Here is a 57,671-nt window from a genome sequence, read left to right as displayed (position 1 = left end):
GCCAATACCTGCTCTGAGGTAAAACGGCTTTGCGGCAGATCCAGCAAGGAAATAAAGGCTTGTAGCGCGGGATGCGCCTGCCTGGCCTTACGATCGGAAATGGCAAACGGCAGGTAGCGCCCGGCGGGGGCATTGCCAAACACCGCCTGAATATACGGGGTGTAGCTGTCGATATCCGCCACCATCACGATGATATCGCGCGCGGTAAGTTGGAGATCTTCTGCCAGCATGGCCAGCAACCGATCGTGCAGCACCTCGACTTCGCGCTGCGGGCTATGGCAGGCATGCAGACTGATGGAGCGATCCTGCGGATCGAGCTGGCGCTTATTGTCACTGCGCTCCAGGGTTTCTGGCGTGGTGCCGATCAGTGCGTGATCTTCCAGCTCCAGCATGTCGTGCTGAATGGCGTGCAGCAAACTATCTGCCGGGATCTCGACAAAGGCATCCACCTCCTGCACCGCCTCCATCTGCGACAGTAAATACAGATGATCGCGCCCCAGCTTCCCCCAGGAAGCCAACAGCGGGTTACTCAGCTGTTGTTCGCCCTCGGCATCAAATAGTTGGGCTGCCTGTTCTGGCTGACGGAACAAGCCTTGCTCGCGTGCCTGGTGATAGTGGCGGCGTTTGCGGCTCTGCAAACGGGCCAGGAAGGCGTAGTCCTGAATGTCGCCCCAGTAATAGCGACAGGGGTTGGTAAACATCAGATGGATATCAATATGTTTACCCAAAGCCTGCAGCGCTTCCAGGTAAATTGGCGGCAAGGCAGAAATCCCGCAGATAAACACCCGTGGCGGCAATCCTGCAGGGCATTGAGTGGTATTCTCCAGCGCGCTGATAAACCGGCGATACAAGTTGGCGCGGTGCCATTCGGGCTGGCCCAGCTCGTGGGTATATTCCACCAACCGATGCCACAGGGGGGCTTGCCAGCTTTGCGCCTCTGCCAGCCCTTCTACCGCCTCCCCACGCTGCCAACTCTCCAGCCACTGCGGGCGATAAACCAGATATTGGTCAAACAGATCGGCAACGCGCCCGGCGAGCTGGTGGATCTTGCGCTTGTCGGCGTCATCGGTCAGGTAATGCTGTAGGGGAGCAAACTCGGGCCGGGTCAGCATGCCTGGCAGCAGCCACATCAGCTTCCAGGTCATGGCATCTTTGCTAAAGGCGCTCTCTTTGGGAATGCCGGGCAATACCTTGGTAAACATGTCCCAGATAAAGGTCGCCGGGAGCGGGAAAACGATATTCGCGGCAATGCCAAACTGCTCGGCCAGCTGCATCTGCAACCACTGCGCCATACCGGGGCTTTGCACCAGCACCACTTCCTGTTGAAACGGATCGGCCAAAGGTTCTCTGGCTATCAGCGCGCTGGTCAGCGTTTTCAGCAAGTCCAACTGATTGGAATGATAAACCGTAAACATGAGGCTCCTTGGAAGCGAAAAAGGGCATTACCAACTACTAACTCAACGTCCCCTCACCCTAACCTTCTCCCAAAGGGAGAGGGAACCGATCGAGAACACCTCGACCAATATAGAGAGGGATATCGATCAAGACGACTGACGAACCTCACCGGCCCACTACGTAGGGGCACTACATGTAACGCCCGCGCTACTGCCCGCAATACCAGCGGCTGAGTTCAATCTGTTGGTGCAGCGGCGTTTGTATCTTCACCGTACGCCTCAAGCATGAGCCTTGCGCCTGGTGGGTTTCGACTTGGTAGTGCCAATTAGGCGGTAGCGATATGGCATGGGTTATTTCAGCTCCAGCACTGAATATTTCCAGCTGTTGGTGCGCCAGTGACCAGGCCTGTCGATATTGCCACTGCCGTTGAAAAGCCTGCAACAGCACCTGCTGATATTGTAACAGCCCTAGCAGCGAGACGGCGAACAACAATGCCGCGATCAACACTTCAGGCAGGCTGAAACCCCGTTGAGTTCGCCAGCCAGCTCGTTTATTCAGCACAATCGCTTTCCCGCTTTTCCGGGCAAAAATCCAGCCAGCCGCCTTTTTGCGCTTTCAGCAGGTGGCCGCCAGCCCCGCCTTGTTGTGTAGCCAGTTGGTATAGCCACAAGGGCTCAGATCCCGCGATATCCCCAGCCCCACGAACCATCACCAAACCGGTACGGGCCGAGAGCCGAGCGCAGGCTTGCAAAGCCTCGCCGCTTATCTGCTGGCAGGACCAATGGCTCGCCTGTAGAGACTCCCGTGGCCACGGCTGCGCCAGCCCCCAACTTAGGGCCGAAGCCGCCTGGTTGTAGGCCCGCAGATAGCGCTGCTGATCGACGGCCAGCAGCAGCGCACTGTCCAATTGCCGCTGCTGGGCGGTAAGCAGCATCAGCCCCATTACCAGCAACAACATCACCGCAGCCAATGTGCTGCCCCCCTGCTGCCTATCCATCCCTAGCGTGCCTCCATGCTAACCGCCCACTCCAGGCGGCGCTCTATATTTGCCCGCACCGTTGAGCGGCCACTTAGGGCAAACAACATCAAGGATTTGCCATCGCGCCCTGCAATCTGGCTGACAGAAAAAGACGCAATCCGGACCTCTTCCTGATCGAGCAAGCGTTCCCAGCCACTGCCTTGGCACTGGGTCACGCCGCTTTGCCCCTCCAACCCACCGGCCCGCAGGCGGTAACCAAAATACTCGGCATCGCCACCGCGGTCCCAGTTGCCATTGCGGTTAAGATCGTAGGCCACGATCACACAGCTGCCCGGCGCTTCACCCGCCGCATGGCTAATCAGCAGCGAACGCCCATTACACTGACCGGCACAAAACCCGCTACGGCACAGATCCTTTTCAATCCCGAAAGCCAACTGGCGTAATACCAGATCCAACCGATAATGACGGCCCATATCAACCGTCTGCTGACGCAGCATCGGTAAGGTTTTCGCCGCTGCCAATGCAATCAGGCTGCCGAAAGTCATCGCCAGCAGCACCTCAGGCAGGGTAAAGCCTGGTTCTAAGGTTCGCATAAGGGCAGGCTCCGAATGGCGGTTTCTTCGCTGCACAGCCGCAAACGCCCTTTGGCGGAGAGCACCAGACGTATGCGGCCAGCCTGATTGCCTAGCAGGATATGCCCGGCCTGCGCATTGTTGCGCACTCCATAAAATCCCATTTCCTTTTGGGTATAACCTTGTAACTCCACATCCAGATGTTCTGGGGTAAAGGCCCGGCCCGCCAGTGCAGTACAAGATGCCACCCGCGGGCCGCTGCCTATGCACCAGATTTTGCCTGGCCGAAACCACAATAAAGCGTTGCGGTTATGCCAGTTGGCATCGGCCTGTAAGCGCGTTAAGAATGCCAGCAGTTGCTGGGCGGTCTGCTCCAGCCGCAGCGCCTGTTGATAGTGATGCCACTGGCTAACCCCCCAAGAGGTCAGCATCCCCGCCAGGACCATCACGATCATCAGTTCGATCAGCGTCAGGCCTTGCTGGTGTTCGGGGCTATTTTTATATCGGTTCATACGGCGAGTGTAATCGGCCAGAGGCACGATGAAAGGCACCTTTTCTCAGGCTGGCAAATGATGCGCAGAATTTTTAGTTAGCAGGTAACGAGCTGGGGGAAATTGAGTACGGCTTCGCATTTTTGGCAATGCAGCACGGACGCAGCATGCGGCGCGCCAACTTTCAGTGGGATGATGAAAAAGGGCCGGATACGGCCCTCAGCAAATCAGATAGCGACAGGAGCCTTGATCGGCGGGTGCGGATCGTAGCCTTCAATCTCAAAATCTTCAAAGCGGTAATCAAACAGCGAGGCTGGCTTGCGTTTGATCACCAGCTTCGGCAACGCACGCGGCTCGCGGGTTAATTGCAGCTGCGTCTGCTCCATGTGGTTGCTGTACAGATGGGTATCGCCACCTGTCCAGACGAAATCGCCCACTTCCAGATCGCACTGTTGCGCCATCATATGGACCAGCAACGCATAGCTGGCAATATTGAACGGCAGGCCGAGGAACACGTCGCACGAGCGCTGATACAGCTGGCAAGAGAGTTTGCCGTCCGCCACATAGAACTGGAAGAAGGCATGGCACGGTGCCAGAGCCATCTTATCCAGCTCACCCACGTTCCAGGCAGAAACAATAATACGGCGCGAGTCCGGGTCCTGTTTCAGCTGTTGCAACACGGTGCTTAGCTGGTCAATCTGGCGACCATCCGCCGCGCCCCAGGCACGCCATTGCTTGCCATAGACCGGGCCAAGATCGCCGTTTTCATCGGCCCATTCGTCCCAGATACTGACGTTGTTTTCGCGCAGATACGCCACGTTGGTATCGCCGTTCAGGAACCACAGCAGCTCATGAATGATCGACCGCAGGTGGCATTTCTTGGTGGTCACCAACGGGAAACCTTCCTGCAGGTTGAAACGCATCTGGTGGCCGAAAATCGACAACGTGCCAGTGCCGGTACGGTCGGCTTTAGGGGTGCCCTCGGCGAGCACTTTGTTCATCAAATCCAGATACTGTTTCATTTTTCCTCACGACTGTTGTTGCTGTGGACGACGACGATACGCCCAGATCATCATAATAATACCGGCGAGCACCATCGGCACGGACAGGATTTGCCCCATGCTGATCACCCCGTCAAACAGGCCAAGCTGGGCATCCGGCTGGCGGAACGCCTCGACGATAATGCGGAATGTGCCATAGCCAATCAGGAACAGGCCCGAAACGGCCCCCATCGGACGTGGTTTGCGGATGAACAGGTTCAGAATGATAAACAGCACGATGCCTTCCAGCACCATTTCATACAGCTGCGACGGATGACGTGGCAACACGCCATATTCATTGAGCAGCGGCAGCAGTTGAGGATTGGCGGCAGCGATGGCGATGTCTTCCGGACGCGAGCTTGGGAACAGCATCGCCCAAGGTGTATTGGTGGTGACACGCCCCCACAGCTCACCGTTGATAAAGTTACCCAGGCGACCAGCGCCCAGACCAAACGGGATCAGTGGGGCAATAAAATCAGAAACCTGGAAGAAGTTGCGCTTGGTGCGGCGGGCAAACCACAGCATCACCGCGATCACGCCAATCAGGCCGCCGTGGAATGACATACCGCCATCCCATACTTTGAACAGGTAGAGCGGGTTATCCAGGAACAGCGGCAGGTTGTAGAACAGCACATAACCGACACGGCCACCGATAAAGACCCCAAGGAAACCGGCATACAGCATGTTTTCCACTTCGTCTTTGGTCCAACCGCTGCCGGGCTTGTTAGCGCGGCGTACCGCCAACCACATGGCAAAAACAAAGCCAACCAGGTACATCAAACCGTACCAGTGCAAAGAGACCGGGCCGATAGAGAAAATCACCGGATCAAATTTTGGAAACGCCAGATAGCTAGTGCTCATCTATCACCACAATATGTCTGTTATTCATCCCCAAGCGGGGGCGGCAGGTGCCAAACGCGGTGCAAAGCCCGTGCAACGGGAGCACCGCATTGAGATGGCGCATCATAACATAGGCTTAACCACGTCCGGGCTTGCCGGCAGGGAAAAGTTCTGTAAAAAAATCGGTCAACGCTTAACGGGCTGGGCAACGCCTAATCAGCGGCCGCCGCGGATCAGCCCACCCATGCCACGCCGTTCCATGAATGCCGCGACCTGGTGGCGAACCTCGGTGGTCATCTGGGCACTCAATACCCGCTGAGCCAGCCCTTGCGCATCTTCCAGTTCGATATGGCGCAACAGATATTTGATTCGTGCGACGCTGCGCCCGTTCATGCTCAGATTGCGGTAACCCATTCCCACCAGCAGCAGAGCGCCCATCGGATCTCCCGCCAGTTCACCGCACAGGCTGACCTGCAACCCAGCCGCCGTCCCCTGATCGATGATCAATTTCAGTACCTGCAACATGGCTGGATGCAGGCTGTCATACAGCGAGGCAACGCGGGTGTTATTACGATCCACCGCCAGCAGGTACTGAGTTAAATCGTTGGTTCCCACCGAGATAAAATCGACGCGTGCGGCCAGATAAGGGATCAGGAAGATCATCGACGGCACTTCCAGCATGACGCCAATCCGCGGTTTGGGTATGTCGTATCCCAGCATCTCTTCCACTTCTCGCCCGGCGCGATCGATCAGGCGTTTGGCCTCGTCGATCTCTTCCAGGCTGGTGATCATGGGCAACAGGATCCCCAGATTGCCGGTTCCCGCATTGGCACGCAGCATGGCGCGCACCTGGATCAGGAAGATTTCTGGCTGATCCAGCGTAATGCGGATCCCCCGCCAACCGAGGCACGGGTTTTCCTCGCTGATCGGCATGTAGGGCAGTTGTTTATCAGCACCGATATCCAGCGTACGCAGCGTTACCGGCTTATGCGGATAGAAAAGTTGCAGCATGCCCTGATATTGCGCCACCTGCTCCTCTTCCGACGGGAAGCCGCTTTGCAGCATGAACGGGATCTCGGTGCGGTACAGGCCAACACCGTCCACGCGCGCGCCCAGCAGTTGTTCATGTTCCGGGCTAAGACCAGCGTTCAGCATCACCTGGATCCGCTCACCGCTTTTCAGCTCTGCGGGCTGTTCAACGTCGTCTTCTGCCAGCTTGCTGAGCTCCTGCTCTTCGCTGATCAGACGTTGATATTCCTTCACCAGCACCGGTTCCGGATCGACCAGCAGCTCGCCGCGATAGCCATCAACAATCAGCATTCGCTGGGCCAACAGCGCAGGCTGGATGTCTGCCCCCATCACCGTTGGCACGCCCATGGCCCGCACCAGGATCGCGGCATGGGAGTTGGCAGCACCGTCCCGCACGACCACGCCAGCCAGACGATCCTGCGGCACTTCGGCCAACAAGGTCGCCGTCAGCTCATCGGCGACCAGTACAAAGCGGGCTGGCCATTGGCTGGCCCCTTGGGTGGTATCGTCGAGGTGGAATAGCAGGCGTTGGCCAAGCGCGCGCAGATCGCTGGCACGCTCGCGCATATAGGTATCTTGCAAGGTCGCAAACTGGGCTGCGAAGGCTTCAATCACCTGTTTTACCGCCCATTCGGCCACCGAACCGGCATCGATCTCCGCGTACAGTTCACGTTTGAGGCGAGCATCGTTGAGCAGGTGGGAATAGAGATCGAAGATCGCCGCGCTCTCTTTTTGCGAGCTGGCGCTAAAACGCTTACTGAAGCGGCGGAACTCTGCCCCAGCCTCTTCCAACGCCTGTGTCAGGCGTTCGCGTTCGCTGACGGTATCCAGCGTGGAGGCTTTATACACCTGATCGAGTGAAGGTTGGCTGCTATCTAACCACCCCTCCGCCACTGCCACACCAGGAGCCGCAGCCAGCGCCCGAATGCGGGTCTGGCGATACTGGCCAAAAATGGCGTTTAGCTGTGATAACGAGAGGATCCCGGCCATTTGGGTGGCCAGGGTAACCATGAAGGATTCTTCGCTTTCGTCAAACTGGCGCAGTTCACGTTGCTGCACCACCAACACGCCAAGCAGCTGGCGGCGATGAATGATCGGCACGCCAAGGAAGGATCGGAAACGATCCTCTTTGACCTGCGGAATATATTTGAAGCTGGGATGGCTTTGGGCATCCGCCAGGTTGATCGGCTCTGCCCGCCGCCCAACAAGGCCGACGATGCCTTCGTCAAAGGCCAGGGCGATAGTACGCCCACGGGGCTTTTTCAACCCGCGCGTCGCCATCAGGTAATAACAGCGGCGGTCGTTGTCTGCCAGATAGATGGAACAGACTTCGGTGTCCATCGCCAGACAGGTTTCATTGACCAAAAGATCCAGCGCATCTGTCAGACTGGCCGCCGCGGCCACTTTCTCAACAATTTCTCGCAAGCGCGTGAGCATAGTCGGTTTGACTTAACCTCTCTTTCGGCGATAAGCAGGAGGCTGCCGCTGCGCTGCCAGTTCCTGCATTGGCATGACGGTTGCGGCAAACTCTTTCATAACCCGGCGGTACACGTCGCGTTTAAACGACACCACCTGGCGCACCGGATACCAGAAGCTCACCCAACGCCAGCCGTCAAACTCCGGCGTACTGCTGCGCTGCATGTTGATATCCGCGTCATTGCACATTAACTGCAGCAGAAACCATTTCTGCTTTTGGCCGATACAAACCGGCTTTGTGTCCCAACGCACCAAACGTTTTGGCAATTTATAGCGCAACCAGTTGCGGGTTGAGGCCAGGATACGCACATCCTTTTTACTCAGCCCCACTTCTTCGAACAGCTCACGGTACATCGCCTGCTCAGGCGTTTCGCCAGGGTTTATTCCCCCTTGGGGAAACTGCCAGGAGTGCTGACCGTAACGGCGGGCCCATAGGACCTGCCCCTGACGATTACAGATTACGATACCAACATTCGGGCGGTAGCCATCATCATCGATCACCGGACTACCTCGATAAGCATAAATTCGTATTGATAACCTGATTGTTTCACACAAGCCACAGGCGGTAAACCACTGCTTTGCAGCACCGTCGCTCGGATAACATTGGGATAACTCACAGATAATGGCAAAGTTATAAACATGTAACGAGGTTCGAGGGCGGTTTTATTCACTTTTTCTGTGGATAGGTGTGTGAAGAACTCTAGGGATAAGCCGGGAAAACTCGATTGAACTTAAAATCCGCCGTATTTTTAACTTTTTATTATTCCTTTAAATACAATGAAATAAACACTTAAACACAGTTATGAACAGGGTAAAAATGTGATCTATGCACGCTTTGGATCTTTCTCTGGCGAAAGATCCACCAATGCGGATTTTATCCACAGATTATTATACCCAGTGACCTATAAAACCGCCAAATTCGTAAAAAATGCCCCGCGTCAAGGCTGTAAATCAAACCAGTGATCGGCAAAAAGTTGGGTTATCCCAGAAATCTGTGGATAAATAGGTGTAAGATCCTGTTTATTGTCGGTGGCTACAGGTGCACAACCCCGCAATGAAATTTTTCTACCGCGGTTGGGTAGCCAAAAAGTCATGCAAAATCATGCTACTATTGTTGTTTTCCCCAGCCTGCTTTTCCCTTTTAAGGCTGTGAGTAAATTCGGTACGTTTTTTAACCATAATGCATAGGTCTGATTTATGGCGTGTTTATCCCCGCTGCCGCCAGAAAACGAGCAGCAATTATTAGCCCGTGCCCAGGCGCTGGCTGGCTTTAACCTTGGCGAACTGGCCGCCCGTGCGCAGGTCAGTATTCCCAAAGATCTCAAGCGAGATAAAGGTTGGGTCGGCATGCTGCTGGAGCTATATCTGGGGGCCATGGCGGGCAGTAAGCCTGAACAGGATTTCCCAGAGCTGGGCATCGAGTTGAAAACCATCCCGGTCGACGCCGCCGGTAACCCACTGGAAACCACTTTCGTCTGCGTAGCCCCACTGACAGGCAATAGCGGCGTCACTTGGGAAAGCAGCCACGTACGCCACAAGCTGGCACGGGTGCTGTGGATCCCGGTGGAGGGCGAACGACAAATCCCGTTGGCGCAACGCCGCGTAGGTTCCCCGCTGCTGTGGCAGCCCAATCAGGAAGAAACCGAGATGCTGCGCCGGGATTGGGAAGAGCTGATGGATCTTATCGTGCTCGGCCAGGTTGAGCGGATCACCGCCCGCCATGGCGAAGTGCTACAGCTGCGGCCAAAAGCGGCCAACAACAAGGCACTGACCGAAGCCACCGGCGAACAAGGCCAACCGATCCTTACCTTGCCGCGCGGTTTCTATCTGAAGAAAAACTTCACCCGGGCGCTGCTCGCCAGGCACTTTACGCTTTGATTAGCCCTCCGCCCTCTGATTTCACTGTCATTTCTCCTTACACAGATGGGATACGTCCGAAAGCCATCTTTGGCAGAGTTTGCTACTCTATTAAGACAATTATTCCATGTATATAAGGTGTTCGGCATGAAAAAGTGGGTAATGGCTATTTCCGCCCTGATGATGGTCGCCGGATTAGCAGGCTGTTCCAGCGACTATGTGATGGCCACCAAAGACGGCAATATGATCCTCACGCAGGGTAAGCCTAAAATCGATAAGGATACCGGCCTGATCAGCTATCAGGACGAGCAAGGCAACCAGCGCCAGATTAACGGCGATCAGGTCTCGCAGGTTATCGAGCGTTAATCCCAGCCCCCGTATCATCCTTACCCCTGACGGATTATCAATCAGGGGTTTAGCCCGTCAGTTAATTACCCTATGGATTTCAAGCTGCAGCTTGAAAGACGGCGGGTATAATCCTCTTCCACCATCTGCCACGCTTGGTTATAGTCAAGTAAGGCGTGTTACGCCGTTGGATCTCTGGCTTCTGTTTTACCGGGCATCACGCCCGTAAGCGCTAACATTGAAGGAAGGCCGTTAATGCAATACCACCGTATTCCCCACAGTTCTTTAGAAGTGAGCGTGCTGGGACTGGGCACCATGACCTTTGGCGAACAAAACAGCGAAGCCGATGCCCACGCACAGCTGGATTATGCATTAGCCGCTGGCATCAATCTGATTGATACCGCAGAGATGTATCCAGTGCCGCCGCGCCCGGAAACCCAAGGGCTGACAGAACAGTACATTGGCAGTTGGATCAAAGCGCGCGGCAACCGCGATAAAATCGTGCTGGCAAGCAAGGTCTCCGGGCCGATCCGGGGTAATGACGCGGGCATTCGCCCACAGCAGGCATTGGATCGCAAAAATATCCGCTCCGCCCTGGACGCCAGCCTGAAACGGTTAAATACCGATTATCTGGATCTGTACCAGCTACACTGGCCACAGCGCACCACCAACTGTTTCGGCAAGCTCAATTATCAGTACACCGATGAAAAAGCCACCATCCCGCTGTTGGAAACCCTGGAAGCGCTAACCGAGCAGGTCCGTGCCGGCAAAATTCGCTATATCGGCGTCTCTAACGAAACCCCTTGGGGCGTGATGCGCTATCTGCAACTGGCAGAAAAACACGAACTACCGCGTATCGTGTCGATCCAGAACCCCTATAGCCTGTTAAACCGCAGCTTTGAGATTGGTTTGGCAGAGATTAGCCAACATGAAGGCATCGAACTGTTAGCCTATTCCAGCCTGGCCTTCGGTACGCTGTCGGGTAAATACCTCAACGGTGCCAAACCGGCCGGGGCGCGCAACACCCTGTTCAGTCGCTTTACCCGCTACTCTTCAGCCCAGAGCCAGGCGGCGATCGCCGAATACGTGGCGCTGGCGAAAAAGCACGGTCTGGATCCTTCACAGATGGCATTGGCATTCGTGCGCCAGCAGCCGTTCGTTGCCAGCACCTTGCTGGGTGCCACCACGCTGGAGCAGTTGAAGATGAATATCGATAGTTTTGACGTGGTGCTGAACGAGGAAGTGTTGCAGGCCCTGGAAGAGATCCACAGCCGCTTCACCATTCCAGCGCCATAAATGCCCCCTCACGCTAACCCTCTCCCACAAGGAGAGGGGACCGTTCGAGTTCGATTTCGGTTGCAGAAATCTACCTGACCCCCGCACTGAATCAGTTCTCTTTTATTGATCACGGTACCTGATTACGACACCATTCCAGCTCCCACAGGGGACCGAAAGTGCCACTATCTAAGTTCTCTCTCTAACCTCAGCACCGCACCAACTCCCTCACTTTTGGCAATGAGCGTTGAAACAGCCACACCCCTACTTCATACCCAACCATAACGCCGAATCAGCGCCCTCTCCCTATGGGAGAGGGTTGGCGTGAGGGGACTATTGTTAGGCTTTCGAGCGGAACTGAGATATCCACAGTACGGTGATGGCAAGGCCGAACACGACGCCAAAACCGATCCCGACGCCGATCACCGGCACGCCTAATTTGACCACCAAAGAGTAGAGGCCAAGCATCAGCAGCATGGCAGTGTTTTCACCCAGGTTCTGTACCGCGATGGCATTCCCCGCCCCAACTGAGCGTTTGCCCCGCTCTTGCAACAGCGCATTCAGCGGCACCACAAAGAAGCCCCCCAGCACACCAATCACCAGCAGTACGCCATAAGCATTCAGCATGCTGGTTTGCACGGCGAAGAAGGCCACGGCGATGCCGATCAGGATCCCGGCAGGCATACAGCGCTTAACCGTTTCCAGCGTCACAAAGCGGGCTGCCGCCCCGGCCCCGACCACAATACCTATTGCCACCATCGCGTTGAGCATGGTTGGCGTGGCGTTATCGCTAATGCCCAGCGCTACCGGTACCCACAGCACCAGCAGGAAGCGCAGGGTAACTCCAGCGCCCCAGAACAGGCTGGTACCGATCAGTGAGAAACGGGTTTGGCCATCGCGCCACAGCACCACGCAAGCGTTGAAGAAAGTGCTCCCCATGACGCGTGGGTGCCAGGAGGCTACCTTATGAGCAACCGGCAAGCGCGGGATATAGAGGTTAGCGACGACTGCCGCGCCGTAAACCACGGCACACACCGCCAGTGCGGCCACGATATGCCAGTCTGCCAACATGCCACCGGCTACCGACCCCACCAGGATGGCAGCAATGGTGGAAGCCTCCATCAGACCGTTGGCCTTCACCAGCTTATCGCCGCTGGTGATCTCACCCAGGATGCCGTACTTCGCAGGCGAATAAGCCGCCGCCCCGATGCCGACCAGGGTATAGCCCAGGAAAGGGTTCAGCCCAAAGCAGATCACCAGCGCACCGGCCAGCTTCAAGCCGTTGGCGACCATCATCACCCGGCCTTTGGAGAAGCTGTCGGCGATTTGGCCCACAAACGGCGCCAGGATGATATAGGTGGCCACGAAGGCCATTTGCAGTATCGGTTGGCTCCAATCGGGGTACATTTGCTGTTTGATCAGCGCCAGGGTAGCAAACAGCAAGGCGTTATCGCCGAAGGCCGAGAGAAACTGGGCACAGATCACCGCGATCATTGAACGTGACAGCAGTGGGGAATCAGTTGCATTCATTATGCCTTCTCCGGCTGTTCAGCCATTTGGCGCAAAGTAACGAAATCCGGTTTGCCGCTGCCCAGTAACGGCAACGCCTTCACCAGGCGAATATCGCGTGGCACCGCCAGTTCCGGGGTGCCCTGCTCACGAGCCACCCGCAGCAAGCTATCACGGGTAATGCTGGCGTCGTTGGTGAACAATACCAGCGCTTCGCCTTTGCTGCTGTCACTTTTCACCGTGGCCGCATGCAGCCCTTCCGGTGACAGGCGCACAGCCAACTGTTCCACAATCTCCAGCGAGATCATTTCCCCCGCCAGTTTGGCAAAGCGCTTCACGCGGCCACGAATGGTGCAATAACCCTGTTCGTCGAAGCTGACAATATCACCGGTATCGTACCAGCCAGCTTGCAGCACGCCGTTTTCGTCCTCGGCTGCCGGAGCTTCCAGCTCGCCTGGGCGCTCAACCCGCAGGTAGCCCTTCATGATGTTCGGGCCTTTCAATTGCAGACGGCCGCCGTTATCGATGCCAGCCATCTTGATCAAACGTGCTTCCATCTGCGGCATAATGCGGCCTACGGTGCCAACTTTGGCCGCCAGAGGCACGTTGATCGATACCACCGGAGCACACTCCGTGACGCCATAGCCTTCTAAAATGCGGATGCCGTATTTGTCCTGATAAACCTGTTTGGTGCTTTCGGCCAGCTTCTCGGCCCCGGCCACCACATAGCGCAGGCGGGCAAAATCATAAGGATGGGCGAAGCGGGCGTAGTTGTTGAGGAAGGTCGCCGTACCAAACAGCACGGTGCAGTTACGGTCATAAACCAGTTCCGGCACCACGCGATAATGCAGCGGGCTTGGGTAGAGGAATACCCGGCTACCGGTCATCAACGGGGTGATCAACCCGACAGTCAGGCCGAAAGAGTGGAACAGCGGCAGCGAGGACATAAAGCGATCGCGCGGGGTGAAATCCGCAATGGTTCGGATCTGCTCCACGTTAGCCAGCAGGCTGGCATGGGAATGCACCACGCCCTTCGGATGGCCTTCCGAGCCGGAGGTAAACAGGATCAGCGCCGCATCCTCTGGCTGCTGTGGCACCATTGCCTTTTGTGGCTGGAACAGGTGACGCAGGATCCACAGTTTATCGTCGCGGGTGACGGTATCTTTCAAATCTTCCAGATAGACCCAGTTGGCTTCCGGCACCTGCTCTGGCAGGTGTGTCAGTTTGCCCTTTTCCAGGAACTGGCGTGAGGTAACGATGGTTTTAATGGTGGCCGCGGTCATCGCGCTTTTCAGCCCGTTCACACCGGCGGTGTAATTGAGCATCGCCGGGATCCGGCCACGCAATGAAGCGCCAAAAATGGCGGCAGCGGTAATAGTGGCATTGGGCAACAGCAGGCCAACATGCTCTTTCGGCGCGGTAAAGCGTTCCAGGATGCGGCTGACGCCCAGCGATTTTTTGAGCAACGTATGATAGCTGTCTTCCTTGAAGCCCACGTCTTCGATGCAGGGCTTGAAGCGGCCATAACGATGCTGCGCGGCCAACAGCGCGCCGAACAGGGTTTGCGGTTTGAGGGTATCCATGCGCGCCTGCATCATGATCTGATGCAGCCTGTCACCGGCCAACTGCCGGCGTTGACTGGCCTTTGGCGCATCTGGCATCGGTAAAGTGGTTGGCGGCAGAATGCTGATGGTGGTCTGCGGGAAGGCGCGGAGTTTATACACCCCGGCCATACGGCCAAACACGCTGAACTCCGGGCCATCGATACGTACCGGCACGATGATGGCGCCAGATTTGGCGGCGATAAAGGCCGCCCCGTCGTAGACCTTCATCAATGAACCGGTCACCGTAATGCGCCCTTCCGGGAACACCACGATCGGCCTGCCCTGCTCAACCATGCGCACCAGATGCTTGATGGCCATCGGTTTGGTGGGATCCAGTGGCACGAAGTCGATATAAGGCTTCAGCCAACGCATAAACCAACGTTCGGAAATGCTGGAGTAAACGGCAAACACCGGTTTTATCGGTAAGAACAACGCCAGCAGCGCGCCATCCATGAAAGAAACGTGATTCGGGGTGATCAGCAGTTTCTGCTGCTCAAAATGCTTGGCGTCGCCTTCGACACGAACACGAAACATCAGGCGAAACAGTGCACGTAACACGGTATATATCATCCCACTCTCCCTCGGGGTTGATGGCCTTAAAAATTGTCTGAGGGAAGAATACTATACGGCAGGCAAAAAAAAACCTACGCATCCGCGTAGGTTGGTGCAATTGAAAATGGCTTCAACATACAGAGTATGTCGATTGCTCACCAATCAATACCTCTGGGACAGTCAATTTACCCCGCCACGCCAAACTCTCGCCAGCAGCCAATCGCAACAGTCAGGCGCAAAGTGTAACCAGCGATGTAGTTTTGCCTTTGATAGACATGGTTATGAAACTATTGAAAAACCTCAACCAACCCGGATCGTTGGGCACCGCACGCTGCATCCGTTAACCCTGGATCCGCTTGGGGGCGAAAAGGTGAATTTAAAAGCCATAAATGCAACGCTCACCACAAGTTAACGATACCAGCCCTTGCGGCGCGCGATTTTTTCCGCAAAACTGAGGAATGTAAGCGATTACCCAGGAAGTGTTGCAGATATGGCCACGATTAAGGATGTTGCCAGGCTGGCGGGTGTTTCCGTCGCCACGGTGTCCCGCGTAATAAATAACTCCCCAAAAGCCAGCGAAAGTTCACGGACCGCCGTGCTGGCCGCCATGGAAGGATTGCAGTATCACCCTAACGCCAATGCCCGTGCGCTGGCACAGCAATCCACCGAAACCCTGGGCCTGATTGTCTCTGACGTTTCCGATCCCTTCTTTGGTGCCATGGTAAAAGCCGTGGAGCAGGTGGCCTACGCCACGCATAATTTTCTGCTGATTGGTAACGGTTACCACAATGCCGAAAAAGAGCGCCAGGCCATTGAGCAACTGGTGCGCCATCGCTGTGCGGCCTTGGTGGTGCATGCCAAGAAGCTGACCGACGATGAGCTAACCGTCTGGATGCGCCAGATCCCAGGCATGGTACTGATCAACCGTACGCTGCCTGGCTTTGAGCCCCGCTGCGTAGCGCTTGACGATCGCTATGGTGCCTGGCTGGCCACCCGTCATCTGATCCAGCAGGGCCACCAGCGGATCGCCTTTATCTGCTCCAACCACCAGATTTCAGATGCTACCGATCGATTGCAGGGCTACCTGGATGCATTGGAAGAGCACGGTATTGCGGTGGATGAGAAGCTGGTTGCCTACGGCAAGCCGGATGAGATTGGCGGCGAGCAGGCCATGACCGAGTTACTGGGCCGTGGTAAGCAGTTTACCGCCATCACCTGCTATAACGATCCGATGGCCGCCGGGGCGCTTTCGGTGCTCAGTGATAACAGCGTGGACGTTCCGGGCCAGATTTCGCTGATTGGTTTTGATGACGTATTGATTTCGCGCTATCTGCGCCCACGCCTGACCACTATCCGCTACCCGGTGGTGGCGATGGCGACGCAAGCAGCAGAGCTGGCATTAGCGCTGGCCAACAACCAGCCGCTACCGGAGATCACCAATATGTTCAGCCCGACGCTGGTACGCCGCCATTCGGTCGCCAGCATCAATAACGCTTTCGAGCAAAACTAATCTAGCAGGCGGTGGTAGAGGCGCACGGGGCGATCCGGGTACTCCAGCGCCTCGCCGATGTGCTGCCAGCCATGGCGTTCGTAATAACCGCTAAACTCGGCATACAGATACAGCTCCTTGAACCCGGCCCGGCGGCTGTATTCCTGCACATATTGCTGGAGCTGCAGCCCCAGCCCGCTGCCGCGCTGGCTCTCTTCAACGTAAAGCGCGGCCAGCCACGGCGTTAAATCCTGGCGGCTGATCAAATCACAGCGCCACAGCCCCACGGTGCCTACCGGCTTGTCATCCAACAGGGCGATAAAGGTGATCGGCAACCCTTCATGCCGCAGGCTGCTGGCCACCACGCTGGCAAAGAACTCCCGGCTGTTTTCGCTGCCAAACGCCTGCCACTGCCAGTCGATAACCTGTTGCTGATACTGCGGATAGTCCGCCAGATGCACAATACGAAACACGCTAATCCCCTCTGAAAAATGCCTTAAACGCCAGCACCGTCTAGTGTACGCGAATCAATGCATGGGTGCCCCAACAACATATGTTGCTGAATTTGTAGGGGTCGAACATGTTCGACGCGATCTAACCCTATGCTAGACTCAGCAATATTTACCGCAGCGGACGTTGAAAGAGGGTAGCCATTGATGATCACCATGTTGGATGTTTCCATGCGCGCGGGGGTATCCAAAGCCACGGTTTCCCGCGTTTTAAATGGCACCGGCCAGGTGAAGAAGAGCACGCGTGATGCGGTGTTCAAGGCAATGGATGAGTTGGGCTACCGGCCAAACTTTCTCGCCCAATCGCTGGCCAATAAAAGCTCCAACAGCATTGGGCTGGTGGTATCCAATTTTGACGGCCCCTACTTTGGCCGTTTGCTGCGCCAGGCCGCCAAACTGGTCGAGGCCAGCGGCAAGCACCTGATCGTCACCGACGGCCACGACACGCCAGAAGATGAATTGCAGGCGGTACGGCTGCTGGCGGATCGCCGTTGCGACGCGATTATCCTGTACACCCGCTTTATGGGCGAAAGTGCCCTGATGGAGTTGCTGGAAGACCTGCCGGTTCCGGTGATGGTCATTAACCGCGATCTGCCGCAGGCCCGTGAACGCTGCGTGTTCTTCGAACAGCAACAGGCCGCCTTCAACGTGGTGGATTACCTGATCCGTCAAGGGCACCGTGAGATCGCCTGCATCACCGGGCCGATCGATACCCCCACCGCCCAATCCCGCTTGGCGGGTTATCGTCAGGCGTTGGAACACCACCAGGTTGCTTTCAATAATGCCTTGATCACCAACGGTGATAGCAGCGTACCTGGCGGATACCTTAGCTGTAAGGCTCTGCTGGCTAGCGGCAACGCATTCAGCGCGCTGTTTGCCAGCAACGATGATATGGCCATCGGCGCGATGAAGGCCCTGCACCAGGCTGGCAAACGCCTGCCTGAGGACGTTTCGCTGTTTGGTTTCGACGATGAGCCAAGCGCCGCCTATCTGCAACCGGCGTTGTCCACCGTCTACCTGCCGATCGACGCGATGATCGAAGCGGCGATCGCCCAAGCCCTGCGTCTGATTAACGGCGAAGCGCTGCAACCGCTAACGCCGTTTGTCGGTGAGTTAAAACTGCGTGAGTCCGTGGTACCTGGCCCCTACGCTTAAATTAACTCCAGCCCGATCAATTCTTCAATCGTCTGGCGGCGACGGATCAGGCGAGGCTCACCGTTTTCAAACAGCACTTCCGGCAGCAGCGGGCGGCTGTTGTAGTTGGAGGACATCGACGAACCATAGGCCCCGGTGTCATGGAATACCAGATAATCACCGACCCGCACCTGCGGCAACGGACGGGTTTCAATACCGCCACCCGCTTGCTGGGTAAACACATCACCCGACTCACACAGTGGCCCGGCGATCACGGTGTCTTGCAACGGTTGGTTATCAGTATTGCGGCCATCGGCAGGCAGCAGGGAGATATGGTGATAGCTGCCATACATCGCCGGACGCATCAGATCGTTAAACCCAGCGTCCACCAGGACAAAGTGGCGGCTGCCCATCTGTTTTACCGAACGCACTTCGGCCACCAGCACGCCTGCTTCGGCCATCAGGAAACGCCCCGGCTCGATTTCCAACTTCACCGGATGGCCCAGATGTGCAGCAACTCGCTCACGTGCCCGGTTCCACAGGCCGTAATAGTGTTCGGTATTGATCGCCTCTTCCCCTTGCTGATAAGGGATAGAAAGGCCGCCACCGGCGGAAATAGCCGTAATGTCCTGCCCCAGCGCAATCACCTGCTGCACCATCGCATCACACACGCGCTCCAGGTGCTGGTAATCCACCCCAGAACCGATGTGCATATGCAGCCCGATCAGTTTAAGGCCATATTGCTGCACCTTGGCGACCGCCTGCGGCAGATCGGCATACCAGATACCGTGCTTGCTGTTTTCACCGCCGGTATTGGTTTTCTGGCTATGGCCGTGGCCAAAACCAGGGTTGATCCGCAGCCATACCGGATGCCCGGCAGACACCTGGCCAAGCTGTTCCAGCATATCGATAGAACCGGCGTTGACCGGGATTTTCAATTCACTGACGCGCGCCAGCGTGGCGTGATCCAGCACATCGGCGGTAAACACGATATCTTCGCCACCCGGCTCAAAACCGGCTTTTAACGCGCGCTCGATTTCCCCCAGCGACACCGAATCCACCTTGACGCCCTGCTCGCGCATCAGGCGCAGAATATGAATATTCGAGCAGGCTTTCTGGGCAAAACGGATCACGTCAAAGTGCTGCAACTGGCTGATACGCTCGCTGATGATAGCCGCATCATAGGCCCAGACCGGGCAACCAAAGCGTTGGGGCAGCGCCAGCAGATTGGCGGCGTTCAGGGCGGTTGAGGTGTCGTTCAAGGAGCGTGGCATGGTTCGGTTCCCATAATCAAATTTTCCACCATCATGCCGCAGCGGCCCCGGTGTGAAAAATATCTATTTCGCCATAGTCTATTCATTTATGATATGGCTTTTCCTCTCCGTGGAGTTTCGCCATGTACGCCATTACCCTGCGCCAGATTGAGATTTTCCACGCGGTGATGACCACCGGCAATCTGACCGAAGCGGCGGCGCTGCTGCAAACCTCACAACCGACCGTCAGCCGCGAGCTTGCCCGCTTCGAGAAGCTAATCCAATTGCAACTGTTTGACCGCGTACGTGGCCGCCTTTACCCGACGGTGCAGGGCTTGCGGCTGTTTGAAGAAGTGCAGCGCTCTTATTACGGCCTGGATCGCATCAAGAATGCGGCCGCCGGTATCCGGCAATTCCAGCAGGCGCAGCTTTCCATTGCCTGTCTGCCGGTGTTTTCCCAATCGCTGCTGCCTGCCGTGTGCAAACCTTTTGTCGATCGTTATCCGGAAGTGAGCTTCAGCGTGATCCCGCAGGAGTCACCGTTGCTGGAAGAGTGGCTTTCGGCACAGCGCCACGATCTGGGCCTGACGGAGAATACCCTGACGCCCGCTGGCACCGAGCGCATGACGCTGATGACAATGAATGAGGTGTGTGTGCTGCCTGCCGGGCACCCATTGCTTGCGAAAAGCACGCTGACGCCGCAGGACTTCAACGCAGAAAACTTTATCAGCCTGTCGAGCACCGACAGCTACCGGCAACTGCTGGACGCACTGTTCCATGAACAAGGCATCGAGCGCCGGATGGTGATGGAGACCCACAGCGCCGCTTCGGTGTGTGCGATGGTCAAGGCTGGCGTCGGCATCTCAATCGTCAACCCGCTGACCGCGTTGGATTACGCCAATAATGGCGTTCATGTGCGGCCCTTCAGCGTCGAGGTGCCGTTTACCGTGAGCCTGATCCGCCCGCTGCACCGCCCCTCTTCCGCGCTGGTCACCGCCTTTGTGCAGCACTTGCAGCAGCAGGCGCAACAGTTGCCCGCCCGCCTGGCTTCGGTTATCCAACGCTAGCGCAGCGTGGCGCGCCAGCCAGGATCGGTGGCAAACCATTCCACCAGGAAGTCCAGCATGGTACGCAACGTGGCGGGCATTTGTCGGCGCGAGGTGTAGATACCGTAGATCCCCATCGTCTGTGACAAATACCCCGGTAACAGTTCCACCAACTCCCCCTTTGCCAACAGTGGCGCAGCGGAATAATAAGGCTGCATGGAGATCCCCGCACCTTGCAGCGTTCCTGCCAACAGCACCACCGATTCGTTGGCACTGAGGTTGCCACTAACCGCCACCGCCGACTTCACGCCTTGCTCATCAAAGTGCCACAGGCTTTTACCAAAGTAGGAATAGGTGAGGCAGTTGTGCAGAGCTAAATCTTGCGGGTGACGCGGGGTACCATGAGCGGCCAGATAGGCTGGAGACGCACAGATCACCGAAGCGCAGTTGGAAAGCGGCCGGGCAATCAGATTGGGATCCAGTTCATTGGTGATGCGTAGTGCCAGATCGATCCGCTCCTCCACCAGATTGACCGCTCGGTTATTCATTTGCAGATCCACCGCCACCTGAGGATGACGCTTCAGGTACTGCGCCACCGCCCCCACCAGCGCCGTTTGGCCAAGCGATTGCGAACAGGTGATTCGTAGCAGGCCACGTAAATCGTCACTCTGCTCGTTTTCCACCAGATCGATATCTTTCGCTACCGCCAGCATTTGGCGGCAACGTTCCAAGGTGCGCTCTCCGGCATCGGTCAGGCTGAGCCTACGCGTAGTACGGTGCAACAGCCGCGCCCCCGCCCATTGTTCCATCTGCGCCAGATAGCGCGTCACCATAGCTCGCGACATCGCCAGGGTATCCGCTGCAGCAATCATGCTGCCGCGTTCGACGATAGTGACAAAAACCTCTGCGGCGGTAATGCGATCCATGATTCGCTCGATTTACGCAATGAATAATTGCTTATTATCCGGTTTTTCTCCCGTTCTATGCAACCTATCATCTGGCCAACGACAACAAATACCCAAAAGGCACCTGCACATGTTTAAGAAATCATTACTGACCCTGGCCGTAACCGGCTTAGTTTCATTCAGCACCTTCGCCAATGCGGCTAATACTCTGACCCTGGAAGTGTACAACCCAGGCGAAAAGAGCGTTTTCCCGGTCTCTTCCGAGATTGTCAGCGGCCCACACGAAGTGGCGCTGATCGATGCCCAATTCCAGCGTAACGATGCGCAGGAACTGGTGAAAAAGATTAAGGCCACCGGTAAGAAGCTGACCACGGTCTATATCAGCCATTCGGATCCGGATTTCTATTTCGGGCTGGACGTGATCAAAGCCGCCTTCCCAGAGGCAAATATCATTGCTTCACCGGAAACGATCAAAGCGATCAATGCGACCCAGGCAGGTAAACTCGCCTATTGGGGGCCGATCCTGAAGGAGAATGCACCGACAACCGTGATCGTGCCGCAGCCGTTGCAGGGCAGCAGCTTTAGCATCGATGGCCAGCAGGTCGAAGTGAAAGGCCTCAATGGCCCAACGCCAGACCGCACCTTTGTGTGGATCCCGTCGTTGAAAGCTGTGATGGGTGGCGTACCGGTGGCCGGTGACAATATTCATCCGTGGATTGCGGATAATCAGACCGTCGAGTCACGCGCTCATTGGCAGCAAACGCTGGAAAGCATCAAGGCGCTGAAACCGCAGGTGGTGGTTCCGGGGCACTTCCTGCCAGGAGCGGCGCAAACGCTGGAGTCGGTGACCTTTACCCACAATTACCTGACCACGCTGGAAAGCGAGTTACCAAAAACCAAGAACTCCGCGGAACTGATCGCGGCCATGCAGCAGCACTATCCAAAACTGCAAGATGGTTCTAGCCTGGAACTGAGCGCCAAGGTGCTGAAAGGCGAAATGAAGTGGCCGCAGTAAAGCGGTAGGAGCAAAAACATGACGACCCTGCATTACATTTTCGATCCGCTGTGCGGCTGGTGTTACGGTGCAGCACCGCTGGCCAAGGCCGCGCAGGCTATTCCAGGCCTGACCGTTGCCCTGCACGCCGGTGGCATGATGACCGGCAATGCCCGCCGAACCATCAACGAGGAATGGCGCAATTACGTGATGCCGCATGACAAGCGGATTGCCGGGCTAACCGGCCAGCCTTTCGGCGACGGTTACTTCAACGGGCTGCTGCGAGACACCACGGCGGTGATGGACTCTGAGCCACCGATCGTTGCGATCCTGGCCGCTGAACAGCTCGCCGGACGGGGCCTGGATATGCTGCACCGCATTCAGGAAGCTCACTACCGGGAAGGGCGACGTATTGCCGATGCGCCAGTGTTGGAAGCGCTGGCGAAAGAGTTGGGCCTGGATCCTGCTGCCTTTATTGCCGAGATGCGTTTGAACAGCGGCGCGCCAACGGCACAGCATATCGCCGACAGCCGCGCACTGCTCGCCAGAGTCCGTGGGCATGGCTTCCCAACCTTTGCCCTGGAGGATAATCAAGGGCGGCTATCCCAGATCCCCGTGCAGGAGTATTTGGGAAATGTTGAAGGCTGGAAAGCATTACTGAAAGATGCCGTGAAATAAATCTGCCGGGGCGAGCACATGTTCGCCCCGAACTTAGTTGTAACAATTTCATTTTGTGTTGTGATTTTCCGCCGCGCCAAAAACGCCTTCGCCTTACTCTACTCAACGTTACTAGCGCTCGTTTTATCTCTGCTGTATTGCAAATAATGAGCCACGTCAAAACTGCTTACATGTGGCGGTTTGTTTGTTACCCACCTCGTGCCCATGCTAGAAGAAAACGATACCTTCTGGATTTTTATGAACACGAGCACCACACAAAAACGGGCCGTCTGGCAGTTGATCAAACCCTTTTGGGTTTCGGAAGAAAAATGGCGCGCCTGGGCGATGCTGATCGCCATCGTGGGCCTATCCCTGGGGCTGGTCTATATCAGCGTGCTGATCAACCAGTGGAACCAGGTGTTCTACGATGCCCTGCAAAATAAAAACTACCCGGTGTTCAAAGCCCAGCTGTGGCGCTTTACCTATCTGGCGTTAGCTTTCATCGTGCTGGCGGTCTACAAAATCTACCTGACCCAAGGCCTACAGATGCGCTGGCGGCGCTGGATGACGGAAAAATTTATGGGCAAGTGGCTGGCACACCAGGCCTATTACCATACCGAACAACAGCAGATTATCGATAACCCCGATCAGCGTATCTCTGACGATCTCAACGTCCTGACCCAGTACACCTTATCTTTATCGCTCGGCCTGCTCTCCAGCCTGGTGACGCTCTGTTCGTTTATTACCATTCTCTGGCATATCAGCGGGCCGATGACCTTTGTGATCGCCCAACATACCATTACCCTGCCCGGTTATATGGTGTGGTTTGCCCTGTTGTACGCGGCGCTGGGATCGTTGCTGATCTGGTGGGTCGGCAAGCCGCTGGTTATGCTCGGCTTTAATCAGGAACGCTATGAGGCGAACTTCCGTTTCGGGCTGATACGTATCCGTGAAAATAACGATGCCATCGCGCTGTATCACGGTGAGCCACGCGAGAAGCAGCAGCTAAGTAACCGTTTTGAGGCCATCCGCAGCAACTGGTGGTCGATCATGCGCATCACCCGGCGGCTGAATATCGCCAGTAACTTCTACGGCCAGTTTGCCATTGTCTTTCCGCTGCTGGTGGCGGCACCTCGCTATTTCTCCGGTGCGATCCAGATGGGCGGGCTGATGCAGATCTCCTCCGCGTTTGGCCAGGTGCAAGGCTCGCTGTCATGGTTTATCGACGCGTTTTCCAATCTGGCCACCTGGAAAGCCTGCGTTAACCGTCTGGCTGGCTTTAACGCGGCGGTGGACGAAGTCCATAACCAGCCCCGTGGCATCAGCCTGAAACAGGAAGACCACTCACCGCTGACGCTGTGCGAGGTTGGCCTGACGCTGCCCGATGGACAGCCTCTGTTAAGTGCAGCAACCATGACGCTGCAACGCGGCGAGCGCGTACTGGTCGTCGGCCCTTCTGGCTGTGGTAAATCTACGCTGCTACGTGCCATTGCCGGGATCTGGCCTTACGGTTCGGGTGAGATCGGCCAGGATAAACATCTCACCACGCTGTTCCTGCCACAGCGCAGCTATATTCCGATCGGTACGCTACGTGAAGCGTTGAGTTACCCGCATCAGGATAAAGACTACAGCGATGAGCAGTTGTTGAAAGTCCTGGAAAACTGCCGGCTGAAGCACCTGCAACGCTGGCTGGATACCAGCGCCAACTGGAGCCATCGCCTTTCACCGGGCGAGCAGCAGCGGTTGGCGTTTGCCCGTGCGATCCTTACCCGCCCGGATGTGCTGTTCCTGGATGAGGCCACCAGCGCGTTGGATGATGAAACCGAACAATTGATGTATTGCCTACTGGTTGACGAACTGCCGGGGGTCACGCTGGTCAGTGTGGCACACCGCAACAGCGTGGCGAAATATCATCAGACCTGCTGGCGTTTCAGCCGTAATGAAAATGGCCCGGCCCAGATGGCGCTTAGCCCGTTGCCGATGCCGAGTTAGCCTCAATAGCTCCTCTCACTCCCCCCTTTGGAAGGGTTGGAGTGAGAAGGCACCTGATTAAATCCCATCAGCCTCGGCGTTGGCGCATTTCACCTTACGCCGTTCGTGCCACAGGCTGGTCAAGCCGCGTTTGCCGCAGGCCAGCGCCATGTCACGGAACTCGGTCAGGCTCAGCCCTTCGCGCTCCAGCATCATTTCGGCAGCCAACTGCATATTAACCCCGGTAAGCACCTCACAGCTGCCATGCGCATCGGCCAACTCGCAGGCACTACGGAAAGGCGATCCCCCCAGCATATCGGTAAGGAATACCACACCGTCCGCTTGTTCTACCGCTTGCAGCGCGGCACTCAACGCCACTTTCAACTCCGCCGTGCCCATATGGACAGGGAAGTCCACCGCGATACAGGCAGGCTGTTCCCCTACCACCTGCTCTACCGCCTGTAGCAGGCCACTGGCGAAGCCGCCGTGGCCGGTAATGACAATTCCTGGCATGTTCTCTTCCTCACAGCAAACCGATAAATTTACCCACTACGCCGATCACCACCGTCACACCGATCAGTTTCACCGGTGAGAAACCGCGCTTCATCAGGAAGAACACCAGCAACGTGAAACACAGCGGCAACAGGTTGGGCATCAACTTATCGAGCACGTCCGTTTGCAACGCCACGGTGGCCTTACCGGCATGCATGATCAGCGGCGTAGAAAGATGTACATAAGAGGCCACCAGCGCACCGATGACCGTCATGCCCACGATCGACGCCGCATGGGATATTCGTTTGGTATGGGTTTTCAACAGCGTCAGCGCACTGGTGCCCGCCTGATAGCCATAGTGCGCCAGCCCAAAGCGCAGCCCGAAGTGGAACACGTTGAACAACAGCAAGAACACTATCGGCCCAAACAGGCTGCCTTCCAGCGCCAGAGATGCCCCGATGCCCGCACAAATCGGCAACAGCGTCAGCCAGAACAGCGCATCACCAATGCCTCCCAACGGCCCCATCAGCGCCACTTTCACCGCTCGAATGGTGGAGACTTTCTCCTTGTTTTGCTCCATCGCCAGTACCAACCCCGAGAGGAAGGTAACGTCGAAGGGATGCACGTTGATAAACTCCATATGCATCTTCATCGAATTCGCCAGATCCTGAGGATTGCGGTGGATCTTGCGCAAGCCCGGGATCAAGGTGTACAACCAGCCACCGGCCTGCATACGTTCATAGTTGAACGATGCCTGCAGTAACAGCGAACGCCAGGCCATGCGGTTGATATCGCTGCGCGTCAGCGCTTCTGCCGGGCGGCTATCAACGTAGTCGTCCTGCTCGACCTGGCTGGTGGCCAATGCCTGTTCCAGGCGCTTTGCTGCTTTTTGTGCCAGCAGATCGTCAGAATCATTAAATGCCATCTTCAGCGTCCTCCGGTTGAACAGGCTTTCTGGTCACATCCGCATCTGCCCGTTGACTGTTAAAGAAATCGATCAGCGCGATCGCCAATGCCCCCAGCGCCACCGCCAGGATCGGCAGCTTAAGGAAAGTCACCGAAATAAAGCCGAGGATGAAATACGCCACGTAGGTTTTCTTCATCATCACTTTCATCAGCAGTGAGAAACCGATCGCCGGCATCATACCGCCCGCCACTGCCAGCCCATCCAGCAGCCAGGTCGGCGCTTTCTGCACCATGGCGCTGGCCGCATCGGCACCGAAGTAGATCGGCAAAAACGCCACCACAAAGTAGAAAACAAACAGGATACTGATACCGAGGTAGTTCACCCGCTCAACGCCACGCCAGTTCAGCTCCTGTACCATGCGATCGCAGCGGTGCATCATGGGTGAAAACGCGGTGAACAGCAGCGTGATGCAGCCCTGTACCGCAATGGCGAACGGCACCGCCACGCCAATGGCCACCTTGGGATCGGCCTTGGTGAGGATGGCAAACGCCGTGCCGACCACCCCGCCGATAACCACGTTAGGCGGCTGCGCACCGGCCAGTGGCACCATGCCCATCCACACTAGTTCCAGCGTCCCACCCACCAGCAAGCCAGTGGTGACATCCCCCAGGATCAGGCCAACCAGCGGCCCCATCACTACCGGGCGGTGGAAGTGGGTCAGGCCGTCGAACAGGTCGACCCCGGCCAGCCCCGCCAGCAATGCAATCAATAACGCGTCAGTTAACATGCTTCCCCCTGCGCTCAAGCGAGCAGTTTGCCTATCGCTTCACCGGCTTCATCCGGCACCCGGCGCACCTCGCAGGCTACGCCCAACGCCGCCAGCTCACGAAAGGCGGCAATGTCATCGTCATCCACCGAGACCGTCTTGTGGATTTGCCGTTTCCCTGCGGCGAAGTGCATATTGCCGACGTTGACAAAGGTGATGGGCACTCCGCCCTGCACCAGTTTCAATACGTCCTGCGGCGTTTTGCACACCAGAAAAATCTTTTGCCGATCCGCCGCCTTGTGGATCACGTCGATGGTTTTTTGCAGGGTGAAGTAACGGGTCTGCACGCCTTCGGCCACCACCATGTCCATCAGGTTTTGCTGTACCGGATCGGCGGCGGCATCATCGTTGGCCACCACCACCAGATTGGCGCCCAGCGTGTTGGTCCAGGTCACCCCTACCTGGCCATGCACCAGGCGGTTATCGATACGAGTCATCAGAATATTGGGCATATCAGCGCACCTCCGGGTAACAGGCTGAGTGGTAGTCGTCGAGCACCTGGGTAATTTTGTGGATCACCCAATCTTGCGGATCCTGACTCAGCTCACCGGCATTCAAGGCCCGTGCCTGATCGGGTAAATACTGGCTGAGTAAGGCCAGCGGGATTGGGTTACTCCGTAGATTGTCCATCAACGCATCCACGGCCTGCTGGACCTGTGGCTGCGGCCAGTAATAGCGCACGCGATCGCTCAGGCTGTAGTGCCGATCCAGATACTGTTGATGCGGGCTGCCGTGATAATAGCGGCTCCACTGATGCGGCTGTTCACGCATCACCTGCTCAAGCGTGGCGCACAGCTGGGCTGAACGATGCTCCCCTAACCATTCACGTTCGATACGATCGAGGGCAAACAGCGCCTCGCGCAGCGCAAAAGTGAGCGCCGGGCCAACTTTCAGAATGGCGAAATGGTCACGCACCAGCTGCGAATAAGCCTTCGGTGCCTGATAGTCGGTCGAGTGGGCCTCATACAGCAATCCCGGTTGGCGTTCGATAAAGCGGCTCAACGCCTGCGCCGCCTGCGGTTGGTAATGTTCGACGCTGTGATGATCGAACTCGACGCCGGGTTGCACCACCAGGGCGATCACTCGTGACCAGGCGCTGCTCAGCTCTGCCTGCTGCCAGGCATGACGGTGCGCCTCTAATGTGACGGAGACGGCCTGTGGCGTAGTCACCTGGATGCCTTGCAGCGTTTCCTGCGCACCGCCCGGTACTGGCACCTCGGTTCCGATCACATACACCGGGGCTTCACCACCCGTTTGCTGCCAGGCTCGTTCCGCCACTGCGCACAGGCGCGCCGCACGCTGTGCCACCACTTCATCTCCCAACGGGGTGGGATCGTCAGCGCAGGACATGGAGCAGTCGAGGTGGATCTTGCGAAATCCGGCGCGTACATAGTCGTCAATCAGGGTTTCGGACAGCGCCATCGCCTCTTGTGCCGGGCGGTCTTGCCAGGCGTTAGGGCCAAGATGATCGCCCCCCAGCCAAATAGCGCTCCTTGGCAACCCGATGTCATCCGCCATCCGCCACAGCGCATCACGAAACTGTGCGGCGGTCTGGCCGGTGTAGCCGCCAAACTGGTTAACCTGGTTTGACGTCGCCTCGATCAATACCGGCGTGCCACGTGCCTTTGCTTGCCGCAAGGCGGCCTGCAATACCCAAGGATGCGCGGAGCAAACGGAAAATATCCCCACCGGCTGGCCGGCCTTGTGCTGTGCTACCAGTTGTAACCACTGCTGCATGAATCCCCCATGATGGCACCCTACTCGCGATCGGCTATCACCACATCTACGCCTAAATCGCTGAGCGCCTGCTGATAATCTTGTGGAAGACGGCTATCTGTGATCAGCCGATGAATTTGCCCGACTTCGCGGATCATGCAAAAGCTCTTGCGACCAAACTTGCTGGCATCCGCTACCGCGATAATTTCGCGCGCCACCTCGCACATCACACGATTGAGGTGTGCCTCACCGGGATGAGGCGTAGTGATCCCCGCAACCAGATCGAAACCGTCGACGCCCAAAAACAGTTTGTCGAAGCGGTACTGGCGCAATTGCTGCTCGGCAGCCGGGCCATAGAGCGAATAGGAGTTCTGCCGGACGCTTCCCCCCAACACCATCACTTCCACCCCGTCGTAACCTGAAAGCTCATAGGCAATGTTCAGCGCATTGGTCATCACCACCAGATCGCGGCGCGGTTTCAACCAGGGCACGATCTGGGCCGTGGTGGAACCGGAGTCCAGGATCAGCGCATCACCGTCCCGCACGTAGCTTGCCGCTCGGCAGGCAATCTGTGATTTCACATCTCGGTTCAAGCGCCCCTTGTCGTGTAATGGGCGATCGAAGGCAAACTGCTGGTTGAGCATCGCCCCGCCATAGGCACGCAGCGCACAGCCTTTGCGTTCCAGAAAGCGCAGATCGTTGCGGATCGTCACCGTGGAAACGGCAAACTGTTTGCTGAGCTGTTCCACCCGCACGCTTCCGTGCTCGCAGAGCAGATCGATAATGTGTTCACGTCGTTTAGCGGTGTTCACTGGCATGAGCAATAGGTCCTCAGGTTTCCGGTTTTGGCCGGGAGATGATGGCTTTCGCTCTACTCCGGCGGTATTACAACAAAGCGAAAGCAATGAAATTGTGATCGGGGTTACAGGGCAGTTTTAGCAGCAAATGGGGGTAAAAAGCTTTCGGATCGAAATGAAATGAAACTATTTCCTCGGCGGGCGCGAGAAAAGTGAAATCTGCCGCAGGCCGATAGGGCGGCAGGTTAAGAGTATGTGAAAAATAGCACAGTGAAAGCGGCTTTGGCGGGCAGCAGCGAAAAGGCTTTTCTTTCCTTAGGTGATCAACATCACAAAACTGTTAATTGGCTCAGTTTAGCCAACCGACACCCAGGTGGGTCACCAGACCGACAATCACCAAAATCACGATCACGGCGATGGTGTAAAGCACAATACGGCGGGGGCTGTAGAAAGAAGACATAGCGATTCCTCACAATAAGTTTACTGCCGTTACTATCCGTTATAGCGGGCCATGCTGCCAGCAATAGTTGCCCTCGCGTTGATCAAAGTCACCTGGTGGGTGCCAAGCGCGGTTTCCTTAACCTCTTGTCAGGCGAGATGATCTTTCCTAAACTGGCACGCAGATACTGGCAGCCCTGCCAGTACGTAAGCGTTAACGTCAATCAACGCATCTCGTCATGCAGTAATGATTGGCTGCATGCCTGATGCGAGGATCTCATGCCCCAACCTGAACCACCCGCACATTGTGTTGTTAAACGCAGCCGTTTGACGCGTTTCTTATTGCTGGCCGGCATCATGCTGGTGGCGGCTAACCTGCGCGCCCCTTTAACCAGCGTAGGCCCGTTACTGGAACAGATCCAGCACCAACTGATGCTTTCTGCCACCGCCGCCGGGTTACTCAATTCCCTGCCGCTGATCCTGTTTGCGGTGTTATCGCCATTAACGCCGTCGCTGGCCAAACACATTGGGATTGAACGCACACTCGGGCTGGCGCTGATGCTGCTGGTCGCCGGGATCGTGCTACGTTCACAACCGTGGGATGGCATGCTTTGGCTGGGAACGGTGTTGATCGGCGCTGCCATCGCCTTTGCCAACGTGGTGCTACCAACGCTGGTAAAACGCGATTTTCCTCATCGGGCTGCGGTGATGATCAGTACCTATGCGGCCGTGATGTCACTGGTGGCCGCTATCGCCTCCGGCATGGCGGTGCCGTTAGCGGCATTCAACGATAACGGCTGGCGTTTTTCACTGCTGTGCTGGAGCCTGCCGGCGTTTATCGCGCTGGCGATTTGGCTACCCCAACTGAAGCGCAAACCCATCCCGGTTACCCGAACCGGCACGCCGGTGGCCGCAGAAACCTTTCGCTCTCCCTGGAGCAGCGCCCTGGGTTGGCAGGTGGCCTTGTTCATGGGGCTGCAATCCATCACCTTCTACACCATTATCGGTTGGTTCAGCGCCTTTGCCGCCAGCCACGGCACCTCACCGCAGCAGGCGGGGTTCGAGCTGTTTGTTTATCAGATCGTGGCGATCGCCGCCAACTTTGTGATGGTGTTTGCACTACCACGCGCTCGCGACCAGCGGGGGATCGCACTGGTCAGTTCGCTGTTGATCTTTATTGGCGTCGGTGGATTGCTATTGCTGCCTGCCCACTCGCTTATCTGGCTGATATTTGCCGGGCTGGGGGCGGGGAGTTCGTTGGTGCTGGCGCTGTCCTTCTTTGGTCTGCGCAGCCAGCACCACCATCAGGCAACGGTGCTGTCAGGGATGGCGCAGTCCATCGGCTATCTACTGGCCGCATTGGGGCCGACCTTGTTTGGCCTGGTGCATGATTTGACCCAAGGCTGGACGGTGCCGTTGACGATTTTGCTAGGGTTAACGCTGCTACAGATGCTGTTCGGCATCTTGGCCGGGCGTCGCAAGATTATCGGCTGAACCGGGCATGGCATGATCTTCCACCAGCCAAAGATCTTCGATAAAGCGCTGTTGCCGCTCATTGAGTTGCCAGGATGGCGGAAATCTTAGCGTTTCCGCTAGTGGAACCTCTGTGGTGGGAATGAGTGATTGATTGTCCATCGGCGCGTTCCTGCTCCCCTGGCTACCCTGTTGCCAATTGAAATCGGTACCACGAGCGCAATGCCATGTACCGTTTTCCCCTAGACACAGAGTAAATCATTGGCGGCGATTTTGATTATCGGTATAAACAATCACTCCACAAGCCTAGGCCTATGGGACGACAGATATTTCTCAACCAAGTCGCTATGTCGGGGCGAATATTAGCGCCCCGACAAATTCAGCAATTCAATCAAGCTGGCTAACCGAGTCCCGACTCGCCTGATGGCGATCATCCCCAATCAGTTCGCTCAGATGCCCATCTCGCATTTGCAGCAGGCGATCAGCATGTTCAAAGTAATGGTCGTCATGGCTGATAGCAAACACGGTTTTTCCCATTTCGCGCAGTTGGGGCAGTAACTCACGGTAGAAAGTACGGCGGAACTGGGGATCCTGATCCGCCGCCCACTCATCCAGCAGTAAAATATCCCGCTTTTCAGCCACCGCCAGCAGCAGGGCCAGGCGCTTGCGCTGCCCTTGCGACAGCTGTGGATTGGTGACGCGCGTACCGTCGAACTCCAATTTGCTTTTCATTTTCAGGCGCTGTAACCAGGTTTCCACCAGTTCGGCGTCCGGTTGTTCTCCTTGCGGCCCCAACAGATGGTGAAACTGGTAGAAATCCGTAAAAATGGCAGAGAACAGGCGGCGATAATCTTCACGATCGGCAACCGTAATCGGTTGACCATCCAGCAGGATCTGCCCACTAACGGGCACATACAGCCCAGTGAGCAGCATGGCCAGCGTCGATTTACCGCTGCCGTTGCCGCCAATCAGGAACACCAGTTCGCCCCGCCGTAACGTCAAATTGATCGGCCCAACCGCAAACCCTGATTGCTGTTCACCCGCCGCATAGTGGAATGCCACGTCACGCAGTTCCAGCGTTTGCCACGCACGAGCCTTAGGTGCCGGAAATGCCGGATCATACTCCGCCAGTTTGAGCGCCTTCACTTTATTGAAGGCCACTTCGGCCGCAATCAGCGTCGGGAATGCCCCAACCGCCTGTAATAAGGGGGTACGCAGGAACAATAGTGTCAGGGAATAGGTCGCCGCCACCGTGGTGTTCGCCCAGCCCAGGCTGTTTGCCATATAGAACACCAGGCCAATAGCGCCCAACATCATGATATTCGACCAGTTCACGGCGCTAAGATGGAAAGTATCTGCGCGGATAATATGGTAACGGTAGTCACCAGCATCGGGCTGGTAAGCCTGCTGGAATAGCATTTTTGCCCGATCGCGGTTCAGCGCCAGTTCTTTGCGCCCGTCGATCGCCGCTTGATAATGTAGATAGAGTCGCTCTTCCGCTTCGCGCACGCTGCTCAGGTGGCTATAAACCCGCGAGACCAGATACCAACTCCCCAAAATGGTGACCGTCACCCATATCGCTGTCACGCCCAACATGGCAGGCGACAACCAGCCCAGATAAGCAGCCGATCCCAAGGTCAGGATCACCCCCTGAACCAACTCCGGTAGGCGGACAAAAGCAATGGTGATATTGCGAATATCGCTCGACAGGCTAGCCAGCAGTGAAGCACTACCCAACTGCTCCAACCGTTCAATATGGGTATCCAATATTCGCTTCACCAGTTGGCCACGCAGCCGGTAAACAAAATAGTGCCCCAACGAGGTCAACGCCAACTGAGAGCCGAGCGTAACCACCATCAATAGGGCCAACAGGCCGAGAAACTGCGGCAACACCACTAGCGGGTTACCCGCCGCGCCCATCAGTTGCACGTTAATAAATGCAATGATGCCGATCCCCAACGCCGCACTGGCCATGGTTAACGCCATTACCGCCAGAAACGGCCAGCGATACTGCTGGAACACCACCCGTAACAACTCCATCAGAAACCCTATTCAAAAATCATGCACTGGCGGGCATTGTAGTTGGCGAAAGCGTGATATCAATAACAATTCTCATTTTGTTGGGTAAGAAGATGCTGGCCCTGGCCTGTCCGTGCAGGCCAAACGCAGGGCGATGACTAAAGAAAATAGAGGGCAAGCAACTGCTTATCGGGCTAAAAAACATTATTAACACAATAATAAAAATCTCAAAAATAGGCATAAGCCCAAAGATGTTCAGTCGTTCTAGATAAACAGCTAACGCATTAGATTAAGTAAATCATTTCTAAACATACGGTTTTTAAACCTATCAAACAGGGTTTACTGATGATCAAGTGAGTTGATTTTTTCTTAATAAATAACCATTAACCCCCCATTGAACCTAGTAATAAGATAACACCTCAGAATTAACCCCGCAATTATACTGCTATTTCGTTTGCTGATAAGGGTATTCAATGTTTAAATGAATAAACCACTCGCCATATTTGCTTTATTTAACTTAGGGATAAGAGAATGACAAAACGCAAATATCTCAGCCATATTGAAATTGAGAGAATGATCTCCGCCGTCCCGGACGGCGCCAACGGTTGCCGCGATCGCTGTATGCTGTTGATGTGCTTTATTCATGGATTACGCGTCAGCGAACTACGGGGGCTGCGGCTGGAGGATATTGACCTGGCTACCAACCGCTTACACGTATCCCGCCTAAAGAACGGTTTTTCGGTCCAGCATCCTATTCAAATCCGTGAGCGTATCGCGCTGGGCCGTTGGCTGGCAAAACGCCCAAGCTATCTGGAACCTGATAGCCCCTGGCTGTTTCTTTCTCGCCACGGTGGGCAAATTTCTCGCCAACAACTTTACCGATTAATAAAGTCCTACGGTGAATTAGCCGGTATCGACGTCCAGGTCCATCCCCATATGCTACGTCACTCCTGCGGCTATGCCCTGGCAGATAGAGGGATCGACACCAGGCTCATTCAAGATTACCTGGGTCATCGCAACATTCAGAACACCGTTATTTATACTGCCAGCAATGTTGAACGCTTTCGGGTAATACATATTTAACCCAACGCCGGCCACCGTTCCAAACTGGCACCGCATTTTTTACTTCGCAAGTGTCGCTAGCTGCGCAACAGCCTATATTCTTACGTTATTATCATAGTCGATCACGATGGGATATCAGGGGCTGGTCTTTATTGCCATAAGCCAAACTTGGCGGAACGACCATCATGATACTGCCGTGATTTGGCATCTTCGAGATCGCCGGTCGGAATATCTATGGATAGCTGCTCAGTAACTGGGTGATCGAGGTACTGCTCCGTCAGCTCTGCGGTATGCCCCGCCATACTTGATGGCAGCACGGCGGGGCATCGAGCGATTTCCAGCCATCAATCACAGGCAAACTGCTGGCTAATGTTTTTTCTCAGCGAGAACAACTCGCTGTCGTTTTTAACCTGGAGTTTGCGCATGGCATTACATTTGTGCGCGCTGATGGTCTTGATGCTGCGTTGTTGCAGTTCAGCAATTTCCCGCAGGCTCATCCCGTTGAACAAGAAAGACAGGACATCATTTTCGCAACGGGTAAGATGATGTAAGCTTGAAACATCTTCAGGATCGCTACGCGCCAGATAAGAGCCGATCAACGGGCTCAATACGCGCTCACCGTTAAATACCCGGTGAAAGAACTCCCCGACCAGCGGCAATTCATCCCCACGGGACACCACGCTGATATTGGCCACCTCAAGCAGTTTGCACAGATCCTCCCCTGTCTGGCTGCGGGTGTAAACAATGACCCGTAACTCAGGCTGCTGCGCACACAAATTAAGTAAAACTTCACGGCACTGCGCGATGGTTTCATTCAGGCCATTGAGTTCAGTGATGAGAATATCGACGGGTTGGTACAGCAACCTTTCGGCCACCGCAGCCATGCTGGTTTCCTGCACGATAATCTCATTGGCGACGTCAAGCGTGCCAATAAAGCAAGACAGCCCAGTAAGTGTGAGCGGGCTGCGATCCATTAACGCCAAGCCAAGCGGCTTTTGTGACAAGGGTTGCATAAACGACTCCTGTATAAATATCTCGTTGATTCCATCCAGAGAATAAGTGCTTAGCGGTATCAAAGGTTAGCGGGCAAACACCGGGCCGGTCTTTGCCATCCACTTGCCCTGCAAATAAAGTTCACCATCATTTTGAAAGCCCAACTTGTGCATCGCATTCCGCTTGTGGGTGCTAACGGTACGGACATCACGGTGCATCATCAACGCCGCGGTGGTTACGCTTTTGCCGGAAAACAGGTGCGTCAACACATCCAGCTCACGGGACGTCAAGGCTTTGCCAATGGCGGACTGACTGCTCAGCAATTGCCGCACCTTATGGCTATAGCTACGACACCCCGATAAGACCTGCTTTACGCATTGCGCCAGCGCAACGCCAGGCTCCTGCTTGAGCACCAGCCCTTTGATGCCTGATGCCGTCAGCAATTGCAGCACCCGAGGATCGTCAAGAGCAGTACACACGATCATCGCCGTGGTTGGCCAATGCTCCAGGCACTGTGCAATCAGCCTTAAACCATCCAGAACCGACTCTTCTTCACCACACAGTTCCATAATCAAAAGCCGGGCCGGGCGGTGGCGCATCAATCCTGGGATTTGCTCCAGATTACTGACCCGTTGTACCTCGTCCGTCAAGCCACAGGACTGGGCCAAAATATTACGCATTCCGAGTGCCGTAATGGGGCAAGATTCCATTACAATCACACCGTCCCCTTTTAACCCATAGGGGCTGGGGGAATGCGCACTCCCTCTCTGATAAGTATGAACTATTGTCATATTGAACCTCCCATTTCTGCTAAATACCCTTTTTTACTTCCTTGATAAATTGGTGTGCAAAAATGTCATTCCCTCTCATATTTATGAGGGCTATCTTTTCTTGTTTTTATTGATCAAACAACATATTGAAAATAAAACCAGCTACCAACATTTAATAAGCCCCAGGCAAATAACTTAACAGACACAGGTAAAGCTAAAGCGGCCATAAAAAAATGGGGCCAGGTTTCCTTATGGCTAGAGGGTATTACTGGTGATTACTGATAGGTGAGTGCCACCTGCACAACACCCTCAATACTACCTGGGGTTGCACCACCGTTAGTGCTGAAGGCGCGCGCCTTCAGTGGGAAGCTCGCCTTATTGGTGGAGTGATCGACAAGCACGGTCATATCACTGCCGCTGCCCAACCGGCGATTAGATCCTGATGTACTCCCATCAACCATTTCAATCTGAACAGCACCGGCAGGATTGGCCGCGGCATTTTTATACAAATCCGCGCTTTCATCCGCTGCCGTACCGGTGAATGTCGCAGTAACGTCAGTGGTTGAAACGGGGCAATCACTCAGATCCAGACTAAAACTCTCCCAATCGCTCCCCGCCCCCGCCGTCAGAGTATGTGCCTTGACCTCTCCCAGATCGACATTGACATCGCCCCCCACGGCATCGACCGTACAAGGCGAAGCTTTGACCGTACCGGTGATCTTTATACGTGCATCGACCGCCAGAGCCGAGTAACTGATCCCCATACCACCGAGCGCCAGGCACAATGCCGTCGTTTTAAAAATTGCTTTCATATCCATAATAAATATCCTTCTCCATTTTAGTTAAACTTACTTTCGCAGAAAGCCCAAGATTTCCGATGCAAACGGGATTATTCCATTTTTACCGTAATAGTCGCGGTTGCCTCAAAATCTCCAACTTTCGGTGCTTTGCCGGTCGTGCTAATAGGGTAGATGTTCAATGTCGTCTGACTATCACTATCGATATTACCCAATCCATTCATTTCCATAGACAGTTTGTCCCCAGGCGAAATAACCTGGGTATTTCCGCCACGTTTTTCTTCAATTCTGATCGCAATATCATCATTATCCGACGTCACCGAACCATTGGTGGTAGTGGTCTTCAGGGCAGTAGGATCATGAGGATTCACCTCGCCCTCAAACAGCAAGCTGATTTTTGCACGCGTCGATAGGTTGGTGCACTCCAGATACAGGGTTTCTTCATGTATCTGGACGGTACTTGGCTTTTGGCCTTTATCTTTAAAATCGGTGGACATAATGCTGCCAAAGGGCACGGTAATCATGGGGTTTTTAAGTTCACACTTTTGCGGCACGGTGATCTTACCGCTCATGCTCACTGATGCCGTTGGCCTGCTCCCCCGGCCTACATTGGGATCCGAATTAATATAGACATCCAAAAGGGGAGAATGAGTTATTGTCGACGTGCCAATAACCGCCTGCCTGAAATAGAGATGAACTAATCCTTGTGCACCACTATCATAGAGTACGCCCTTACAATCCTGAGGCCGGTTAAAAAAACCATTCCCCCTCCATCCGTTGCCGGGGAAAGGCACAGGGAAATACTTATTGACAGCACCGGCAATATACACGTCCATAGCTGCAGAAAAATCATCGCTACCGCTCAATGAATAGAACTGCCTACTACCGTCCCCATCCGGCAAAGGCGCCCCCCTTGGGACAGCCATAATAAACGACTCTTTCATCCGAGTTTCGCTACCGCAGTCGCAGTTGACCAGATACCCGTCCCCCTCGTTCTGCCACACATTTTCGGCCTTATTCACCTCATAAAAAGTCTTGCCAGCCGTGTTCTTATCCGGATGGTCGAACAGCTGATTAAAGGTAAAGTGATAACCCATAGTCGAGCCAGCAGGTTCGCATTGCCCGATGGCTGCCTGCGCCGACGGCAGGATCCCCAACCCCAAGGCGATAACTCCCCCGATTGCTGAATAATGCACTAACGATTTCCATTTATTCATCATTAAAGCCTTTATAAACATTGGCCATTCATCAGACGGATCCCGGCGCTATCTTTTTGCTCCGGCACACTGTAAGACACTTGGCATTGTTGCGACGCGGCGTTGCCCCACTTGACCAGCAACTTGCCGCTACCGGCCATCCCTGAGAGGAAGACCTGACCACCGTCACCGACGATGCTGCCGTTGTCCCCCCCATTGCTATCGGTTACGGTGGCACCGAACGGTACTGGCGCACCGCCCTGCCTCAACAGGGTCATCAATACCCGCTGACCGACATTAGGTTTGAACTCGGCACGCACGATGGCACCACGGGTTGGGATCACCGTCTGACTGGTTATCGTCATATCGACATCATCTGGCAAAGTAGTGGTGTTTATCGCAATATTGTTTTTGCGATATACCGTGGCATAAGGCACTACGGCATAGCCACGCCAGTCGGTAGTCACCCCTGATTGGTTGGCTATATTGACACCCTTGGCTCCCGGTGCTTTCACCAGCACCGCCGTCTCATTCATCTGTTGCGAGAGTGTCAAACCGTCTTCGTGCAAGAGGATCCCGCCCTGTACCCCGTAGTTGAGGCGTTGATCGGAACGGTTATAGCCATACCCCACGTTGACTCTGCCCAAGCCGCCACGATAGCCAAGGCTGCTATTGCCGTAAGCCCCGACGCCCTGGCTGGTGTACCCCTGACTGACGTTATAGCTCAGGTTATTACTGGGTAATGCGGTACCGTTAAGGCCGACCGAGTTACTGGTGGTGCCTTTGCGGCTGGTATTCAGGTTGTAGCTTGCATAGCTGTCAGACAGCCTTCCGCCCAATGGCATGCTGATATTAAAGGCGAGAATATGGTCGTCATAGTTGACACGTTCGCCGCTGCTGTCATAACCATCTCTGCTGAAGGTGTAGTTCAGGCCATAGCTGATACTGTTCCAGCTATTGTTATACCCGACGCTCACCGACTGATTACGACGCCGATCGTTCCAGTAATCTTCGCTGTAGAGACTGAGCGACAGTGAACCGGCACCTTCCCATAGCGCCTGGCTCATCGACAGTTCAGCACGACTCTTCTTGTGATTCTGACTTTGTGATGTTTTGCCGCCGGTATAGGTATTTAACGTTTCCTGCAGCGTATAGAACCCCGCCGTAGAGTAACGATAGCTGGCCAAGGTGAAGCTGGTACCCGTTTCGACAAAGTTCTTGCCGTAACGCATACGCCACGACTGGCCGCGCTCTTTGGCAGAAAATTCAGGTTTAGACCAAGCCTGGGTAACATCGGCAGAAAACGCGCCGATAACCCCCATGTTTTGCCCCCAGCCGAAAGCCAGTGCCTGATATTTGCTGGCAGCCTGCACGCCGCCGTAAAGGGTAGCCCCTCTCGGCAAGCCATAGATCGCCGTGCCTTGAGTAAACAGCGTATCATCCACGTTACTGTTGGATGAACGATATTGGCCGCTGGTCAGGCTGTATTTGAAACGCCCTTGCCGCTGTAACACCGGAACGGAAGCAAACGGCACCACTAACCTTTGCTCACTGCCATCGCTCTCTTTAATGCTCACTTGCAGATCGCCGCTGCCCGCCGTCGGATAGAGATCGCTGATTTCAAAGGCCCCAGGTGGCACATAGCTCTGATAAATGACATAGCCGTTCTGGCGAACGGTGACCTGAGCGTTACTGCGGGCAATGCCGCGTACCGTCGGTGCATAACCCCTTAAACTCTCTGGCAGCATGTCATCATCCGAGGCTAACTGACCGCCGCGGAAAGGTACGCTGTCAAACACCTCGCTTTGAGAGGAGCTGTCGCCCAGTATCAACTGACTCTTCAGCGCCACGATGTCGCGCTGTAAATAGGTATTGATGGAATCCCAGTGACTTTCACCATCAGAGTCACGATTCCAGGTTGAGTAGTTACGCAGACGCCAGGCGCCGAGGTTGATCCCTGAACGCAGGTTGAGATAATAGCTATTGCTGTCCGAGCTGTTACTGCTTCGTGCCCAGCTGTTGGCACCGCTAAAGTTATAGTTGACCAACAGCGCCGGTATTCCCTGATCCCACTGGTCTGGTGAAACATAGCCACGGACGGACGAGTTCAATGCCGCCTGGGGGATGCTGATATCCAACCGCTGCTGATTAAAACGGAACGAGGCCGATGCATGGGGAATGATCTGCGCCAGATTAACGCACTGCCCAGAGGCCGGGATAGCGGGGAAGGAGGCGATCTTCACGCCCATTGCCTCCAGCATATCGCTGCTTAGGCAAGGCTGCAGGCTATCCTCACCTGCCGGGCTTCTCTGGAGGGAGAAATCAAGATCCTGGGTATCAATCATCGCCCCATTCAGATAGATATCAACCCGGTACGTACCTGGGGCCTGAGTCTGACCATCTTCAAAAACCGTCAGATCAGCCCCTCGCTGAGACGGATTATCAAGCTCCAGCAGTGCCGGGTTAAAGTAATCGCGGGACTGTGCGCTACCGGACATTCCCATTAACATGGCAACCTGGCATGAGATCAACCACGCCAGCGGGGTACGGTTAAATCCGCGCGAGTCTATACGCTTCGGGTTTTTCATCCATTTAACTCCATTTATCAGCCGCGCCAGCAAATTCCGGCAAGCCGCGTCCCTTCCCTGTACTACCTGTGCAGGGATTAGCTGTATTTAATCTGGTGAATGCCTTATAGATTCCCGATAAACGGTTTAGTAATACCGCCGTAATCGTTAATAACTTCCCAGCTCAATGCCCCACCAGAGCTACCGTTGGGTAGTTCGAAGCGTGCACTGGACTTCGGTGCAACCATGCTGACATTTTTCAGCGGGGTACCATTAACCTTGACTGAAAAGAGAGTGATAAAATAGGGCGATGCATTGGTCACCTGAACCGCGTTACCGCTACGCTGCCAGGTTAATGTCTTGGCGGCGTCCTCTAACGTACCGGGTAACCCCTGAGGGCGATAAATCAGCTTGATGCGCGTCTTGACCGCAATTTGCAAACTGTTTTCCTGTTTCTTAGCCGAAGGAATAGATTTGATGTTCAGCCAATAGAGAGATTCTTTATCGGTCGGCAAATTCCCCCCGGCACGCACTACGCGTAGGATATTATTCTGCTCACCATCCAAACGGAATAAAGGGGGGGTAATGATAAATGGCGCCTTGGAGGTGCCCCCTTCATTTGTATCAACCCAGGATTGGATGAGATAGGGCACCTTATCTGGGTTATTGATCCCTAGGGAGGCTTCTTTTTTACCACCGTCATAAACCAGGCGTGTTCCGCCGACAATAATGCCCGCCTGTACTTGCGCATCAAAGGTTAGTAACAGCGCTGCGACTATTATGCTCCGCCAGACTTTCATTTCTTATTCACCACTTCGCCCATTGAGAGAAAGGCCAGGGGGTGACTTTCGCTCCCCTGACCAGCCTTATGCCGCCCGTATCAGCCGAGCGGATAAAACTTACTGATAGATAATGGTAAAGTTGCTGACTGCATTAGCCTTGCCAGCAGTTACGGTGGCTGAAGTCGCGTAGTAACGTGCAACAAACCCGAGCACGTTATCATCGGTGCTGCTCAGCGGGTAAACGCTTGAATCCGTGTGCAGGTTGATCACTTTGTTGTTGTTGTCAGCAATCTGAACACCAACACCCGTGGCCACACCCGGCTCTTCGGTCAGCGCCAGAACGGCATCGTTACCCGCGACCTGGATACCATCGAAACGCACTGTCGCCGCTGTAACCGTATCTGGGCAGTTTTGCAGGATCAGGGAGAAATCCTTAGAGGCAGCAGTTACGCCAGCGCCACCTTTGAATGCGCCGACATACACTTTACCCAGAGTAACGGTCTGGTTTTCTGAGTCAGAATGTACGGTACAAGCTTGATCGATGATCTCACCAGAGAAGTTTACTTTGCCGTCTGCAGCGAACGCAGCGGCGGAAAACGCGGAGGCGGCCAGTACAGCCACGGCGAGCAGATTCTTGTTCATATACTACTTTTCCTTTTAAATAATGCACTTCGAATGCGCGCATTTGTTTATTTTTGACATAACCCTATGTCATTCCTTTTTATTTAGCTCATCGACTGAAAACCGCCTCCGCAAATAGCGATGGGGCAGCAATACCTTTCCAGCCAAACGATTCATTTTGAACTAAAGTGACTCCTTTGGTTTAATATGCCAAGGATGGCCATAAAATAAACAACACGTAGTTCAATATTCCAATAATCACGAATATAAAAGGATTATGAACTAGACATAAAACAGACAAATTTTGTGCTTGGATTTTTTTAGGTGTTTGAGTAAGAAAACACTTAAGGCTGGATGAGGGTTTTTTATGGCGGGAATTATTTAAATCGTTGTTATTTAATACATTTATCAATCAAGGTGAATTATTGAATAGTTAGTGTTGACATTATTTTTGAGTATCCCTAGAGTATGTTGCAATTTAGTTCAAAGTGACTCATTAGACATATTTCCTCATACTTCAATCACCATACCTCCTTAAACCTTCTGGCATTACTTGCCGTATATAACACCGTATTCTGAATATTCCTATGGCCAAGAAAATCCTGAATCAAACGCGTATCAATTCCCCGGTCTGCCAAGGCAAAACCGCAGCCATGACGCAGCATATGGGGATGTGCATTGACCTCCAGATTGGCCGCCTCACTGTAATTACGAATTAGCCAATAAATACGTTGGCGTGATAAACGAGATCCCCGGTTAGAAAGAAACAGCCACTCGCTATCCGCGCCACGGTAATATTTTCTCTTGGCCATCCAACGCTGTAAACACTTCCGCTCGCGTACATACAAAGGATGAACCGTTGAGAAGCCATTTTTCAATCGATGAATATAAATATTGCCACCTTCAAGATCGATATCTGACAGCCGCCAGCTATTGATTTCACTCACGCGGCAACCATGGATAAAACACATATAAATCAAACAGTAGTCACGTTCTGGGTTCTTGCCTTTCAGCGTTGCCTCTAGCAGTTTCTCCACTTCGGAAGGCGTTAAATGTTTACGACTGGTCATAGTACCTCTTTGACTTTTCACCAAAAGTATGTGGATTTTCCCTCCCTTTTATTTCCACAACAACGCTCAGGAGCATTGCCCCCTATCTTCGGATAACATCCTGGATCCTTAAGTGGAGTATAGCCGATAAGTAATCACGAAACAGCCAGGTCATGGAACAATGCTAATTGCTTATGATCTAACTCAACTTAACTAACAATGAGATTAAAATCAGTAGTTCAGTTCAGCTGTAGGTTAATAAAACATCAAGGTTAAATTATGCAACATAATAACAACAGGATGAACGCAAGAAATACAACATATAAACACCTCGATGGAAAATTGAATAATACCCATCCCCAATAACCGAATGGGACGTTAAGTAGAGAGGCGTCCTACAACGGATCCATCAAAGAATCATCCCAAAATAAAAACACATAAAAAAATGACAAACATAAGCTCCACCTATACAAAGAGGCGGCCCCATCGGAAAATACGCATATGAGTGGATTAAAAATCAAACGGACCTGAATAAATTCGCGGGAATATACGGCAAAAAAAAGGGCACCGATAGACAGTGCCCCAACATAATACAGGAGATATTAATACGTTCAGACGGTCAAACCCCCGTCAAGGATCAGGCTTTGGCCCGTCATATAACGGCTGTCATCACCGATGAGAAACGCGGTGGTACGCGCTACCTCGCTGTCTTTGCCCAGGCGGCGCAGAGGAATTTGCTTACGCAGCGCCTTCAGCGCCTCCGGCGGAATGGCCCGCGTCATCTCACTTTCGATAATCCCGGGCAGCAGGCAGTTCACCCGGATACCAAACCGGGCCACTTCCAGCGCCAAAGATTTCCCCATGCCGATCATCGCCGCCTTACTGGCCCCATAGGCCGTTTGCCCGGTGTTGCCCTTGATGCCCGTCACCGAAGACATCAGCACCATCGCTCCCTCCCCCTGCGCCATCATGGCGGGCAGCAGGTGGCGGTTCCAGTAGAAAATGGCGTTAAGGTTGGTGTCGATCACCTGCCGCCAGCGCTCACCGGTTTGCTGGATATGCAAATCATCCAGCGTGATCCCGGCGTTATGGATCACCGCATAAGGCGCACCGAGGCGGGCCAGCAACTGCGGAGCCACTAGTTCCACCGCCTGCTCGTCACTGCCGTCACACACGCAGCTTTCCACCCAACCCGGCAAACCCGCGCAGGCTTCAATCACCGCCGCGCTGGCCGACTGGCCGCTACGGCAGGTGAACACCACGTTCCACTGCCTGGCCAACTCTTCCACCAATGCGCGGCCAATTCCCCGGCTTCCGCCGGTCACCAACACCCATGGTTTAGTCATGGGATTACTTTTGCGCATCAGCCAGGTTCTGACAGAGTTCACCCAGCGTCATAGTCGGCTGATTGATGAACATTTCGGCGGTTAGCGTGGCCCCGAACTCGCGTTTGGCCAGCACCATCAGCTCCACATAGTCCAGGCTGTCCAGCTTCAACTGCTGCAGGGGCATCTCTGGCACCAGATCGGCCATCTCGAGATCCTTGGCATCACAAATCATTTCCGTGACGGTGTCGTAAACCTGTTGGTAGTTTTCCATGGTTATATCCCTATGTTAATGATCGGCCAATGGCCATGTTTTTAAGGTGACGGAAGTCGCAAGCAGCGGATGCCGCTGCGTTCTGGCCTCGATCACCGTGCGTAACACCAATCCGCTGCTTTTATTCCCAATAACCAGCATCGGCTGAATGCGGTAGTAGAGCCGGTCTTCGGGTGCAAAAAGCGTTTCGGGGTTGAATAATCGGGCGCTGAAGTGGGTTTCATGATGCGTCTGTACCACGGGGCTCTGGGCAAACACCTCAATCAGCGTGGTGGCCTGCAGTTCCGGCAGCGCCGTCGTCAGCGCCGCCAAGGTTTCCGGGGATTTCACCAGCAGTTGGAACAGCAGGGCGTCAAAGAAACTCCACGCCTGGGTGATCTCCGATGCCTGCCCCGGGAACGGCTGGCAGAGTGCCATCACCTCGTTAACGGTCAGCGCATGCTCGTGATCGGAAGTCACCAAGTCTAGTGACCTGGCCGGAGCCAGCTTGCTGTTGAAACAGCTTTCCTGCGTAGCGCAATCCCGCAACTCACCGGTGATCTGCTTGCCGTTGCCCTCTATCTGCAAGTGATACGGCGTCTGGCACAGCACCGGCCGGCGCATGCGGGTGCTGAAAACATAAAAGTCATGCTCCAGCGGAGTTGCAAGCAACACCTCACTCAGATGACGTTTCATGTCCAGCATCGCACGCATCCCGTGGACACTTAGCTGTTCGGCCCCCATTTTGCGCACGTGCTGCAGATCAAAATGGATCGGGTTGTAGTCGCCGGAAAAGGCGGCCCACTCTTCAGCATCACGCAGGGTGTAGTTGAGGATCATGCTCATGCCTGCCCGATAACCAAGGCCGCGTTAGCGCCACCGAAGCCGAAGCTCAGATTCAAGATGTTCTGTAACCGGGCCGGGCGATGCCCTTCGCTGACGTAATCCAGATCGCACTCCGGATCAGCATTTTTCAGGTGACAGGTGGCGGGTATCAGCTGATGCTGCAACGCTTGCAGACAGATGATGGATTCAAAGCTGCCTGCCGCCGCAATCAGATGCCCGGAGTAAGACTTGGTGCTGGAAAGCGGCGTGCTATAAGCCGCATCACCAAAGGCCAGCTTGATCGCCTGGGTTTCATTCAGATCGTTGAGGGGCGTAGAGGTGCCGTGTGCATTGATATAGTCAATCTCCTCCGCCGTCACCCCGGCCTGCCGCAAGGCGTGCTGGATGGTTTTCACCCGGGCAAGCTTGTCTTCCGCAGGAGCGGTAAAGTCGAAGGCATCAGAGTAATTGCCGTAGCCCTTGATTTCCCCCAGGATGGTTGCCCCACGCGCCAGTGCGGCTTCGCGCTCTTCCAGGCACAACACGGCCGCACCTTCCGAGAGGACAAAACCGTTGCGATCGAGGCTGAACGGGCAGCAGGCTTTGCTGATGTCGTCCTGCTCACTCGTCAAAGCACGCAGCACATCGATATTCCAGACGGCAGTGTCGCTGCTTAACGACTCCCCAGCCCCAGCCAGCATCATCGAGGCACGGCCACTGCGGATCACCTCAAACGCATCGCCAATGGCGATCGTTCCGGTGGCGCAGGCCGCAATCGGGCTATTCTGATAGCCGCGCAGGCCCCAGAACAGGCTACAGGCCGCCGTCGCGACATTCGGCATAGACAGGAAACAGCCAAAGGGTGAACCCAGTCCTGCACGCAGAAAGTCCTCATGATTGTTTTGTATTTCATCCTGGCCCGCCCAGCCGCTGCCGATGATGGTGCCGCAGTCCAGCAGATCGTAATAGGCCGCCGGGCTTTCCCCATGGAAAGCCATCTCCATTGCTTCGCGGGCCGCCCCCAAGGCTAACCGGGCAAAGCGTGGCAAACGGCGGCGGATCGCGGCAGGCACCCCTTTCAAGTCAGGTTCGTCGTCTATCACCCCCAAAAAATGCGACTGGATCCCCATGGCAGATTTATCGTAATAGCGATAACCCAAGCGGTAATCCATCATCGCCGCCCAGCTTTGCTCGGTATTCATCCCTAATGGCGTGACCGCACCATAGCCTGTAACCACCACGCGACGTGGCAAAGCATCTCTATTCATGATTTCATCCTGTTATATCACCGTCTTTTTCCACACCGCCGCCCAACGCCAGCCACAGCTTCATGGTGGCATTGAGGTAGTTGTACTGCAGATCTGACAAATTGCTTTCAATGGTCAATAACGCATCCTCGGCATCCAGCAAGGTCTGGAGAGAGACAGCACCGGCCTGATACTGGCTGTTGGCCAGCGCCAAACGCTGCTGACCAAGCCGCAGGTTGCGTTGTTGATTGATTTTTTGCTGTTGATAGCTAAGCCGTTGCGACATGGCGTTATCCACGTCGGCCAACGCGTTGTAGACCTGGCTGCGGAAAGTGATCGCCGCCTGCTTGACGTCCAAATCGGCTATTTCGATGGTCAGTTGCACGGTATTCCAGTTCAGGAAGGGTAAAGCAACGCTGCTCCCCAAGCTTCTGCTCGGGTTGCTGAACCACTGCTGGAAAATCGTGCTGCCCGCATTAAGTGAAGCACTCAGCGAAAGCGTAGGATAGAAGTTCAAGCGCTCCACATCCGACCCTGCCAGCGCAGCGCGCAAGTTCTTTTCTGCCGCCTGCACATCAGGCCGACGAGCAATGACGTCTACCGGCAAAGCACTCGCTACCGGCACTTCCTGATTGATATCAAGGGAGCGGCGTTCGGCCTGACGATCGGTGGGCGAACGGTTGAACAGGATCGCCAGCGCATTACGGTTCTCTTCCCGCTGCTGTTGCAGCGTGCGGTAGGTGTTCTCACGATTGATCAGCGATTGCTGCGCCTGTTGCAGGTCGAGTTGCCCGGCGGCACCGGCGTCATAACGGGATTGCACCATAGCAAGCGTCTGTTGGCCGATTTCCAGTCCCGCCTGCTGTTGCTTGATTTGCTGATTAAGGTTGGCGATCTGCCAATAATACTGTGCCGTGTTGCCGATCAGCGTCAGCGCAGCGTTTTGCCGATCCTGTTCCTTGGCCTCAGCCTGCCACTGCGCCTGCTCCCTGGTTCGCGCCAGTTTGCCCCACAAATCCAATTCATAACTTAGCTCCAGCCCACTGCTGTAAGACTCTGTGGAGTTCGTATTCTGGCGTAGATTCTTGCTATTACTGACCCCGCCGTTTGCCGTCGCGGTTGGCGTCAGGTTGGTATTCTTCAGCCCGGCCGCCAGCCTCGCCTGTTGGAGTTGCAGCCCGGCAATGGCCAGATCGTTGTTGCTGGTCAGCACCCGTCCAATCAGCACTGAGAGCTGAGGATCGTCGAAGTTATCCCACCAATGCTCGGTGTGTTGCAGAAAATCGCTTCCGGTCGGCTGCGTCCGCCACTCAGCAGGTACTGACAACATTGGCCGCTGATAGTCGCTTTTCGTCCAGGAGCCACAACCGCTCAGCAGCATGAGCAACAGTAGTAGAGGGAGTTTGTTCATCATCATTCGCGCGCCAACGCCTCCGTTGGATGCAGACGCGCCGCGTTGCGCGCCGGGAAAAAACCAAAACCCAGGCCGATCAACGCTGAGAACCCACAGGCCAGCACCAGCGGCGGCCAGGTAAAAATCATGGTGAACTCCTGCGTCACCAGGGAGAAAATCATCCCGGCCAACCCGGAGCCAATAATGCCGATCAACCCGCCCAGCGAGCAGATCACCATCGCCTCAATCAGGAACTGGCGCATGATGTCCGCAGGCCGCGCACCGACCGAAAGGCGTATGCCAATCTCGTGGGTACGTTCGGTGACCGACACCAACATGATGTTCATCACGCCAACCCCGCCCACCAGCAGCGAAATCCCGGCAATGGCGGTGATCAGCAGCGTCATGGAATCCGAGGCTTTACGGATGGCCTTGGTCATCTGGTCATTGGTCTGGGTGAAAAAGTCGCGCCGGCCATGCGCCTGCTCCAACAGCCGTTCGACGCGCCCCTGCACTTCAATAAGCGAGGTCCCTTCATGCACACGCAGCATAATCGACTCGATCGGCATATCGCCGGACATGCGCTCCAGCACCGCGGTATAAGGCATCCAGGCGCCCAGCATCATGCCGCTGTATTTGCCGCCTTTACGTTCGGCAACACCGATCACCCGGTAAGGCGTACCCGCAAGCTGGACGATCCCACCTTCAGCCACTTCATCCAGCTCAAACAGTGTGTCGCGTAATTCCGGATCGATGATTACCACCGGTTCACGCTCATCCAGATCGCGCCGGGTAAAACCGTTGCCGGAAAGAAAATTCAGGCCCTGCACACGAAAATAGGCGTTGCTGATACCGGAAATCGAAGCCATCGCCTCTTTGCCACCGCGCACTGCGGCCACGGTATTGCTGACCACCGGCGACACGCTGTCGACATAAGGCTGGTGCTCCAGCAGCTCAACATCAACCACCGTCAGCGAGCGGGCGAGGTCCGGACGCGGTTTATCCCACCCCAGGCCGGGGCGAACATCTAACGTGCTGGTGCCCAATTGGCTAATTTCATTGAGTATATTTTGCCGAGCGCCCTCACCCACCGCCATTGACGACACCACGGAAGAGACGCCGATAATGATGCCCAACATCGACAAAAAGGCCCTTGCGCGGTGCCCCAGCAACGCACGCCAGGCCATCTTGACCGCCTCTTGCACGCTCGGCCAGAACGGGTTGCGCCCGGTAGCCGCGGCAACCGGCAGCGCAGGTTTGGTTTCCTGTAGGGCTTCCGCCTCATTACGCTGGTCGGCCACGATCTCACCGTCGCTGATTTCGATGATACGCTGCGCCTGATTGGCCACGTCCCGATCGTGGGTGACGATAATGATGGTATGCCCCGAACGGTGCAGGGAGTGCAGGATCCCCATCAGTTCCTGACCACTGGCACGGTCGAGCGCACCAGTCGGTTCATCGGCCAGAATAATTTCCGCCCCGTTCATCAACGCCCGGGCAATACTGACGCGCTGCTGTTGCCCACCGGAAAGCTGCGCGGGTTTGTAGTTCATCCGCTGCTGCAACCCAAGCCGGGTCAACAGATATTCGGCCCGCGTCTGGCGTTCCGCCGCAGGCATAGCGGTATACAGGGCGGGAATGGCGACGTTTTCGGCAGCACTCAGATAAGGCATCAGGTGATAGCGCTGGAAAATAAACCCGATGTACTGGCTGCGTAGCTGGGCCAACTGCTCACTGCTGGCAAGCTGGGTGGAGATACCTTTGATCTGCATCTCACCTTCGGTGGGTTTATCCAGGCAGCCGATGATATTCATCAGCGTGGATTTCCCCGAGCCGGACGCGCCAACGATCGCCACCATTTCGCCACGCTGAATGGAGAGGGTGATATTTTTCAGCACTGCCACGGTCTGTAAACCGGAGAAAAAATGGCGGGAAATACCGCTCAGTGCGATCAAGGGAGGGCATGGCTTAACCATTGCTAGCACTCCCGGCGGCATGCTGCGCCAAGACTACGCGGTCGCCCTCTTTCAGCCCCTCTTTCACTTCGGCAAATTGGCGGTCGTTCAGGCCGATGCGGATCCAGCGTGTTTCAAGCTGTTTGCCGTTCATCACCTGCACCTGATAGCGATCGTGACCCTGTTGTTCACCAAAGGCGGCCACCGGGACGCGCAGGGCGTTCTTCGCCTGCTCGGTAATGATAAATACCTGGGCGGTCATCGAGGTGCGCAACAGACGTTTGCTGTTAGCAATGGCAAACACGCCGCTGTAATACACCGCCGAGGCTTGCTGATTGGCAGAGCCTGACGAGTTGCCTTCCTGCAAGGCTTCGTTCGGAGCTTCCTGGATCGAGCCCATCACGCTGTCGTAGCGCTGTTTTGGATCGGCAACAACGTAGAACCACAGCGGTTGCCCCACGCGCACCTTCAGGATATCGGTCTCCGAAATACGGGTGTGCACCGTCATGGTGTCCACATCCGCCAACACCAGAATGGTCGGCACGGTTTGTGACGACACGATGGTCTGCCCTTCTTTAGTGACGATCCCCAGCACTTCACCGTCGATCGGCGCGACGATGCGGGTGAAGCCCAGATTGGCTTTCGCGGTTTGCTGCTCCATCTGCGCCTGAACGATCTGCGCATCGTTGACCTTCAACTGGGCAAGCTGGGTTTGGTACTGCGCCTGCGCCTTCTCCAGATCGCTTTTCACACCCGAACCATCGCGATCCAGCTTCATCTGACGCTTCAACTCCTGCTGATACTGCTTGAGCGTTGCCTGGGTGACCTGTTTCTGCGCCTGAGCGCTTTGCAAGGCAGCCTCCGATTTACGCAACTCATTCTGTTGCAAGGTCGGATCGATTTCCGCCAGCAGTTGCCCTCGGGTGACGCGATCGCCCTGCTTCACATACAGTTTCTGCAATTGTCCGTTAACCTGCGCACCGACGCTGACCTGCAGAGCCGGTTTGAGGATACCGGTGGCCAAGACGGTTTTCTCAATATCGCCACGGGCGATCTCTTCGATGTCATAGGTATTATTCTGCGTAGGCCCAACGATGAACCAGGCGATCGTGCCGATCAACACCACCTGGCACAGCAAGGCAATCGGCACTAGCCTGCGTTTATCCATGCCAAACATTTGCAACTTCATTAACTCACCGCCGTGGTTAACGCCGCTGGCGCTTCAAGCTCCGTGGCAACGCTCACCACATGGCCGTTGCTCACGCGGTATACCCGATCGAACATCGGTAATACGCTTTCGCTGTGCGTCACGGTGATCAACGTTTTATGCTGCTCGCGGCAATGTGCCAGCAAGGTGGTCATCACCTGGTGCGCAGTTTCCTCATCCAGGTTGGCCGTAGGCTCATCGAGTACCAGCACCGGACGATCGCTGTACATAGCTCGCGCCAGCAGCAGACGCTGGCGTTGCCCCAGAGATAGCCCTGCATGGCTTTCGCGGATCAGGGCATTCAACCCCCCCGGCAGTTTTTCTATCACCAAGCTCAGATTCAGCCCTGCAAGGGAGCGCTCGATCTGCCGATGTTTGCGCTCATCGAACTCCTCATCAAACAGGGTGATATTTTGCAGCACCGAGGCATTGAACAAGATGTCCTCCTGGCTTTGCAGGAAGAACAACACGTGCACCTGCTGATAATCAAGCGGCTGGCCATCAACAATCACCTGCCCCTGCTGGGGGGGCATCAGGCCGGTCATCACCTTCAGCAAGGTGCTTTTTCCCGCACCCGACTCACCCACAATGGCAATGCTTTTCCCCGGTTTGAGCGACAGGGAAAGGTCGTGCAATACCGGTTGCTGGGCGTCATAGGCAAAGGCGATATTTTTATAACGTAACTGCGAAGTGAATTTAGGGATGGGGGCAGGTAGCGCATCCTCCGCCCTATCCTGTTCAGACCGCGATGGGAACAAGTCTCTGGCGCGGGTATCGATCACGTGCAGTTGGTTCTTTTGCAGGACGGAGTAGAAAATCTTGGTGATATAAGAGGTAAAGATTTCACGCACAAAACTGTAGGCAAAGAACTCACCCAGCGTGATAGTGCCGTTTTTCAGCAACGGCAGCGCCAGCAACATAAAGAACACCATCTCCAGGCTACCGATCAACTGATACAGGCTGCTTTTGACCTGCTCGTACATCTTCTGCTGCTGGCGACAGGTAAACAGCGCCAGAGCAAACTTGGCGAACATCCCTTTACGCTGGCTGTCCAACCCGGCGGACTTGATGGTGGAGAATCCTTGAATACTCTCCAGGATAAAGTCGCTCTGCTCGGCGGTTTTTACCTGCAACTGCTGGGTGTAGAAACGGTCACGATAGATAGCCCAAACGCTGACCAACCCCATCAGGGTGACCCCCACACCAGACACCATGGCCAGCAGCGGGCTCATGTAGCACATCACCGCCAGTGCGATAGCGCCGATGATCCAATCGGTACGCAGGCCGTTATCCAGTTCGATTTTAGTCCCCGACGCCATCTGCCAGTTGGAAAAACGGCTGAAGACTTCGCCCGGTGCGCGTTTATCAAAGAAGTTCAGCGAATTGCTGAGCAAGCGCGAGAATCCAGCCACGCTGTTGATCACCACAAAGCGTTTGATAAAGCGCTCGGTGATCCAACGCACGCCGAAGGCCAGCGTGGTCGAAACGACAAATGCCAACAGGAAGTAGAAGTAAGGGAAGTCGGTTTCACCTGCGCTGGAAAAAACCTGATTGATGGCGCTGCTGACCATCGTCGGCATGATAAACAGCGTTAACGAGATCAGAAACGCCAGTATCATCAGCCGGTAAATACCGGGGATACGCGCGGTTTCTTTCAGGCTCATGGTATCGGACGCACTGAAGCGTTTACTGGGCTTAACATTGGCCAACGCCTGAGGGTCAGGCTGGGCTTCACTGTCCAGTACCAACGCATAACCGCTGATTTCCATTTTTAGCGCATCAATCGGCAACAGTTGCTGGCCAATGCCTGGGTTCATCACGCAAACGTGATTACCTTTACGGTAGGCCAACACCACATAATGGCTCGCCCCATAATGTAAAATGGCAGGCAGCGGTATTTCCGCCAGTTCACCGTGCTCGAAGGCAACGGGATAGGCGGGCATCGCCAGCTCGGCCATGATGTCGCACAGCGTGGCCAACGAGGTGCCGTGCTGCGAGGCGGGATAGCGCTCACGCAGGCTTTCCAATGGCGCACTGATGCCCTGCGTTTCCGCCATCATGGCGATGCAGGCCAGTCCACATTCATTCGTTTCGCCTTGAAACACCAGCACCGGGATTATCTTTTCCATGATCTGACTTCTTCAATTTCCAGGTTATTCATTGATAAAAAATAACGAATGTGAGTGCCATAACAGCCAATCTTCAGGGTGCCTGACGATCGACGTTTCAATCAGTTCCGGCAGTTTGGCTTTCAGGTTGCAGGCCGCTATCGGCGGATAGATGTGGATCTTTATTCCCTGGTCGTAATACAGGTAATAAGAGACCACCTGCGCAGACAAGGCTCTGGCGATTCGAATAACGCCGCTGTGCAGGTTGGCCGGGCGATCAAACAGGCGACAACGGAGCTTCGCCGTTTTTGCCTCATTGGTATTGACGGTGTAATCCGGAGAGATATCAGGGAAAATCATGATATTGCGTTGATGATCGGCCGCCGCCATAATCGCGCTCGTCAAATTGCCAGCAATCGCCCGGTTATCGTCATGGATAGAGCAGTAAGACAGGTTAATTCCCGCTTGCTGTCGCGTTCTTTCCTGATAGACCTCTGCACTGGCAGAAACCACCACCGTTGCCTGCCCCGGAAAAACCCCGGCCCCTACCATGCCAGCCAGCACGTCAGAGACCATATGCAGCGGTGCAAGCACCACCGGTTGCCCTGCTCGGTGCAAGGGTTCGACTACCGCGTTGAGCTGTACCTGACAGTGTTCCAACTGGGCCAGGAGTTGGGCATTACCGGCATAGGCAGCGGCCATATCCAGCAAGCGACGCCGCTGACTGATCTTGGCAAAATCCACCTTGCGGCCATCGTTAATCAGGCATTGCTTATTGGCTGCGGCCACAAAAGCACGCCTGCGCTCCCCCCTGTTACTCAACCGCAGCCAGCGGCTAAGCGCCGCCAGCCCAAGAAACCAACGATAATCACCATGCCGCAGCAACCAGCAAACGCTCTTGTCCTGTGCTCTGCGCAACGGCAAAAAACCCCGCGCGACTTTTGCCAGGGCATCTCTCCATGCCAGGTAAACCCACACGGCAAAGAAACGCATTATTGCTCCAGCGGTTTATCATGCTGCAGCAGCGACAGCAGGTGATCGGCAAACTCAGGGAAATCGCGATCCTGCAGGGCCAGCCACTTCTTGTTGACGATAAAGGTTGGGGTCGCGTTGATTTTGTAGTGTTCGGACACGGTGGTCATATAGCTCAGCAACTCTGCGACCTGCGGAGTTTGACTGGCAGCGTGATAAGCCGCGAGGTCGATACCGTTCTCCGCCAACCAGCTATCACGGTGTTGAGGATGACTCAGATCGCTTTTTTGTTTGATGACGGCGTTATAGGCGCTTTCACGGTGCTGCGGTTCAATACCCATCACCGTCAAGGTGGCAAATAATGGGGCGAAACTTGCCAGGCCATTGCTCTGTGCATTATTGAGATGCAGGCGGACCAGTTTTGTACCTGCTGGCATACGCGCCTCCAGCTTGGCAATATTCTCTTCGTTTATGGCACAGTAATGGCAGCCGTAAGAGAATATCTCGACGATGGTATTACTCTCGTTGATCGGGCTATTTTTGATCTCGTCATCGCTGACGGCAACCAGAGCTTGCTGTTCGATGCCCTGATTCAATACAAAATAGTGGAAATAGGCCGTCGTGATCAACGAGGAAATAACGATGATCGCCAAGGTGTAAATGAGAAGCAGCAGGGGTCTTTTGAACATAAACCGTACATCCTAAAAAAGGTACACCAATGAGATCTTATAACGGAGGGATAGCCATTTTTATTTAGCACGTAGCGCCGTCGGCAAGCCAACAGCCATTACATCCCTGTCCATCAATAAGCCCTATTTTCAAACAGGCCGATGCAAAAATCCTATTGCATCAGCCCCAAATTATATCCTGAAACTCAGGAAGCGCTTACGGCCGGCCAGCCGGGCAGTTAGCAGGATCAACAGAGGAGCTAGTCTGACTCACAATTCGGCCATTCTTATCCAGGCAAGTTCTGACGACATAGCAAGCACCACCAGCGCCACCCACATACTCAACAGCACAGACTCTTTTACATTTACCACCAACAATTGCACCTGCATCTAAGGTATTAACTTTTTTCACAGTATCGTCCTTTTTATAAAAGTGAAACAAAAACAGCCCGAGTAACGTCTATCATCAGTGATAGAGTAATCCTACGCTTGATATAAAGGTACGATTAACCATACCTTTATTAAAGCGCAGAAGTTAAGTCAAACTGAGTTATTTCGTTCTTTCAAAAGAGTTATGACCCAAGGATAGCCCGACGTTTAAAGCAGATCAATAATAATTTTTGTGGCAATTGACACATTCCAAAAAAACCATAACACCGCTAATGCAGGATATTTCTCGTTAAATAATAAGATTGAATACAATAAAAAATACACTACTAGATATACAGTAAAAAATAACAATAATTAATAAAGGATAATTCCCTGAGCGTAAAGTCAGCCCCACATCAAGAACGAAAGATATTAAAGAAAATCTAAACGGTATTACGAGGCGATAATCGGAAGGAGAAAGCGGAGCAACTTGCAATGTTGATAACGCGAGGCGTAGGGCACTGGATCTTTTATGATACCCAACAGGTGTAGCAAGGCCCGGTACACGGCTGTACCGGGCCTTGCCAAACAGACAAACTTAGAACTGGTAAACGATACCGACCGAGGTCACGTTATCGGTGTTGAGACCTGCCTTGCTGGTAAAGTCGTTTTCGTCCAGCAGGTTGATTTTGTGATCCACATAGGTAGACATGTTTTTATTGAAGGCATACGTGGCACCCAGATCAACATACTTCACCAGATTCTGGCTGCCAAAGCCCTGAATGTCTTTCGCATTGGACTGTACGTAGGCCACGGACGGACGCAAGCCAAAGTCGAACTGGTACTGTGCCACCAACTCAATATTCTGAGCCTTGTCGGCAAAGCCATAAGCCTGACTATTGCGGTTGCCAAAACGGTTAGCGTTGTAAGACTGGGTAAACATGGCCGCCAGGTAGACATTATTGGCATCGTATTTCAGACCGGTGCTATAGGCCTGTGCCTTATCACCATGACCCAGAATAGCCGGGTTGTTACGGCCATTCTGGTCTGCCGTGCGATCGGCACTGAAGAACGCACCTGCTGCGCTGATGCCATAACCCAGATCGTAACTGACGGACATCCCGTAGCCATTACCATTCTGCGCCTGCACGTCACGGTAGTTGTTGGATTCCGAGGCGCTGCCGTTGGTGCCCTGATATTGCAGAGCGAAATTCAAGCCTTCAACCATGCCGAAGAAGTCGCTGTTACGGTAAGTCAGCATGCCGTTGCCGCGTTGGAACAAGAAATTATCAGCACCGTAAGTATCCCCACCAAACTCTGGCAGCACATCGGTCCATGCACCGATGTCATACATCACGCCGTAGTTACGGCCATAATCCAGTGAACCATAATTGGCGAATTTCAAACCGGCAAACCCTACACGGGTAAAGCTGTTGTTGGCTTCGCTTTCTGCCTGGTTCAGGTTAACCTGGTATTCCCACATGCCGAAGCCGGTAAGGCTGTCGTTGATTTGGGTTTCGCCACGCAGGCCCAGACGCATATAAGACTGATCACCATCAACCAAGTCGTTACTGGAGAAATAGCGCTGGCCGTCAATCTTGCCGAACAGATCCAGCTTGTTGCCGTCCTTGTTGTAGATTTCAGCAGCGCCTGCGGCGCCTGCAACCAATAAAGCCGGAACCAACAGTGAAAGTACGCGAATTTTCATAATAGCTCTCTATCTAAAGTTTATATAAAAGTGATTATCGAAATACGGTAAATGCGGATAAAAACTGGAGCCACAATTAGCAGGGCGACGTTTATTCCTTACCTGTTCCTTTCTGGTGGAGGAAAGTATATTGAGTAAATTCTCATTGCAATAGTTAAATTCAAATAAATTCAAAATATGTCGGAATATTACACCTGTCTCTTATACACATCTC

The 57,671-nt window shown here is 54.8% G+C and carries 52 protein-coding genes (1 of these 52 only partly in view); 11 read left to right on the top strand and 41 right to left on the bottom strand.

The features are described from left to right. From recC to rppH, 9 genes are all read right to left on the bottom strand, one after another. Positions 1 to 1,415: the 5' end (the start) of an exodeoxyribonuclease V subunit gamma gene (gene recC, locus A6U95_RS08400; RefSeq protein ID WP_065684148.1), read on the bottom strand. Its footprint begins 1,957 nt before the window's first position; 1,415 of the gene's 3,372 nt are visible here — the first part of the coding sequence; its start codon is at positions 1,413 to 1,415; its stop codon lies beyond the left edge, outside the window. A 187-nt stretch (positions 1,416 to 1,602) separates the two neighbouring features. Next, positions 1,603 to 1,959, bottom strand: coding sequence for a prepilin-type N-terminal cleavage/methylation domain-containing protein (locus A6U95_RS08395; RefSeq protein ID WP_065684186.1), 357 nt, complete (start codon positions 1,957 to 1,959; stop codon positions 1,603 to 1,605). Further along, positions 1,946 to 2,392, bottom strand: a complete 447-nt coding sequence (locus tag A6U95_RS08390; protein ID WP_065684147.1) for a YgdB family protein — start codon at positions 2,390 to 2,392, stop codon at positions 1,946 to 1,948. Before A6U95_RS08390 ends, A6U95_RS08395 begins: the two co-directional genes overlap by 14 nt. A 2-nt stretch (positions 2,393 to 2,394) precedes the next feature. Next, positions 2,395 to 2,967 (bottom strand): prepilin peptidase-dependent protein, encoded by a 573-nt coding sequence (locus A6U95_RS08385; RefSeq protein WP_065684146.1) that lies wholly within the window; start codon positions 2,965 to 2,967, stop codon positions 2,395 to 2,397. Then, positions 2,955 to 3,458 (bottom strand): prepilin peptidase-dependent protein, encoded by a 504-nt coding sequence (locus A6U95_RS08380; protein WP_065684185.1) that lies wholly within the window; start codon positions 3,456 to 3,458, stop codon positions 2,955 to 2,957. The genes A6U95_RS08385 and A6U95_RS08380 overlap by 13 nt, the downstream gene beginning before the upstream one ends. Before the next feature lie 206 nt (positions 3,459 to 3,664). Then, positions 3,665 to 4,459: a thymidylate synthase gene (gene thyA, locus A6U95_RS08375; RefSeq protein ID WP_024484282.1), complete on the bottom strand. Its 795-nt coding sequence runs from the start codon at positions 4,457 to 4,459 to the stop codon at positions 3,665 to 3,667. A gap of 6 nt (positions 4,460 to 4,465) precedes the next feature. Further along, on the bottom strand, positions 4,466 to 5,338 hold the full coding sequence (gene lgt, locus A6U95_RS08370) for a prolipoprotein diacylglyceryl transferase (protein WP_021179871.1): 873 nt from the start codon (positions 5,336 to 5,338) through the stop codon (positions 4,466 to 4,468). Between the two features lie 195 nt (positions 5,339 to 5,533). Continuing rightward, positions 5,534 to 7,783 carry a phosphoenolpyruvate--protein phosphotransferase gene (ptsP, locus tag A6U95_RS08365; RefSeq protein ID WP_065684145.1) on the bottom strand — a complete coding sequence of 750 codons (2,250 nt, stop codon included), beginning with the start codon at positions 7,781 to 7,783 and terminating at the stop codon, positions 5,534 to 5,536. 12 nt (positions 7,784 to 7,795) lie between these two features. Continuing rightward, positions 7,796 to 8,323 carry an RNA pyrophosphohydrolase gene (gene rppH, locus A6U95_RS08360; protein WP_021179868.1) on the bottom strand — a complete coding sequence of 176 codons (528 nt, stop codon included), beginning with the start codon at positions 8,321 to 8,323 and terminating at the stop codon, positions 7,796 to 7,798. A 696-nt stretch (positions 8,324 to 9,019) separates the two neighbouring features. Between rppH and mutH the strand changes: the two genes are divergently transcribed. From mutH to A6U95_RS08345, 3 genes are all read left to right on the top strand, one after another. Beyond that, positions 9,020 to 9,700: a DNA mismatch repair endonuclease MutH gene (mutH, locus tag A6U95_RS08355; RefSeq protein ID WP_021806136.1), complete on the top strand. Its 681-nt coding sequence runs from the start codon at positions 9,020 to 9,022 to the stop codon at positions 9,698 to 9,700. A gap of 126 nt (positions 9,701 to 9,826) precedes the next feature. Continuing rightward, positions 9,827 to 10,045: a YgdI/YgdR family lipoprotein gene (locus tag A6U95_RS08350; protein WP_021179865.1), complete on the top strand. Its 219-nt coding sequence runs from the start codon at positions 9,827 to 9,829 to the stop codon at positions 10,043 to 10,045. Positions 10,046 to 10,279: 234 nt separating this feature from the next. Continuing rightward, a complete protein-coding gene (locus tag A6U95_RS08345) occupies positions 10,280 to 11,320 on the top strand; it encodes an NADP(H)-dependent aldo-keto reductase (protein ID WP_065684144.1) in 1,041 nt (346 codons plus the stop codon). A 318-nt stretch (positions 11,321 to 11,638) separates the two neighbouring features. Here A6U95_RS08345 and lplT read toward each other — a convergent pair whose 3' ends face one another. Continuing rightward, positions 11,639 to 12,829: a lysophospholipid transporter LplT gene (lplT, locus tag A6U95_RS08340; protein ID WP_024484276.1), complete on the bottom strand. Its 1,191-nt coding sequence runs from the start codon at positions 12,827 to 12,829 to the stop codon at positions 11,639 to 11,641. Continuing rightward, on the bottom strand, positions 12,829 to 14,982 hold the full coding sequence (gene aas, locus A6U95_RS08335; protein ID WP_065684143.1) for a bifunctional acyl-ACP--phospholipid O-acyltransferase/long-chain-fatty-acid--ACP ligase: 2,154 nt from the start codon (positions 14,980 to 14,982) through the stop codon (positions 12,829 to 12,831). Before aas ends, lplT begins: the two co-directional genes overlap by 1 nt. Before the next feature lie 472 nt (positions 14,983 to 15,454). Here aas and galR point away from each other — a divergent pair, with 472 nt between their 5' ends. After that, positions 15,455 to 16,474 carry an HTH-type transcriptional regulator GalR gene (galR, locus tag A6U95_RS08330; protein WP_024485039.1) on the top strand — a complete coding sequence of 340 codons (1,020 nt, stop codon included), beginning with the start codon at positions 15,455 to 15,457 and terminating at the stop codon, positions 16,472 to 16,474. Here the strand turns inward: galR and A6U95_RS08325 are convergent. Then, entirely contained in the window at positions 16,471 to 16,926 is a 456-nt protein-coding gene (locus A6U95_RS08325; protein ID WP_065684142.1) for a GNAT family N-acetyltransferase, read from the bottom strand. The genes galR and A6U95_RS08325 overlap by 4 nt on opposite strands. A 183-nt stretch (positions 16,927 to 17,109) precedes the next feature. Here A6U95_RS08325 and A6U95_RS08320 point away from each other — a divergent pair, with 183 nt between their 5' ends. Continuing rightward, a complete protein-coding gene (locus tag A6U95_RS08320; RefSeq protein WP_065684141.1) occupies positions 17,110 to 18,117 on the top strand; it encodes a LacI family DNA-binding transcriptional regulator in 1,008 nt (335 codons plus the stop codon). Here the strand turns inward: A6U95_RS08320 and lysA are convergent. Beyond that, positions 18,114 to 19,370: a diaminopimelate decarboxylase gene (gene lysA / locus A6U95_RS08315; RefSeq protein ID WP_024529465.1), complete on the bottom strand. Its 1,257-nt coding sequence runs from the start codon at positions 19,368 to 19,370 to the stop codon at positions 18,114 to 18,116. The genes A6U95_RS08320 and lysA overlap by 4 nt on opposite strands. A gap of 122 nt (positions 19,371 to 19,492) precedes the next feature. On the opposite strand from lysA, the gene A6U95_RS08310 reads away from it, so the two are divergent. Then, positions 19,493 to 20,416 (top strand): LysR family transcriptional regulator, encoded by a 924-nt coding sequence (locus A6U95_RS08310; protein ID WP_065684140.1) that lies wholly within the window; start codon positions 19,493 to 19,495, stop codon positions 20,414 to 20,416. Here A6U95_RS08310 and A6U95_RS08305 read toward each other — a convergent pair. Then, the gene (locus tag A6U95_RS08305) at positions 20,413 to 21,321 is read right to left on the bottom strand and encodes a LysR family transcriptional regulator (RefSeq protein WP_024529463.1); all 909 of its coding nucleotides are present in this window, start codon (positions 21,319 to 21,321) and stop codon (positions 20,413 to 20,415) included. The two genes, A6U95_RS08310 and A6U95_RS08305, sit on opposite strands and share 4 nt — an antisense overlap. 109 nt (positions 21,322 to 21,430) lie before the next feature. Here A6U95_RS08305 and A6U95_RS08300 point away from each other — a divergent pair, with 109 nt between their 5' ends. The 3 genes from A6U95_RS08300 (at position 21,431) to A6U95_RS08290 (ending at position 24,943) form a co-directional block, all read left to right on the top strand. Next, entirely contained in the window at positions 21,431 to 22,315 is an 885-nt protein-coding gene (locus A6U95_RS08300; RefSeq protein WP_065684139.1) for an MBL fold metallo-hydrolase, read from the top strand. An 18-nt stretch (positions 22,316 to 22,333) separates the two neighbouring features. After that, the gene (locus tag A6U95_RS08295; protein ID WP_065684138.1) at positions 22,334 to 22,972 is read left to right on the top strand and encodes a DsbA family protein; all 639 of its coding nucleotides are present in this window, start codon (positions 22,334 to 22,336) and stop codon (positions 22,970 to 22,972) included. 237 nt (positions 22,973 to 23,209) lie between these two features. Continuing rightward, complete coding sequence (locus tag A6U95_RS08290; RefSeq protein WP_065684184.1) at positions 23,210 to 24,943, top strand: ABC transporter ATP-binding protein/permease; 1,734 nt, start codon at positions 23,210 to 23,212, stop codon at positions 24,941 to 24,943. A 57-nt stretch (positions 24,944 to 25,000) separates the two neighbouring features. Here the strand turns inward: A6U95_RS08290 and agaF are convergent, their stop codons facing one another. Genes agaF through agaR form a run of 6 tightly spaced genes read right to left on the bottom strand, consistent with a single transcriptional unit; the run spans position 25,001 to position 29,681 of the window. Continuing rightward, the gene (gene agaF, locus A6U95_RS08285) at positions 25,001 to 25,435 is read right to left on the bottom strand and encodes a PTS galactosamine/N-acetylgalactosamine transporter subunit IIA (protein WP_065684137.1); all 435 of its coding nucleotides are present in this window, start codon (positions 25,433 to 25,435) and stop codon (positions 25,001 to 25,003) included. 10 nt (positions 25,436 to 25,445) lie between these two features. Then, positions 25,446 to 26,339 (bottom strand): PTS system mannose/fructose/sorbose family transporter subunit IID, encoded by an 894-nt coding sequence (locus tag A6U95_RS08280; RefSeq protein ID WP_065684136.1) that lies wholly within the window; start codon positions 26,337 to 26,339, stop codon positions 25,446 to 25,448. After that, a complete protein-coding gene (gene agaW / locus A6U95_RS08275) occupies positions 26,329 to 27,108 on the bottom strand; it encodes a PTS N-acetylgalactosamine transporter subunit IIC (protein ID WP_021179850.1) in 780 nt (259 codons plus the stop codon). Before agaW ends, A6U95_RS08280 begins: the two co-directional genes overlap by 11 nt. A 14-nt stretch (positions 27,109 to 27,122) precedes the next feature. Continuing rightward, positions 27,123 to 27,599: a PTS N-acetylgalactosamine transporter subunit IIB gene (agaV, locus tag A6U95_RS08270; protein ID WP_024529457.1), complete on the bottom strand. Its 477-nt coding sequence runs from the start codon at positions 27,597 to 27,599 to the stop codon at positions 27,123 to 27,125. A 1-nt stretch (position 27,600) separates the two neighbouring features. Then, positions 27,601 to 28,884: a D-tagatose-bisphosphate aldolase, class II, non-catalytic subunit gene (locus tag A6U95_RS08265; protein ID WP_065684135.1), complete on the bottom strand. Its 1,284-nt coding sequence runs from the start codon at positions 28,882 to 28,884 to the stop codon at positions 27,601 to 27,603. A 20-nt stretch (positions 28,885 to 28,904) separates the two neighbouring features. After that, positions 28,905 to 29,681, bottom strand: a complete 777-nt coding sequence (gene agaR, locus A6U95_RS08260; RefSeq protein ID WP_037375671.1) for a transcriptional repressor AgaR — start codon at positions 29,679 to 29,681, stop codon at positions 28,905 to 28,907. 696 nt (positions 29,682 to 30,377) lie between these two features. Here agaR and A6U95_RS08255 point away from each other — a divergent pair. Continuing rightward, on the top strand, positions 30,378 to 31,592 hold the full coding sequence (locus tag A6U95_RS08255; RefSeq protein ID WP_065684134.1) for an MFS transporter: 1,215 nt from the start codon (positions 30,378 to 30,380) through the stop codon (positions 31,590 to 31,592). 366 nt (positions 31,593 to 31,958) lie between these two features. On the opposite strand, the gene A6U95_RS08250 is transcribed toward A6U95_RS08255, so the two are convergent. Next, entirely contained in the window at positions 31,959 to 33,611 is a 1,653-nt protein-coding gene (locus A6U95_RS08250) for a multidrug ABC transporter permease/ATP-binding protein (protein ID WP_065684133.1), read from the bottom strand. 510 nt (positions 33,612 to 34,121) lie between these two features. On the opposite strand from A6U95_RS08250, the gene A6U95_RS08245 reads away from it, so the two are divergent. Further along, positions 34,122 to 34,673, top strand: a complete 552-nt coding sequence (locus tag A6U95_RS08245) for a tyrosine-type DNA invertase (RefSeq protein ID WP_021179844.1) — start codon at positions 34,122 to 34,124, stop codon at positions 34,671 to 34,673. Positions 34,674 to 34,801: 128 nt separating this feature from the next. On the opposite strand, the gene A6U95_RS30990 is transcribed toward A6U95_RS08245, so the two are convergent. The 20 genes from A6U95_RS30990 to ompC all read right to left on the bottom strand — a co-directional run bounded on the left by A6U95_RS30990 (position 34,802) and on the right by ompC (position 57,457). Then, complete coding sequence (locus A6U95_RS30990; protein WP_158006205.1) at positions 34,802 to 34,969, bottom strand: hypothetical protein; 168 nt, start codon at positions 34,967 to 34,969, stop codon at positions 34,802 to 34,804. Positions 34,970 to 34,996: 27 nt separating this feature from the next. Beyond that, entirely contained in the window at positions 34,997 to 35,665 is a 669-nt protein-coding gene (locus A6U95_RS08240) for a response regulator transcription factor (RefSeq protein ID WP_065684132.1), read from the bottom strand. A gap of 66 nt (positions 35,666 to 35,731) precedes the next feature. Further along, positions 35,732 to 36,325: a response regulator transcription factor gene (locus tag A6U95_RS08235; RefSeq protein ID WP_021179842.1), complete on the bottom strand. Its 594-nt coding sequence runs from the start codon at positions 36,323 to 36,325 to the stop codon at positions 35,732 to 35,734. 365 nt (positions 36,326 to 36,690) lie between these two features. Further along, complete coding sequence (locus A6U95_RS08230; protein WP_083196337.1) at positions 36,691 to 37,233, bottom strand: fimbrial protein; 543 nt, start codon at positions 37,231 to 37,233, stop codon at positions 36,691 to 36,693. 71 nt (positions 37,234 to 37,304) lie between these two features. Continuing rightward, a complete protein-coding gene (locus A6U95_RS08225; RefSeq protein WP_158006204.1) occupies positions 37,305 to 38,432 on the bottom strand; it encodes a fimbrial protein in 1,128 nt (375 codons plus the stop codon). 8 nt (positions 38,433 to 38,440) lie between these two features. Next, positions 38,441 to 40,996 carry a fimbria/pilus outer membrane usher protein gene (locus tag A6U95_RS08220; protein WP_065684129.1) on the bottom strand — a complete coding sequence of 852 codons (2,556 nt, stop codon included), beginning with the start codon at positions 40,994 to 40,996 and terminating at the stop codon, positions 38,441 to 38,443. 104 nt (positions 40,997 to 41,100) lie between these two features. Continuing rightward, positions 41,101 to 41,775: a molecular chaperone gene (locus A6U95_RS08215; protein ID WP_065684128.1), complete on the bottom strand. Its 675-nt coding sequence runs from the start codon at positions 41,773 to 41,775 to the stop codon at positions 41,101 to 41,103. 99 nt (positions 41,776 to 41,874) lie between these two features. Then, positions 41,875 to 42,399, bottom strand: coding sequence for a fimbrial protein (locus A6U95_RS08210; RefSeq protein ID WP_065684127.1), 525 nt, complete (start codon positions 42,397 to 42,399; stop codon positions 41,875 to 41,877). Positions 42,400 to 42,899: 500 nt separating this feature from the next. Beyond that, positions 42,900 to 43,448 (bottom strand): tyrosine-type DNA invertase, encoded by a 549-nt coding sequence (locus tag A6U95_RS08205; RefSeq protein WP_065684126.1) that lies wholly within the window; start codon positions 43,446 to 43,448, stop codon positions 42,900 to 42,902. A 590-nt stretch (positions 43,449 to 44,038) separates the two neighbouring features. Continuing rightward, positions 44,039 to 44,773, bottom strand: a complete 735-nt coding sequence (locus A6U95_RS08200) for an SDR family NAD(P)-dependent oxidoreductase (protein ID WP_065684125.1) — start codon at positions 44,771 to 44,773, stop codon at positions 44,039 to 44,041. A gap of 4 nt (positions 44,774 to 44,777) precedes the next feature. Further along, a complete protein-coding gene (locus A6U95_RS08195; protein ID WP_065684124.1) occupies positions 44,778 to 45,026 on the bottom strand; it encodes an acyl carrier protein in 249 nt (82 codons plus the stop codon). A gap of 15 nt (positions 45,027 to 45,041) precedes the next feature. After that, positions 45,042 to 45,851 carry a MaoC/PaaZ C-terminal domain-containing protein gene (locus A6U95_RS08190; RefSeq protein WP_065684123.1) on the bottom strand — a complete coding sequence of 270 codons (810 nt, stop codon included), beginning with the start codon at positions 45,849 to 45,851 and terminating at the stop codon, positions 45,042 to 45,044. Next, on the bottom strand, positions 45,848 to 47,098 hold the full coding sequence (locus A6U95_RS08185) for a beta-ketoacyl-[acyl-carrier-protein] synthase family protein (protein WP_065684122.1): 1,251 nt from the start codon (positions 47,096 to 47,098) through the stop codon (positions 45,848 to 45,850). Before A6U95_RS08185 ends, A6U95_RS08190 begins: the two co-directional genes overlap by 4 nt. Positions 47,099 to 47,102: 4 nt before the next feature. Then, on the bottom strand, positions 47,103 to 48,494 hold the full coding sequence (locus A6U95_RS08180) for an efflux transporter outer membrane subunit (protein ID WP_065684121.1): 1,392 nt from the start codon (positions 48,492 to 48,494) through the stop codon (positions 47,103 to 47,105). Beyond that, entirely contained in the window at positions 48,491 to 50,446 is a 1,956-nt protein-coding gene (locus A6U95_RS08175) for an ABC transporter permease (RefSeq protein WP_083196335.1), read from the bottom strand. Before A6U95_RS08175 ends, A6U95_RS08180 begins: the two co-directional genes overlap by 4 nt. Further along, entirely contained in the window at positions 50,439 to 51,614 is a 1,176-nt protein-coding gene (locus tag A6U95_RS08170; RefSeq protein WP_065684119.1) for an efflux RND transporter periplasmic adaptor subunit, read from the bottom strand. The genes A6U95_RS08175 and A6U95_RS08170 overlap by 8 nt, the downstream gene beginning before the upstream one ends. After that, positions 51,614 to 53,761, bottom strand: a complete 2,148-nt coding sequence (locus tag A6U95_RS08165; protein WP_065684118.1) for an ATP-binding cassette domain-containing protein — start codon at positions 53,759 to 53,761, stop codon at positions 51,614 to 51,616. Before A6U95_RS08165 ends, A6U95_RS08170 begins: the two co-directional genes overlap by 1 nt. 24 nt (positions 53,762 to 53,785) lie before the next feature. Next, positions 53,786 to 54,733: an ABC transporter gene (locus A6U95_RS08160; RefSeq protein ID WP_065684117.1), complete on the bottom strand. Its 948-nt coding sequence runs from the start codon at positions 54,731 to 54,733 to the stop codon at positions 53,786 to 53,788. Beyond that, positions 54,733 to 55,401, bottom strand: coding sequence for a DsbA family protein (locus tag A6U95_RS08155; protein ID WP_065684116.1), 669 nt, complete (start codon positions 55,399 to 55,401; stop codon positions 54,733 to 54,735). The genes A6U95_RS08160 and A6U95_RS08155 overlap by 1 nt, the downstream gene beginning before the upstream one ends. Before the next feature lie 946 nt (positions 55,402 to 56,347). Beyond that, on the bottom strand, positions 56,348 to 57,457 hold the full coding sequence (gene ompC / locus A6U95_RS08150; protein ID WP_065684115.1) for a porin OmpC: 1,110 nt from the start codon (positions 57,455 to 57,457) through the stop codon (positions 56,348 to 56,350). Positions 57,458 to 57,671: the final 214 nt, after the last annotated feature.

This window comes from Serratia sp. 14-2641, from assembly GCF_001692375.1.
GTDB lineage: Bacteria > Pseudomonadota > Gammaproteobacteria > Enterobacterales > Enterobacteriaceae > Chania > Chania fonticola_C.
Note: the sequence above shows the minus strand (reverse complement) of the source record. Positions and strands in the feature narration are given on the sequence as shown.

Excerpts from the sequence above, each read along its gene's own strand:
- A6U95_RS08175 (WP_083196335.1), bottom strand. The coding sequence starts at position 50,446 with ATGGTTAAGCCATGCCCTCCCTTGATCGCACTGAGCGGTATTTCCCGC.
- aas (WP_065684143.1), bottom strand. The coding sequence starts at position 14,982 with ATGATATATACCGTGTTACGTGCACTGTTTCGCCTGATGTTTCGTGTT.
- thyA (WP_024484282.1), bottom strand. The coding sequence starts at position 4,459 with ATGAAACAGTATCTGGATTTGATGAACAAAGTGCTCGCCGAGGGCACC.
- A6U95_RS08195 (WP_065684124.1), bottom strand. The coding sequence starts at position 45,026 with ATGGAAAACTACCAACAGGTTTACGACACCGTCACGGAAATGATTTGT.
- agaF (WP_065684137.1), bottom strand. The coding sequence starts at position 25,435 with ATGCCAGGAATTGTCATTACCGGCCACGGCGGCTTCGCCAGTGGCCTG.
- A6U95_RS08250 (WP_065684133.1), bottom strand. The coding sequence starts at position 33,611 with ATGGAGTTGTTACGGGTGGTGTTCCAGCAGTATCGCTGGCCGTTTCTG.
- A6U95_RS08240 (WP_065684132.1), bottom strand. The coding sequence starts at position 35,665 with ATGCAACCCTTGTCACAAAAGCCGCTTGGCTTGGCGTTAATGGATCGC.
- A6U95_RS08190 (WP_065684123.1), bottom strand. The coding sequence starts at position 45,851 with ATGAGCATGATCCTCAACTACACCCTGCGTGATGCTGAAGAGTGGGCC.
- A6U95_RS08320 (WP_065684141.1), top strand. The coding sequence starts at position 17,110 with ATGATCACCATGTTGGATGTTTCCATGCGCGCGGGGGTATCCAAAGCC.
- A6U95_RS08210 (WP_065684127.1), bottom strand. The coding sequence starts at position 42,399 with ATGAACAAGAATCTGCTCGCCGTGGCTGTACTGGCCGCCTCCGCGTTT.
- lplT (WP_024484276.1), bottom strand. The coding sequence starts at position 12,829 with ATGAATGCAACTGATTCCCCACTGCTGTCACGTTCAATGATCGCGGTG.
- A6U95_RS08345 (WP_065684144.1), top strand. The coding sequence starts at position 10,280 with ATGCAATACCACCGTATTCCCCACAGTTCTTTAGAAGTGAGCGTGCTG.
- A6U95_RS08290 (WP_065684184.1), top strand. The coding sequence starts at position 23,210 with ATGAACACGAGCACCACACAAAAACGGGCCGTCTGGCAGTTGATCAAA.
- A6U95_RS08155 (WP_065684116.1), bottom strand. The coding sequence starts at position 55,401 with ATGTTCAAAAGACCCCTGCTGCTTCTCATTTACACCTTGGCGATCATC.
- A6U95_RS08225 (WP_158006204.1), bottom strand. The coding sequence starts at position 38,432 with ATGATGAATAAATGGAAATCGTTAGTGCATTATTCAGCAATCGGGGGA.
- A6U95_RS08205 (WP_065684126.1), bottom strand. The coding sequence starts at position 43,448 with ATGACCAGTCGTAAACATTTAACGCCTTCCGAAGTGGAGAAACTGCTA.
- A6U95_RS08200 (WP_065684125.1), bottom strand. The coding sequence starts at position 44,773 with ATGACTAAACCATGGGTGTTGGTGACCGGCGGAAGCCGGGGAATTGGC.
- A6U95_RS08295 (WP_065684138.1), top strand. The coding sequence starts at position 22,334 with ATGACGACCCTGCATTACATTTTCGATCCGCTGTGCGGCTGGTGTTAC.
- agaV (WP_024529457.1), bottom strand. The coding sequence starts at position 27,599 with ATGCCCAATATTCTGATGACTCGTATCGATAACCGCCTGGTGCATGGC.
- galR (WP_024485039.1), top strand. The coding sequence starts at position 15,455 with ATGGCCACGATTAAGGATGTTGCCAGGCTGGCGGGTGTTTCCGTCGCC.
- A6U95_RS08385 (WP_065684146.1), bottom strand. The coding sequence starts at position 2,967 with ATGCGAACCTTAGAACCAGGCTTTACCCTGCCTGAGGTGCTGCTGGCG.
- A6U95_RS08180 (WP_065684121.1), bottom strand. The coding sequence starts at position 48,494 with ATGATGATGAACAAACTCCCTCTACTACTGTTGCTCATGCTGCTGAGC.
- A6U95_RS08305 (WP_024529463.1), bottom strand. The coding sequence starts at position 21,321 with ATGGATCGCATTACCGCCGCAGAGGTTTTTGTCACTATCGTCGAACGC.
- A6U95_RS08185 (WP_065684122.1), bottom strand. The coding sequence starts at position 47,098 with ATGAATAGAGATGCTTTGCCACGTCGCGTGGTGGTTACAGGCTATGGT.
- A6U95_RS08160 (WP_065684117.1), bottom strand. The coding sequence starts at position 54,733 with ATGCGTTTCTTTGCCGTGTGGGTTTACCTGGCATGGAGAGATGCCCTG.
- A6U95_RS08300 (WP_065684139.1), top strand. The coding sequence starts at position 21,431 with ATGTTTAAGAAATCATTACTGACCCTGGCCGTAACCGGCTTAGTTTCA.
- A6U95_RS08230 (WP_083196337.1), bottom strand. The coding sequence starts at position 37,233 with ATGGATATGAAAGCAATTTTTAAAACGACGGCATTGTGCCTGGCGCTC.
- ptsP (WP_065684145.1), bottom strand. The coding sequence starts at position 7,783 with ATGCTCACGCGCTTGCGAGAAATTGTTGAGAAAGTGGCCGCGGCGGCC.
- A6U95_RS08280 (WP_065684136.1), bottom strand. The coding sequence starts at position 26,339 with ATGGCATTTAATGATTCTGACGATCTGCTGGCACAAAAAGCAGCAAAG.
- A6U95_RS08255 (WP_065684134.1), top strand. The coding sequence starts at position 30,378 with ATGCCCCAACCTGAACCACCCGCACATTGTGTTGTTAAACGCAGCCGT.
- A6U95_RS08390 (WP_065684147.1), bottom strand. The coding sequence starts at position 2,392 with ATGGATAGGCAGCAGGGGGGCAGCACATTGGCTGCGGTGATGTTGTTG.
- agaW (WP_021179850.1), bottom strand. The coding sequence starts at position 27,108 with ATGTTAACTGACGCGTTATTGATTGCATTGCTGGCGGGGCTGGCCGGG.
- lysA (WP_024529465.1), bottom strand. The coding sequence starts at position 19,370 with ATGCCACGCTCCTTGAACGACACCTCAACCGCCCTGAACGCCGCCAAT.
- A6U95_RS08215 (WP_065684128.1), bottom strand. The coding sequence starts at position 41,775 with ATGAAAGTCTGGCGGAGCATAATAGTCGCAGCGCTGTTACTAACCTTT.
- A6U95_RS08265 (WP_065684135.1), bottom strand. The coding sequence starts at position 28,884 with ATGCAGCAGTGGTTACAACTGGTAGCACAGCACAAGGCCGGCCAGCCG.
- agaR (WP_037375671.1), bottom strand. The coding sequence starts at position 29,681 with ATGCCAGTGAACACCGCTAAACGACGTGAACACATTATCGATCTGCTC.
- A6U95_RS08245 (WP_021179844.1), top strand. The coding sequence starts at position 34,122 with ATGACAAAACGCAAATATCTCAGCCATATTGAAATTGAGAGAATGATC.
- A6U95_RS08235 (WP_021179842.1), bottom strand. The coding sequence starts at position 36,325 with ATGCGTAATATTTTGGCCCAGTCCTGTGGCTTGACGGACGAGGTACAA.
- A6U95_RS08170 (WP_065684119.1), bottom strand. The coding sequence starts at position 51,614 with ATGAAGTTGCAAATGTTTGGCATGGATAAACGCAGGCTAGTGCCGATT.
- A6U95_RS08165 (WP_065684118.1), bottom strand. The coding sequence starts at position 53,761 with ATGGAAAAGATAATCCCGGTGCTGGTGTTTCAAGGCGAAACGAATGAA.
- A6U95_RS08310 (WP_065684140.1), top strand. The coding sequence starts at position 19,493 with ATGTACGCCATTACCCTGCGCCAGATTGAGATTTTCCACGCGGTGATG.
- mutH (WP_021806136.1), top strand. The coding sequence starts at position 9,020 with ATGGCGTGTTTATCCCCGCTGCCGCCAGAAAACGAGCAGCAATTATTA.
- A6U95_RS08350 (WP_021179865.1), top strand. The coding sequence starts at position 9,827 with ATGAAAAAGTGGGTAATGGCTATTTCCGCCCTGATGATGGTCGCCGGA.
- lgt (WP_021179871.1), bottom strand. The coding sequence starts at position 5,338 with ATGAGCACTAGCTATCTGGCGTTTCCAAAATTTGATCCGGTGATTTTC.
- ompC (WP_065684115.1), bottom strand. The coding sequence starts at position 57,457 with ATGAAAATTCGCGTACTTTCACTGTTGGTTCCGGCTTTATTGGTTGCA.
- A6U95_RS08220 (WP_065684129.1), bottom strand. The coding sequence starts at position 40,996 with ATGAAAAACCCGAAGCGTATAGACTCGCGCGGATTTAACCGTACCCCG.
- A6U95_RS08380 (WP_065684185.1), bottom strand. The coding sequence starts at position 3,458 with ATGAACCGATATAAAAATAGCCCCGAACACCAGCAAGGCCTGACGCTG.